The sequence below is a fragment of the Derxia gummosa DSM 723 genome, from assembly GCF_000482785.1.
Lineage (GTDB): Bacteria > Pseudomonadota > Gammaproteobacteria > Burkholderiales > Burkholderiaceae_E > Derxia > Derxia gummosa.
The window spans coordinates 1-57,671 of sequence record NZ_AXWS01000013.1; the positions used below are offsets into that span (position 1 = coordinate 1).

Consider the following 57,671-nt stretch of genomic DNA (forward strand, 5'->3'; position numbering starts at 1 on the left):
GGCATCGACGACCTTGCGCGCGGTGCCGGGCGCCCAGTGCGGACCGGCCACGCCGTGGCGCGGCACGCCCGCGTGCACGTCGGCAAGGCTGGGGCTGGACTGGGCCTTCTCGTGGACGAAGCGCACGAGATTGACGAGGGTCTGCAGCCGCGCGACGGTGGTCTGCTTGGCGCTGCCGGTGAACTCGAGCGTCGGCTCCTCCAGGCTGTAGGGCGGGTTCTGGAGGATGAGGGTGTCGGCGGGTTGCACGCCGTCCTCGGCGAGCATGGCCTGGGCGAGCAGGCTGATCATGCAGCCTTGGCTGTGGGCGACGAGGTTGACGGCGGCGTGCCGGGTTTCGGGCTGGTTGCGCACGAGGCGGATGAGCATGGCCAGGCGGCGCGCGGCGAGCACGAAGTAGCGCCGGTTGGGCGCGCCCTTCATCGGGCGCATCGCGTCGCGCTTGAGGGCGTCGAGCAGGCCGGCCATCCCGGGCCCCTGTCCGTCGGACCAGCAGTCGGGCAGGTTGGAGGTGGCGTTGATGAAGGGGCCGCCCTCCTTGGCGCCGTCCTTGTCGAGCCGGTTGCCCCAGCGGTCGAGCCATTGGCCGTGCCAGTGTTCGCGGTCGATGTAGGGCTTGCGGGTGTCCGGGTTGATGCCTTCCTGTTCCCGATAGCCCCAGTAGAACGGGATCACTGGCGAATAGGTCTGGCCGGGGATGGCGCCGGGCCGGAACAGCACGGCATCGGGGTCGCTGCGCAGGCGCTCGGCGCGAGCCGGATCGGTCTTGTCGAGCTTGGCGAGCAGCGCGTCGTACTTCTTGGGCGTGTCGGCGTTGGCGAAGTCGTAGTGGTGGAGGTCGCCGCCGGGCCGGGTGAGCGAGGCGCCGCGGTTGAGGCGGGCGTTGAGGCCGGCGCACAGGCCCTGATCCTGGGCTTCGTAGGCGACGCCGTTGTCGTTGACGCCGTGAACGAGGAAGACGATGCAGGGCAGGGCGCGGTCGATGTCGACCCGCGCATAGCTCGCGCTGAGCGTGGTGAAGGCGGAGCCGCGATGGATGGGGGCGTCTGACATGAGCGCGTTCCGGCGGAGCAAAGCCGGCTGACATGACTGGGGCCGCGATGCTAGGGACGGTCTGCAGGTCTCGGAGCGAGCCCAGTCCGAGAAGTCCGTGACACATGGCACGAAGCAGGGGCTGCGGTGGACGCGATCGCCGGCACGCACCGAAGCGACGGGGATGATCCAAATGTTGCCGGTCGGACATGAAGCGGGAGTCATGTCATGCACACTTCTAATAACAAGCGTGCATGAACATATCGAATAAACATCGTGGGAAGCATGAGGGGCCGTCGGTAACTTGCCGTCATCGACGTTTCCCGAGCCGCCTCGGCGGCCTGCTTCCGTGACCAGACCCGACTCCCCAATCCATCTTCCGCGCCGCCGGCTCATCGCGGCCGGCGCGGGCCTCGGCCTTGCCGCCTTCGCGGGCCGGGCCGGCGCGGCCGACGCGCCGGCCGCTGCGGCCAGCCTCGTGCTCGGCGACCAGGCCAACAGCACCCGCGCCCGGCTCGAAGCCGCCGGCGCGCTCGACGGTGCGCCGTTCCGCTACACCTGGGCCAACTTCCAGGGCGCGGCGCCGCTGTTCGAGGCGGTGCGCGCGGGCGCGGTCGATACCGCCCCGGCCGGCGACACGCCCGTGCTCGCCGCCGCCGCGCAGAACAGCCGCGTGCGCATCGTCGCCACCACGGTCGGCCCGGCGAAGTCGGTCGCGATCGTCGTGCAGGGCAATTCGCCGATCCGCAGCGTGGCCGACCTCAAGGGCCGCAGCGTGGTCGTGTCGTCGGCGCGCGGCAGCATCGCGCAGTACCTGCTGATCGGCGCGCTGCGCGAGGCCGGCGTCGATCCTGCGAGCGTCGATGTGCGCTTCGTGATGCCGACCGAGGCGCTGCCGGCCTTCCGCGCCGGCCAGATCGACGCCTGGGCCACCTTCGATCCCTATCTCGCGGTAGCCGAGGACGCGGGCGGCCGCGTGCTGCGCGACGGCGAGGGCATCAGTACCGGGCGCGGCTTCCTCACCGCGTCGGAAAAGGCGCTGGCCGATCCGGCCAAGCGCGCCGCGATCCGCGAGCTGATCGCGCGCATGAACCGCGCCTGGGACTGGAGCCAGACCAACCGTGCCGCCTATGAGCGCGTGTATGCCGAGCAGACCCGCCTGTCGCCCGCGATCGTGAGCAAGGTGCTCGCGCGCAGCTACAACGCGCTGCGCGCCGTGAACGACGGCGACGTGCTCGCGGTGCAGAAGGTGGCCGACGTGTTCGCCGAGCTGAACCTGCTGCCGCGCCGCGTGGACGTGCGTGGCCTGGTCGAGCCCGAATTCTTCGCGCGGGGTGCGGCATGAGCGCGGTGACTGGCGTCATCGACAAGCCGGCACACGCCACGCCGGCCACGACCGCCGCGCCGGCCGCCAACGCGGCGCTCGCCGGCCAGCCGGCCGGGCCGCGCGATGCGGGCGCGGCGGCGCCGGCGGTCAAGGCCGCCACGGCCCGCGCCGCCGACGCGCTCGACGCCGACGGCCCCGTCACCGCCACGCTGCTGCGCCTGCTGCCCTGGCTCGTGCCTGTCGGCCTCGTGCTCGGCTGGCAGGCGGCGATCGCGCTCGGCTGGCTCTCGACCGACATCCTTCCCGCGCCCACCGCCGTCGCGAAGGCGTTCTGGGAACTGGTCGCGAGCGGCGACCTGTGGACTTACCTCCAGGTCTCGGGCTGGCGCGCGCTGTCGGGCTTCGCGGTCGGCGGTTCGCTCGGCGTCGGGCTCGGGCTGCTCACGGGCATGTCGCGCTGGGCCGAGGCGGCCTTCGATTCGAGCGTGCAGATGGTGCGCAACATCCCCCACCTCGCGCTGATCCCGCTCGTCATCCTCTGGTTCGGCATCGACGAGGGCGCCAAGCGCTTTCTGGTGGCGGCGGGCGTGTTCTTCCCGCTCTACATCAACACCCACCACGGCATCCGCGCGGTGGACCGCCAGCTCATCGAGATGGCGCGCAGCTACGGCCTGCGCGGCTTCGCGCTCTACCGCGACGTGATCCTGCCCGGCGCGCTGCCCAGCATCCTCGTCGGCCTGCGCTTCGCGCTCGGCGTGATGTGGCTGTCGCTGATCGTGGCCGAGACGATCTCGGCGCAATCGGGCATCGGCTACATGACGATGAATGCCCGCGAATTCCTCCAGACCGACATCGTGCTCGTGGGCGTCCTGCTCTACGCGCTGCTGGGCAAGCTCGCCGACCTCGTCGCCAAGGGCCTCGAACGCCGCTGGCTGCGCTGGAACCCGGCCTACGCCAAGGCCCGCCGATGAGCCGCGCCATGCCTCCGACCCCGTGGCGTCGCCCGGCCCGCGCCGGCTGTTGACGCCCGCCCGCAAGCCTTGATGCGGCGCGGCTGCAAACCCTTGCAAGCCGCGTTCGCCACCAGAACACACACGGCGCGAACGGCCGCACGACGGCCGCCCTCCCACCCGACCTCCCGCCAGGACACACCATGACAGACCGCCTCCCGCACCCGCCGGTGCCGGACTTCGCCTCGCCGGACTTCGACCGGCTGCTCGCGAGCCTCACGGCCGAGTTCGCCGCGACCGCCGAGCACCACGACCGCACGCGCGAATTCCCGGCCGCCAACTTCGCCCGCTTGCATGAGCTGGGCCTGCTCGCGCTGACCGCGCCCGTCGCCGATGGCGGCCTCGGCGCCGGCCTCGACACCGCCTATCGCGTCGTGCACGCCGTGGCGCGCGGCGAGCCCTCGACCGCGCTCATCCTCGTGATGCAGTTCCTGCACCTCGCCTTTCATGACCGGCTCGCGCGCTGGCCCGAGCATCTGCGCCGCCGCGTGATCGGCGACGTGGTGCGCGACGGCGCCCTCGTCAATTCGCTGCGCGTTGAGCCCGAACTCGGCACGCCGGCGCGCGGCGGCCTGCCGGGCACGGTGGCGCGGCGCGTGGATGGCGGCTGGATCATCAACGGCCGCAAGCTCTACTCGACCGGCTCGCCGGGCCTGACCTGGAATTTCGTCTGGGCCCGCAGCGACGACGCGGTGCCACTGGTGGGCGCCTGGCTCGTCCACCGCGACACGCCCGGCGTGCGCGTGATCGAGACCTGGGACCACCTCGGCCTGCGCGCCTCGGGCAGCCATGACGTCGTGTTCACCGACGTGTTCGTGCCCGCCGACCATGCCGTGGACGTGGCCCCGATCGACCAGGCCGCCGCGCCCGACGCGCGCTTCTCGGCCTGGATCGGCGTGCTGCTGTCGGCCGTGTACGACGGCGTGGCCCGCGCCGCGCGCGACTGGTTCGCCGAATGGGCGCGCACCCGCGTGCCGGCCTCGCTCGGCGCGCCGCTGTCGAGCCTCCAGCGCTACCAGCAGGCGCTCGGCGAGATCGACGGCCTGCTGTTCTCCAACCGCGTGCTGCTGGAAAGTGGCGTGCGCGGCGGCCTCGCGCCGGCCGAATACAGCCTCATCAAGACGCTCGTCACCAACCAGGCCATCGCCGCCGTGCAGAAGGCGGTCGAGCTGTCGTCCAACCCCGGCCTGCACCGCGCCAATCCGCTGGAGCGCCATTTCCGCGACGTGCTGTGCGGACGTATCCACACGCCGCAGGACGACGCGGTGTACGGCCAGCTCGGCATCGCGGCCTTCGCGGCCGCCGCCGCGCTCGCCGCCGAGGGCGGTCCGCTCGTGCCGAAGGTGGCCGGGCGCGCGCCCGAAGGCGCGGTGATCGCGCCGCCGACCGCGGTCGCGGATGCCGCGCGCTGACGCCACTGCACGCACACCAACGCCGTTCCCCGAACCGGATCAGCCCCCGACCGACCACCGCGCCCCGCCGCGCATCCCCGACAGAGAGAGACCACCATGACCGTCCGCTTCATCGGCATCGTCCACACCCAGAACGTCAGCGAGATCCACCGCCCGACCGGCGCGCCCGTCGACAAGCGCTATCTCGCCACCCTCGCCAACGCCCAGGAACACGCGGGCTTCGACAGCGTGCTCATCGCGCACAGCAGCTCGTCGGTCGACGGCCAGCAGGTCGCGGCCTTCGTCGCCGCCAACACCGACAAGCTCGGCCTCATCCTGGCCCAGCGCCCCGGCTTCATCGCGCCGACCTACCAGGCGCGTCAGCTCGCGACGCTCGACCATTTCAGCGACGGCCGGCTCGCGATCAACGTCATCAGCGGCGGCGACGACACCGAGCAGCGCCGCGACGGCGACTGGCTCAGCCATGACGAGCGCTACGAGCGCACCGACGAATTCCTCGACGTCGTCAAGCGCACCTGGAACGCGACCGAACCGTTCAAGCACGAGGGCAAGCACTACCGCATCGAAGGCCAGCTCCCGACCGTCAAGCCGCTCAACGGCAGCGGCGTGCCGATCTACTTCGGCGGCTCGTCGGACGCGGCGATCAAGGTCGCGGCCAAGCATGCCGACGTGTACATGCTCTGGGCCGAGAGCCTCGAAACGACGGCCGAACTCGTGAACCGCGTGCGCGCCGAGGCCGCCAAGCACGGCCGCGACAAGCACATCCGCTTCAGCCTCTCGTCGCGCCCGATCCTGGCCGCGACCGAGGACAAGGCCTGGGCCCGCGCCGAGGACATCCTCGAACGCGCCAAGGCCCAGCTGCCGGCCAACACCTTCTTCATCAACCGCCCGCGCGACCCGCAGAACACCGGCTCGCAGCGCCTGCTGCGCACCGTGTCGCAGGGCCGCGTGGTGGACAAGCGCCTGTGGACCGGCATCGCCGAACTGACGCGCGCCGCCGGCAACTCGACCGCGCTGGTCGGCACGGCCGAGCAGGTGGCCGAGTCGGTGCTGGAGTACCACAAGCTCGGCATCGACGAATTCCTGTTCCGTGGCTTCGACGTGGTGGAGGACGCGCTGCTCTACGGCCGCGAACTGCTGCCGGCGGTGCGCGCGGCCGTGGCCTCGCATGAAGCCGGGCAGGGCGCCGCCGACAGCGCCGTGCGCGCGGCCTGAGCACGACGACGGAGCCGCAAGCCATGAGCGAAGTCATCGTCGCCAGCCAGCATGACGAGCGCGTCAACGACCGCCTGCGCGAGCGGGCGCCGGCATTGCGCGTGCTCGCCGTGCCGCCCGGTCCGGTCGCGGAACTGCCCGAGGGGGCGAGCGTGCTTTTCAGCCGGCCGCATCCGGGCTGGAAGACGGCGCCGGCCCCGGTCGGCTGGCCCTTCGACCTGCGCTGGGTGCAGCTGTCGTCGGTCGGCATCGACTGGTATCCGGGCTGGCTGTTCGACGGCCCGGTCGTCACCTGCGCGCGCGGCACCTCGTCGTCGGCGATCGCCGAATACGTGCTCGCCGCCATCCTCGCGGTGGCCAAGGACATCCCCAATCTCTGGGTGCACTCGCCGGCCGAATGGAAGCTGCGCAGCCTCGGCGCGGTCGAGGGCACGACGCTCGGGCTGATCGGCTTCGGCTCGATCGGCCGCGCGGTCGCCAAACGCGCGCTCGCCTTCGGCATGAAGGTGATCGCGCTGCGGCGCGGCCACGGACCGTCGGACGTGGACGGCGTCGAGATCGCCGGCAGCGCGGTCGAGGTGTTCGCGCGCGCCGACCACGTGGTGCTCGCGGCGCCCGCGACCGAGGAGACCTGGCATCTCGTCAACCGCCATCTGCTCGCCACCGCCCGGCCGGGCCTGCATCTCATCAACGTCGCGCGCGGCAGCCTCGTCGATCACGAGGCGCTGCTCGCCGCGCTCGACAGCGGGCGCCTGTCGCGCGCCACGCTCGACGTGACCGACCCCGAGCCGCTGCCGGCCGGTCATCCGCTCTGGACCCATCCGCGCGTGCGCCTGTCGCCGCACAGCTCGCCCGGCACGCCGGCGCTGCTCGACGCCGTGGCCGACCGCTTCCTGCAGAACCTCGCGCGCTTTCGCGCCGGCGAGACGCTGGCCGAGGTGGTCGATCCCGCGCGCGGCTACTGAACCGATCCGCAAACCCTTGCAAAGGAATATTCCATGACCTCCCTCATCGTCGATCCGGCCGTTGTCGCGGCCGACCAGCAGGGCGCCGCGCGCCCGCCGCTCAACATCGCCGGCGGCGAACTCGGCGCCCGCCTCGCGGGCCTCGACGCCGGCTGGCCGCCGCGTCCGGCCATCTACAAGGTGCCGCGCAGCGGCGACGGGCGCGGCCTGTTCGGCGGCGACGGCGTGCCGCGCCAGGAATCGGTCGAGGCCGAGCGCCTGCACCGCAAGCAGCGCCTCGCGGCCTCGTTCCGCCTGTTCGCGCGCAACGACTACGACTACGGCGGCGCCGGCCACATCACCGCGCGCGATCCCGAGCGCACCGACCATTTCTGGGTCAATCCGGCCGGCGTGTACTTCGGCCACGTGAAGGTGTCGAACCTCATCCTCGTCAACCACCACGGCGAGATCGTCGAGGGCGACGGCCATCTCAACCGCGCCGCGTTCGCGATCCATTCCGAGCTGCACAAGGCCCGGCCCGACGTGATCGCCGCCGCGCATTCGCATGCGATCTGGGGCAAGGCCTTCTCGGCGCAATCGCGGCTGCTGGCGCCGATCAGCCAGGACGCGACCGCCTTCTACGACGACCACGTGCTGTTCGACGACTACACCGGCGTGGTGCTCGATTCGAGCGAGGGCGAGCGCATCGCCGCCGCGCTCGGCAACAAGAAGGCCGCGATCCTGCGCAACCACGGCCTGCTCACGGTCGGCACGAGCGTCGAGTCGGCCGTGTGGTGGTACATCGCGGCCGAGAACGCCGCGAAGACCCAGCTGCTGTCCGAAGCCGCCGGCCCGATCCGGCCGCTCGACCACGACATCGCCACGCACACGCACGGCCAGGTCGGCAACGAGATCGGCGGCTGGTTCAGCTTCCAGTCGCTGTGGGACCGCGTCGTGCGCGAAGAGCCCGACTTCCTCGAATGAGCCGGGGCCGCGATGAAGCACGCGCCTTTCCTCCGTTCTGACCGCGTGCCGGCGCCCGTCGCGCCGCGCCGCCGGAGCCGCCCATGAGTGCCGTCCTCCTTTCTCCGGTGTCGGCCGCGCCGGATGCGGCCGGCGCCGCGGGTCTCACGCTCGGCGCCGGCCGCGTCGTGCTGCCCGACGTGCCGGGCGCGCCGCGCCGCAAGCTGGCGATCGCGGTGTCGCTCGCGCTGCACGCCGGCGCGCTGCTCTACCTGTGGAACTGGTCGCACGAGCCGGCGCCGCCGCCCGTGCCGGAGCGGGTGATCGAGATGGTCATCGCGCCGCCCGAGCCGCCCAAGCCGATCGAACCGCCGAAGATCGAGCCGCCGAAACCGGTCGAGAAGGTGAAGACGATCGAGCCACCGCGCGCTGCGCCACCGCGCCCGGCGCCGGTGCCGGTACCCGCCCCGAGCGCGGTGCCGACGCCCGCGCCCGTGACTCCCTCGGTGGCCGAGGCGCCGCACGAGCCCGCGCCCGCGCCGGCACCGCCCGCGCCACCGGCCCCGGCGCCCGCGCCGCAGGCCGCCGCGCGGCCCGGTCCGCCCAATTCGCCCGACGCGATTCCGACCGACTACGCCAACCAGGTGTTCGCGCGCATCAACCGCATCGCCTCGGGCCGCTATCCCAAGGCCGCGATGCTGCGCCGGCAGGAAGGCCGCATCGGCTACCGGCTGACGCTGGCGCAGGACGGCACGCTGCTGTCCTACGAACTCGACAAGTGCGGCATCGACGCGCTCGACGCCGCCGCCGAGGAGGCGCTCAAGGCCGCCGCGCCCTTCCCGAAGCTGCCCGACCTCGGCGCCGCCTCGTACCGGCTGGCGGGCGCGATCGTCTACCGGCTTTCCAACTGAAGCCCGCGAGGCCGTCGGCGCGACGGCCCGGCGCGCAATGCCGCGCGCCAACCCGGCGGGCCAGCCCCGCCGACCGAAACAGAACCTCACGCACAAGGAGCCGCCATGAGCGACGCCACCGACACTCTCGCCGCCCACGCCGCGGCACTTTCGCCCGCCGAGCTGTTCCTCCAGGCCGACGGCATCGTCAAGACCATCATCGTGCTGCTCGCGCTCGCCTCGGTCGTCACCTGGGCGATCGTGGTCGAGAAATGGCTGCGGCTGCGCCGCGCCGCCAGGGCCGCCGACCGCTGGGTCGAGACCGTGCAATCGCCGGGCGGCCTGAAAGCGCTTGCAGACGCGCTCAAGGAAGAGCCGGAAGACCCGTTCGCCCGCGTCCACGCCGCCGTCATCCACGAATGGAGCGAGACCGTCGGCAACGGCCTGCACCGCAGCGAGTCGGGCCGCGACAGCCTCAAGGAGCGGCTCGCGCGCGTGGGCCAGATCGCCTCGGGCGTCGAGTTCGAGAAGCTCCAGCGCCGCTTGCAGGTACTTGCGACCGTGGGGTCGGTCGGCCCGTTCGTGGGCCTGTTCGGCACGGTGTGGGGGATCATGAATTCCTTCCAGGGCATCGCCGCGAGCAACAACACGAGCCTGGCCGTGGTGGCGCCGGGCATCGCCGAGGCGCTGTTCGCCACCGCGCTCGGGCTCGTGGCCGCGATCCCGGCGGTCATCGCCTACAACCGGCTCGCCGGCGACTTGGGCGTGTACGGCCAGCGCGTCGCGACGCTGCTCGGCCTCATCGAGGTGAAGCTGTCGCGCCAGCTCGAAGCCGAACTCGTCGGCGTGCCGATCGACACCGGCCGCGCCGCCCGCAACGAGGCCGCGACGCGCAACGCGGCGCCGGTCGCCGTCGCCAACGCCGCGCTGAAGGGAGCCTGACCATGGGTGCCAAGCTTCCCGCCGCCGGCGGCGCGCCGGGCGCGTTCAGCGCCGCGCCGGTCAGCGACATCAACGTGACGCCGCTGGTGGACGTGATGCTCGTGCTGCTGATCGTGTTCATGGTGTCGGCGCCGCTCATGACGGCCGGCATGAAGGTCGATCTGCCCACGAGCAACGCGAAGCCGCTCACCGAGCCCAAGCCGCCCGTCACCGTCAGCCTCGACGCCGAGGGCCGCGTGTACGTCGACAAGACCGAGGTCACGCGCGACACGCTGGTGCCGACCGTCAAGGCCGCGACCGAGGGCGACCCCGAGCGCCGCATCCATGTCAAGGGCGACCGCAACCTCGCCTACGGCAAGGTGATCGAGACGATGGGCTGGCTCGCCGACAACGGCTTCGGCAAGGTCGCGCTGGTGTCGGAGCCGCCCTCGGCGCATTGAGGACCGGCGGACACCGCCCGGCGTCCCGCCACCCTCCAGCCTGAATCCCGCCCGGCCCGCAGGCCGGCGGGCGAGTTGCCGGCCCGATCGCGGCTGGCTTCCCGCGCCACGGCGCAGCCTCCTTCCTCCCCCGCCATGAATCAGCAAGCCCCTCGCCGGGACGGCCCGGTCACGCCCGTCGCGCACCCCTCGACCGCCGTCGGCGCGTTCCCGGAAGTCATCACATCCGGCGCCGCCGCACGTTCCGGCGCCGTGGCGGCATGTGCCGTCGCCAGCCCGTCGCCCACGCCGCGCAACTCCGCGCTCGCCTTCGCCATCGCTGGCGCCTGTGCCTCGCTCGGCCTGCCGCAAGCGCTTGCAGCCGAACCCGCGCGCGGCACCGTGCCCGACGTGACCGTCAGCGCCGAGCACCGCGACACCGACCTCCAGAAGACCCCGCTCGCGATCAGCGCCTTCGGCAGCGACGCGCTGGAGTCGGGTCAGATCAGCAACGTGCGCGAGCTGGCCGGGCAGGTGCCCAACCTCGTGCTGCCGCGCACGTCCATCAGCTACTCCACGCAGACGTACTTCATCCGCGGCATCGGCGAGGCCGACCCGATCCAGGAATCCGCCGTCGCCGTGTACGCCGACGACGTCTACATCCCGCGCGCGATCAGCTCGATGCTCGACTTCAACGACGTCGAGCGCGTCGAGGTGCTGCGCGGGCCGCAGGGCACGCTCTACGGCCGCAACTCCAGCGCCGGCGCGATCCGCGTCATCACGCGCGACCCCGACGAGACCACGCGCGGCTACGTCCAGCTCGGCGCCGGCAACTACGGCGCGCTCAATGTGCGCGGCCTGCTGTCGGGCGCGCTCGATGCCGAGCGCGGCGTGTACGGCAGCGTCGCCTACACGCGCGTGTATCGCGGCGGCACGACCGACAACCCCACGCTCGGCTTCGACGTCAACCGCGTCAACACCAGCGCCGCGCGCGGCAAGCTGCGCTACAAGCCCGACGCGCGGCTCGACGTGCAGCTCACGCTCAACGGCCTCATCGACTTCAGCGACACCACCGGCTACACGCCCGTGCCCGCCTCCGGCGTCGTGACCGACCCGTGGCGCACCTACTCCGGCCTGTACCCGAAGAACGAATTCAAGGGCGGCGGCGGCGCCCTGCGCGCGAGCTACAAGCTCGACGAGCACCTGCTGTTCAAGTCGATCACCGTGGCCCAGGGCTTCAACCAGCCGGTCGATTACGACAACTCGGGCCAGGCCGCCGAGGTGCAACGCAACCTCATCCATTACAAGCAGCGCTACTTCACTCAGGAATTCCAGCTCAACGGCGACTGGGGCGACTGGAACTTCACGAGCGGGCTGTTCCTGTACGACGAGCGCTTCACCGCCGACCGCAACAACAACACGCGCTCGCTCGCGGCCAACCGCGTCAACCGCTTCGGCGAATACAGCACCACCGACACGCGCAGCTACGCCGTCTACGGCCAGGCCGGCTGGCGCCTCACGCCCGCGCTCAACCTCACCGCCGGCCTGCGCTACACCTACGAGAAGAAGGATTTCGACTACACCCATTACCGGCTCGACGCCGGCCAGAACATCACCGGCATCGACTTCGCGGCCCAGGATTCGCGCTCCTGGACCTCGACCACGCCAAGGCTCGGCCTCGACTACCAGTGGACGCCCGACCTCAACCAGTACGCCTATGTCGCGCGCGGCTTCAAGGCCGGCGGCTACGACAACCGCGCGCCCACGCTCGCCTCGGCCACCAACCCCTTCGCGCCCGAGACCGTCACCACCTGGGAGACCGGCCTCAAGAGCGACTGGCTCGACCGCCGCCTGCGCGTGAACGCGGCCGTCTTCCTCAACGACTACCGCGACCTCCAGGCCACGGCCTACGACCCCACGACCGGCGTGAACCAGCGCTACAACGCCGCCAAGGCCAAGACGCGCGGCGTGGAGCTGGAGACCTCGGCCGCGCTCGGCCTGGCCGACGCCAAGCTCAACATCGGCTATCTGCACGCGACCTACGACAGCTTTGCCAACGCGGGCGGCGCGGGCGTGTCGGCCGACGGCAAGGATCTGACCTTCTCGCCGCGCTGGAACGTGTTTGCCTCGCTCGGCAGCGTCATTCCCGCGAGCCTGCCCGGTGTGCTGCGCGCGACCGCCGACTTCCAGTTCCAGACCCGCAGCTATGCGACGGCGGTCAATGCCGAGACCTCGCTCGTGCCGACCCAGCGCTTCGTGAACGCGGGCCTGAGCTATGTGTCGGGCGATTCGAAATGGACGACGAGCCTGGGGGTGAAGAACCTGTTGAATGACGCGTATGCGCAGAGCGCGGCGTTTTCGCCCGGGAGCGGGGCGCGGTATCAGGTGGTGAATCCGCCGAGGACGGTGCTGGTGACGGTGCAGTACGCGCTGTGAGCTGCGCAGATTTTCGATGGCTGTCTTGGTTGCGTCCTCATGCACCGAACTCCCCCCGATACCGCGTCGGCGTCGTCCCCAGCACCCGCGCGAACTGCTGCCTGAGCGCCGCCGCCGAGCCGAACCCCGCCGCCTGCGCCACCCGCTCCACCGACAGCCCGTCCCCCGCCTCCAGCAGCCTGCGCGCGCGCAGCAGCCGCTGCCCGAGCAGCCAGTCGCCGAAGCTCGTCCCCGTTCCCGCGAGCATGTGCCGCGTGAAGCTGCGCCGGCTCATGCGCGCCCGCGCGGCCACGTCGTCGAGCGCATGCGGCTGGTCGAGGCGCGCCGCGACCCAGTCGAGCGCTTCGGCCAGCCGCGTGTCGGCGGGCCGGCGCGGCAGCGGCGCGTCGATGAACTGGGCCTGACCGCCCGCGCGGTGCGGCGCGACGACCATGTGGCGCGCGACCTGGCTCGCCACCTCGGCGCCGCATTGCTCGCGCAGCAGGTGGAGGCAGCAGTCGATCGCGGCGGCGGTGCCGGCCGAGGTGACGATGTCGCCGTCGTCCACGTAGAGCACCTCGCCATGCACCTCGACGGTCGGGTGCTCGCGCGCGAGCTGCTCGGTCGCGAGCCAGTGCGTGGTCGCGCGCCGGCCGTCGAGCAGTCCGGCGCGCGCGAGCACCAGCGCGCCGAGGCAGAGCCCGACGATGCGCGCGCCGCGCGCGGCGGCGTCGCGCAGCGCGGCGATCAGCGCCTCGGGCACCGGCGTGTCGTCGCCATGCCAGCTCGGCACGATCACCAGGCCGGCGCCCGCGAGCGCGTCGAGACCGTGCGCGGGCTGGATCGTGAAGCCGGCGCTCGTGCGCAGCGGCCCCGGCGTGAGGCCGCAGACGCGCAGCTCGAAGCGCGGCCGGCTCGCGCCGTCGTCATCGGCGCCGAACACGGCGCAGGGCACGGCGAGATGGAAAGGCTGCATGCCGTCGAAGGCGACGATGGCGACGACCTGGGGATCGGGTTTCCTGCGGCGGCGCGGACTGGTCATGGCGAGAGGGCGTAAGAAGTGGCGACGCGAGCCGGGTGGAGGCAACCCGGCGGGGCGCCGTGGCGCGGGCGGCCTGCAAGGGATTGCAGTCCGCCCGAGACGATTGGCCTGATTCTGACGAAGCATGGCCATCGGGCCAATCGTCGCGCGACCTCGGCGCGGCAAGAATCGCGGCACCGGCCCCGACCGTCGCGGGCCGCCATCACCGGGGAGAACCTTCATGACCGCCACCGCCCTCATCGTCATCGACGTGCAGAACGAGTACTTCACCGGCGGCCTGCCGATCGCGTTTCCGGACCGCGAACAGTCGGTCGCGCGCATCGCCAGCGCGATGGACGCGGCCCGCGCCCACGATCTGCCGGTGGTCGTCGTGCGTCACCGCACGCCGCCGGGCGCGCCGATCTTCGCCGACGGCAGCGCGGGCCATGCGCTGCATCCGGCGGTCGCGGCGCGCCCGGCCGACCTCGTGTTCGACAAGGCCCAGGCGAGCTGCTTCGCCGACACCGAACTGGCCGACTGGCTTGCGGCGCGCGCCATCCCGCGCGTGACCCTTGTCGGCTACATGACGCAGAACTGCGTCGACGCGACCGCGCGCCACGCGACCCAGCTCGGCCTCGCGGTCGAGATCCTGGCCGATGCCTGCGGCGCGCCCGACTACGCCAACGAGGCCGGTCGCGCGAGCGGCGAGGAGCTGCACCGCGCGACGCTGGTCGCGCTGCACGCGGGCTTCGGCGCGGTGGGCAGCACCGAGGCGTGGATCGCGTCGCTCGACGGCGGACCGGCGCTGGCCGAGGGGTCGATTCCGGCGTCGGTGGCGGCGGCGCGCTGAGGCGGGTCGCCGGCCTCGGGCCGAGTGCGTCGGCCCGCGCCGATCACCGGGAGGTCAAGCCGCGCAGGGCGCGCGGCGGTCTCACTTCACGATGCCGCGATGCAGCGCGTACAGCCCGCAGGCAAGCTGGGCCATGTTGTGCTGGCGGAAGGGATTGCCCTTGCGGGTCAGGTCGATCGCATCGCAATGCACCTTCGGACCACCTTCGTCGCCCCAGAGATTGCTGGTGGTGCAGCCGCCGATGTAGCTCAGGAACTCGCCCTCCTCGTGCAGCATGAAGAAGGCCGCGTCGGCGTCGAAGGAGTGCGGGTCGGCCCGACGCTCGCGGGTCATGACGTCGGCGCGCGCCCGCACGCCGCTGACCGGCTCCTCGGGTCGCTCCGCGGCGGTGTAGGGCGAGAAGGCCGACTCGCCATCGACGGGCGACGAGTTGAAGCCGACCACGCGCGAGATCTCCGGATTGCGCAGATACACGTAGCGCGCGAGACCGCCGCCGAGCGAATGCCCCACCGCCGTGATGTGCACGCGCGTCTGCTGCCCCAGCAGCCTGTCGCCCACCTCGTGCAGCTGGCGGATCTCGGCGATCACGTCGCGGACCGCGTTGCGCGCCTGCCGGTACTGGTCCCAGACGAGAGGCGTCACGGCCGTGATCGGCCTCAGGTCGGAAAGCCAGCCGCCGCCGTCCGCCGTGCCGCGAAAGACGATCGCGTATTCGACGCTATGCGCCTGATCGGGCTCGGCACGCGTGCGGCGCCAGACGTCGATCAGCAAGCCCGGCACGAAGAGTGTCCATCCCATGGGCTGCTGCGCGATGCGCATCTCGGGTACGCGCTCCCAGCCGCCCGGCCTGGCCGCCGTGCGCAGGATGAGATTCATGGGCACATGCGGCCGAGGGTGGTCGGCGGTGTACTGGCAGTCGTCCATCGAGACGGGCTCGCGGTTGCTGTAGACCGGATTGGTCGGCTCCTCGTCGGCATCCGTCCTGGGCCGGCACTGGCGCTCGACGACGGCGGTGCCCTGCTCGCTGACGCCCGATTGCGTGACGGTCAGCGCCTGGCCTGTGGCGCACACCGTCTCGTCGTCGGCACTGGCCGCGCTGGCGCTGGGCCGGGACGCCGTGCGCTGGAACTCCGCGTAGCGGGCCTGGGCATCCGGCCCGGCCTGTTCGACCCGTTCCCGCAGCCAGCTCGACATCGTGGTCAGCATCAGGATCTTGTCGTTCCGGTTGTAGCCGGAGTTGTAGGCGTCGGTGGCGAGGAAGGCGTACTCCCAGTAGAAGTCGGCCGCGGCCTTGCGCTGCTCGCTCGTGAGCAGCAGATCGGCGGCGCTTGCCGACAACGCTTGCAGCAGCGCCAGCGCGAACACGATGGGCGCGAGGCGAAGTCCCGGCCGCGAGGGCCTGAGTGAGCAGGACATGGCAGTTCTCCTGACAGGGTGGGAATCGACGGGAGCGCGCCTTCCCGAAGGTTTGCGGCTATCCGGTCCGCAAAAGATTCATCCGTCGATCCCGGCTTGCCAGATGGATCGAAAAGTCTTCTCGCAATGATTGTTGCCATGCCGCCGATTTTGGGGTTGGGGATTCAGGCCATTTCGTTCGATTCAGGCTGGCTCAAAATGACCTATTGGCATTGATTTCGGGAGCGCGGACATTTCTTCATCATTCATTTCGCGGCGGCGGAGGCAGTTGATGAAGACGACGACATTGGCCGGACAGGCAATGGCAGTGGCAATCTCCGTTTCCTGCCTTCAGGCGGGCGCCACCGAATTCACTCGATCCTTTCGATTGCCGGCGCCGCCGCCCGCTCCTTATCCGGTTGGCGCGGGTTCAGTTGCCTATACCGATGCCAGCATCAAGACGAAGACGCCAACCGACAAGGCCGGCACGCCCGGAAAGCCGGTTGTGGCAGGCAATCTGATTGCAAGCGACATCGAGCTTGCAGGCGCGGTGATCAAGGGCGGCACGGTCACGAAATTCACGGTCGCCGACCCGTACGGGATTGCAAGGCAGAGCGATTCGGGTACGGCCACCATTTCGGGCAGCATTTCGGGCATCACCATCACCGATGCCGAGATCGAATTCACTCGCACCGAACCCGACGGCAGTTCCAGCCTCGTGAACATCAAGGGCGTGACCCTGACGAATGTGTCCCTGAGCAGCCTCGAAGTCCCGGCGGACATCGACAAGCCCCAGGCCGCGCCCGCAGCCGCCGGCGTGGCCCAACTCGACGCGCCGAAGGCGAACTACCTCGGTGACAGGATCGTCCTGCGCAACACGGCCACGGGGTTCATCGATGCCCAACACCCCGGCTCGCCACCCAGGACCGCGCCGCGCAAGGCCTGCTTCGAGATCACGAGCGAGATCCCGGCATCCGATACGGGGGAGAAGGCGAAGCTGTCCGGGCTGTTCCCTTCATACAATTGGATCTATCGGACATTCAATTACCTGACGCCGGCGACTTTTTTGGAGGGGTGCAACAATCGCGGTTCCGATTCCGACGGATCGGGTGCAAGCAAATCTCCCACCAATCAGGTCGCCCTCGATACGCAATACATCATCGAGCGCGATCAATTGCTCGGCCCCGAGAACTCGACTTATCGCAACGGCTGGACCTGGGGCGCCCTGGTGGTGCCATTCAAGTATTACCCCACCCTGCGTGAAGTCACGACGGGCTCGGCCGTGGGGGTTTATCTCGGTCGGCGCTTTCTCGACAAGGCCGGCGAAAGTTCGTCGTTCATCGTGTCGCTGGGCTTGGCCACCGAAAAGATCAATTCCACCAATTCCGGCGGCAATCCGAGCAGTCGCAATGGATTGACCGGCGCCGTCGGTTATCTCATGACGATCAAGGATTCATTCAACCTCGGCTTCGTGGTCGGCAAGGACTGGTTCAATCGCGCATCGAGCGATGTTTCCGGCAATACCTACAGCGGGCGTCACTGGATTTCGGTCAATCTGGCCTACGAACTGGGTTCCAGCAAATGAGCCGGCAATCGGCCCCTGCGGAAGGCGCATCGGGCTGATTCCCGGCGCGCCTCCGCTATCCCCCGAACACCCCGCGCTCCACGATCGCGTTCACGTCGATCGCCTTCGCCACCACGCCGCGCTCGACCAGCTTGCGATCGAGCGCGGCCAGCTCGGCCACGACCGAGTCGTCGAGCGGGCCGAGCGTCACGCGGCCGCGCCCGACCATCGCGCGCGCCACCTCCGGCTCGAAGCGCACCCGCTTCACGTAGGCGAGCGCGAATTCATCCAGATGGCTGTTGGCCCATTCGCGCGCCCGCGCCAGCCGGCCGAGCAGGTCGGCGATCGCGGCGCGCTTGCCGGCCTGGCCCAGCGCTTCGACCGACGCGACGAAGATGCCGCGCCCGCTGTTGATGCCCGTGCCGTCGCGCAGCAGCCGGCCGCCCGACTGCTGGGCGATGAACAGCTGCGGATCGTTGGTTGCCCAGGCCTGGACGCGCCCGGTCTGGAACGCGGTGAGCGCGTCGTTCTGCAGGGCGTAGCTCACGTTCACCTCGCGCGGATCGACGCCGGCCTCGGCCAGCGCGCCCTGCAGCAGCCAGTCTGCGATGCCGCCGCGCACGGTCGAGACGATCACGTCGCGGCCGCGCAGGTCGGCGACCGAGCGGATCGGCGAGCCGGCCGGCACCACGATGCCGATGCCACCCACTTCGCCCGCGCTCGCCGCGACGAGGCGCAGCGCCAGTCCGTTGGTCGCGGCCACGAGCGCGAGGATGTCGTTGGTGTAGGTGAAGTCCACATGGCCGCCGCGGAAGGCCTCGAACAGCGGCGGCGGCGAGGGGAAGGTGATCCACTCGACCTGATAGGGCAGGCCGGCCAGCGCGTCGGCGGCGTCGGCGAGCAACCGCGTCATGCCCTGCTGGTCGCCGAGGCGCAGCGTCACGCCGTCGAACTGCGGCGCGGCAGACCGGCCGCAGCCGGCGAGCAGGCCGCCGGCGCCGAGCCCGAGCAGCCCGGCGCCGCCGAGCGCATGCGCCAGCCGCCGCCGCGCGGGAGAGGCCGGTGCGCCGCCGGCGGCCGGCGCAGCCGCCTTCGGTGCGGCCGGCGCCGCCCGTTTCGCTTCGGTCGCGCGGCCCATCAGAACGCCACCCCGAGCCGCGCATACCAGAACCCGCCGTAGTAGCTGAACGGGATCGACACGCCGTAGCCGTAGCGCGCGCCGTTCGTGGTCGGGAACGGCGACTTGTCCGCGTGCACGTTGAACAGGTTGTTCGCGCCGACGGCGAGCGTGGTGGACGGCGTGACATGCCAGCTCACGTCGAGGTCGGTCAGCCACTTGGCGCCGTAGGTCACGTCGTTGGCCGCGCTGGTGGCGTTGCGCTCGATGACCTTGTCGTAGCGCGTGAGGCGCAGGCCGGTGTCGAAGTCGCCGTACAGCCAGTTCGTGCCGAGGATGAGCTTGGTGCGCGGATAGCCGTCGGTGAGGCTGCCCTGCGCGGCGCGGTCGAGCACCTGGAAGCCGAGCGCCTTCAGCGCGGCCGGCGTGTCCTTGATGCTGTCGATGCCGGTGCGGTTCCAGTTGAAGCCGAGGTTGAACCTGGCGACGCCGAGCGTGCCGAGGTCGCGGCGCCAGTCGGCCACGACGTCGATGCCCTTGGAGGTGGTATCGACCGCGTTGGTGAAGTACTGGACGAGCTGGCCGGTCTGGAGGCCGGCGGCCGCGAGGATGGCGTCGACGCCGCTGCCCGAGAAATAGCCGGTCGAGACGATGCGGTCGGCGATGCGGATGCGGTAGGCGTCGGCGGTGAGCGTGAGGTCGCGCGTGGGCGTGAGGCTGAAGCCGACGCTCAGGTTGCGCGAGCGCTCGGGCTTGAGTTCGGTCGCGCCGAGGGCGCGCGCGAGTTCGGAGCCGGGGCTTGCGAGCGTCGAATTGCGCAGGATCGACACGCCGTTCACCACCTGCCAGCTGGAGAAGGTTTGCGACCAGACCTGCTGGCTCAGCGACGGCGCGCGAAAGCCGGTGTTGAAGTTGCCGCGCAGCGCGAGGGCCGGATCGACCTCGTAGCGCGCCGACAGCTTGCCGCTGAAGGTGCTGCCCGAGCTGTCGTCGTAGCGCTCGCCCCGGCCGGCCGCGCCGAGCCAGAGCTTGTCGGTCGCGTTGGCGCCGAAGTCTGCGTACAGCGCGCTCACGCCGCGCGACAGCGAGCCGGCGTTGGCGGCGCTGATCGCGTTCACGCCCTGCACGCCGACGTTGGCGGGCCGGCCGGCGAGCGAGCCGTCGCCGTAGCTCGCGTCGTACACATAGCCGCCGTTGGCGGTGGCCGCCGCGTCGCCGGCGTTCAGGCTGTAACGCTCCCTGCGGTATTCGCCGCCGAAGGCCGCCTGCAGGGGCTTGCCGAGGCCGACATCGATGCCGCGCCGCACGTCGAGATTGGCGGCGGCCTGGTCGGCGGTGATGCCGTAGAGCTTGAACTGCGTGGGGCCGTCAGGCCCGAGCGAGGGGTTGAGCGTGTTCGCATGGCTGTTGATGCGGTTGCGCGAGACCGAGGCGCTCGCGTCCCAGTTCCAGCCCGCGTCCTCGCCGCGCAGCCCGCCCACGAGCTGGGTGTCGAACTCGTGCAGGTAGAACTTCGGGATGAAGCCGTCGGGGCGCAGCTGGATCAGGTCGCCGGTCGAGTTGGGGCGGCGGGTCGTGTACCAGGCTTCGGCGTTGCGCGCGCCGGCGGTCGCGAAGCCGTAGAGCCGCTTGCCGTCGCCGACGCCGATCTCGGCATTGGCGGCGGTGCTCACGGCCTTCAGCTCGGGGTTGCCGTTGCGGTCGCCACGCTGGCCGACCGAGCTTTCGCGCGGGTCGGGCTGGCCGTCGACGCGGAAGTAGTAGCTGCCGGTGCCGGGGTCGTTGCGCTCGCTGCGCTCCTGGGTCGCCGCGTCGAGCGACAGGCGCAGGAAGCCGTCCTGGCCGAGCGTCGTGCCCCAGCCGAGGTTCTCGCGCGCGGTGATGCCGTCGCCCTTGTAGTAGCCGCCGACGGTGGTGGTGGACTCGCCGCCGTGGTCGGTCGTCTTGAGGATGATGTTGACGACGCCGGCGATCGCGTCGGAGCCGTACTGGGCGGCGGCGCCGTCGCGCAGCACTTCCACATGGTCGACGGCCGCGACCGGGATCTGGTCGAGATCGACCGGGTTGGCGCCCGTGGTGCCGACGCCCGAATTGCTGATCGCCGCGCTGTTGTGGCGGCGCTTGCCATTCACGAGCACGAGCGTGTAGGCGCCGCTCAGGCCGCGCAGCGACAGCGGCCGGATGACGTTGTTGACCGTCACGCCGGCCACGGGCGTGAAGTTGAACGACGGCAGCAGCGTGGCCAGGGTTTCCTTGAGCGTGGCCTTGCCGGTGCGCACGAGGTCTTCGGCGGGGATGACGTCGATGGGCACCGGGCTGTCGGCGACGGTGCGTTCCTCGCCGCGCACGCCGGTGGTGACGACCACGTCGCGCACGCTGGTCGCGGGCTGGAAGGCGTCGGCTGCAAACGCTTGCGGCGCCGCGAGGGCGGCGGCCACGGCGAGCGCGGCGGCGCGCCGGGGCTGGGGCGGGAAGGGGAGACTGCTGGGTTTCATTGGTCTGGCAAGCGCGGTTCAACTTGCAATCGGTTGATGAAACTCAACAATTACTATGCTTGATGGGAATGGACGACGCGCCGCTGGCGATATGCATATGACCCACCTCGCCCGCCTGCTGGCGATGCAGCAGCCGGCTTCAGGGCTCGACGCCCCAGCCCGCTTCCAGCACCGCCGGCTGCAGCTGCGGGTAGTAGTGGCGCGCGTAGAAGCCGGCGGTGTTGGCCGACCACGGCTTGCCGTCGGCGCGGCCCACGCGCTGCCAGTGCGCGAGCAGCTCGGCGTCGTGGCGCGCGATCGCGTCGCGCAGGCCGACGGCGTCGTAGCGCTCGTCATGCCGGAAGCTTTCGATCGGCAGGCGCGGCTTGACCGGCGGATGGTCGGTCGCGTGGCCGATCACGAGGCCGTTCACCGCGAGCGCGAGATGCGGCAGGCCGAGCAGCTCGCGCACCGCCGTCGGGTTGCGCCGGATGCCGCCGATCGGCACGGTGCCGAGCCCGAAGGCGCGCGCCGCGACGATGAGATTGCCGAGCGCGATGCCGGCGTCGAGCACGCCCGAGGTCCAGCCTTCGAGCGATTCGTGCACGGTCTGGGTCGCGCCGCCGATCTCGACGCCGAGCGCCGTCTTGTGGTGATCGACGACGACGGCGATGAACACCGGCGCCTGCGCGATCCAGGGCTGGCCGCCGGCCAGCTCGGCGAGGCGGGCCCGCGTCGCCTTGTCGCGCACGACGACGAGCGAGACCTGCTGGCTGTGGATCGAGGTGGGCGCATGCCAGGCGGCGCGCACGATCGCGTCGAGCTGGTCGTCATCGACGGGCTGGTCGGTGTAGGCGCGCGCGCTGTGGTGGCCGTGCTGGAGGCGGATCACGTCAGGGAAGGGCATGGGCTTGCTCCGTTGGCGAGGGGAAGGCGGATGGGCGGCGTGGCGACGAACGCCGGCGGATCGAAGGCCCGCACCGGCGGCAGCGGCCCGGTCCAGCGTTCGACCTGCACGAGGCAGCTCTGCGCCGAGCAGCCCTGCGACAGCGGCGAGCAGCCGGCGTCCTGGGTGAGCACGTTCGGGTTGCCGTGGGCGCAGACGCCGTCGAATTCCGGCCCGGCCGGGTCGAACCAGGCGCCGGTCGCCATGCACGCGACGCCGCGCGCGAGGCCGTCGCTCGTGCGCACGGCCGCCACGCAGGCGCCGCGATCGTTGAACACGCGCACGAGCTCGCCGTCGGCGAGGCCGCGCTCGGCGGCGTCGAGCGGATGCAGCACCACCGGCTCGCGGCCGCGCACGCGGTCGGCGCGGCTCGCGGCCGAATGGTCGAGCTGGCCGTGCAGCTTGTTGGCCGGCTGATCGCTGATGAGATGCAGCGGGTATTGCCGCGCCAGCGCCGCGCCGAGCCATTCGGTCGGCTCGCGCCAGCGCGGATGGCCCGCGAAGCCGGTATGGCCGAAGCCCGCGAGCCGGGGCGAATGCAGCTCGATGCGCCCGCTGTCGCTCGGCAGCGGATGGTTGATCGGGTCGGCCCGGAAGCGCGCGAGCAGCGGCTCGGGCGGCTCGGCGGCGCGCGAGAAGTCGATGAGCCCGCGCTCGACGAAGGCGTCGTAGCCCGGCAGGCGCACACCGGCGGCTTCGGCGCGCGGGCGGCATTCCTCGTACAGGCGGCGCAGCCAGCCCTCGGTGTCGAGCCCTTCGGTGAAGGCCTCGCCAAAGCCGAGCCGTCGCGCGATGCCGGCGAGGATGGCGTGGTCGTCGCGCGCCTCGCCCACGGGCGCGATCACGGGCCGCATCGCCACCATGTGCCCCTCGCGCGACGAGAAGCCGATGTCGGCGCGCTCCAGGGTCGTGGTGGCGGGCAGCACGATGTCGGCATGGCGCGCGGCCGCCGTCCAGAACTGCTCGTGGGCGACGATGGTGTCGGGCAACTGCCAGGCGCGCACGAGGCGGTTCAGGTCCTGGTGATGGTGGAAGGGATTGCCGCCGGCCCAGTGCAGGTAGCGCACATGCGGATAGCGGTGGCGCCCGCCGTCGTATTCGAAGGGCGCGCCGGGGTCGAACAGCATGTCGGCGATGCGCGCGACCGGAATGAAGGCGCTGACCGGGTTGCGGCCCTGGGCGAGCGTCGGGCCGTGGAACTTCGGGCCGCGATAGCCGATCGCGTTCACCGCGCCATAGGCGAAGGCGATGCCGCCGCCGGGCAGGCCGATGTGGCCGATGACGGCCGCGAGCGCGAGCGCGGCCCAGTACGGCTGCTCGCCGTGCTCGGCGCGCTGGAGCGACCAGGCCACGTTGATGAGGCTGCGCTCGCGGCCCAGCTCGCGCGCGAGCGCGGCGATGCGCGCCGCCGGCACGCCGGTGATGTCGGCGGCCCATTCCGGCGTCTTGGGCTGGCCGTCGTCGAGGCCGAGCACATGGTCGGCGAAGCGGCCGAAGCCGCTGCAATGGCTTGCAAGAAAGGCGCGGTCGTGGCGGCCGAGCACGATCAGCTCGTGCGCGAGCGCGAGCATGAAGGCGGTGTCGGTGTTGGGGCGGATCGGGATCCACTCGGCCAGCGCGGGCTGCTCGCGGCCGTCGCCGAAATCGTCGCGCGTCGGGCTCACGTTGATGAAGCGGCAGCCGCGCGCGGCCATGCGCGCGATCGCGCCGCGCGCCTCGTGGCGGCCGGCGCCGCCGGGGTCGATCTGCGCATTGCGCACCGGAATGCCGCCGAAGCAGAGCATCAGCCGGGTGTGGGCGGCGAGCGTGTCCCAGTCGTCATGGCCGGCCTGGAGCCGGTCCATGTCGGCGAGCACATGCGGCAGCAGCACGCGCGCCGCGCCGAGGCTGTAGCTGTGGGTGCTGCGCACGAAGCCGCCCGCGAGGTTGAGGAAGCGATGCAGCTGGCTCTGGGCATGGTGGAAGCGGCCGGCGCTGGCCCAGCCGTAGCTGCCGCCGAAGATCGCCTCGTTGCCGTGGGCGGCGCGCACGCGCGCGAGTTCGCCGGCGACGAGGTCGAGCGCGGTGTTCCAGTCCACTTCCACATGGCCGTCGCGGCCGCGACCGCCGCGCGCGGGGCCGGGGCCGTGCTCGAGCCAGCCGCGCCGGATCGCGGGGCGGCGCACGCGCAGCTCGCCGGTGCTGGCCGCGAGCGCATGCATGGCGAAGGCGGGCGGGTCCGGATCGTCACGCCAGGGTCGCAGCGCCGGATTGCCGGCGCGGTCGCGGATCACTTCCTGGATGCCCCAGTGGGCGGCGGTGTAGTGCGGCATGCATGCCTCGACCAAGGTGCGGAACGCAAAAAAGACCCGCTCCGGCCGACCATGTCCGGAGCGGGCGAATGCGCGCAGGGGATGCGCGTCGGAGAAGGCGGCTGCCCGTCGGCAACCGCCACGGCGGCGCGCGCGGGCCTGCCAGCCTTCGCGCGCCGCCGCAACCTCGTCAGAAGTCGTAGGCCAGCTTCGAGTACCAGAAGCCGCCGCCCGGATGGAAGGGCGAGGGGCCATAGACGAAGGCGGCGGCGCCGGTGTTGGCATCGACGTAGCCGGCCTTCTCGGGATGGATGTTGAACAGGTTGGTCGCGCCCACGCTCACCTTGACGCCGCCCTTGAACGCATAGGTCACGTCGAGGTCGGTGATCCAGCGCGCGCCGAAGTCGATGTCCTGCGCCTTGTTCTCGGTGCGCTGCCACTTGTAGCTGCCGTAGCGCGTGGTCTGCAGGTTCACGTCGAAGGCGTCGATGAACCAGCGCGCGCCGAGGATGAGCTTGTTGTGCGGATTGGCGACGGTGAGGTCGCCCTGGGCCGAGCGGCCGAACCACACGTTGTTGCCGCCCGCGTTGGCGCCGAGCGCGGTGATCTGCGAGGGCGTGGCGCGGATGCGCGTGATCTCGGTCTCGTTGTAGTTGAAGCCGACATTCCAGCGCACGGTGCCGAGGCGGCCGTAGTCCTGGGTGGTGTCGGCGACGAGGTCGAGGCCGGTGGTGCGGGTATCGACCGCGTTGGCGAAGTACTGGACCCACTCGGTGCCCGACAGGCCGTAGTTCTGGAGCAGCGGCGAGAACGCCGGGCCGTAGAGGTAGCCGGTGCGGACGATGCGGTCCTTGATGTCGACGCGGTAGCCGTCGAGCGTGACGTTGGTGCCGCGCACCGGCGTCCAGGCCACGCCGAGGCCGGCGTTGCGCGACTTCTCGGGCTTGAGGTCCTGGGCGCCGAGGGCATGGGCCAGCTCGGAGTTGTTGCGCAGCACCTTCGACAGGCTCGGCACCACGTTGCCGTTGACGTCGAGGTTGGTGCGGTTGTCGGTCTGGGCGTAGCCGATCTGCGTGAGCGACGGCGCGCGGAAGCCCGTGCCCACCGTGCCGCGCAGCGCCACTTCGGGCGTCAGCTCGAAGCGCGAATTGAGCTTGCCGCTCACGGTGTTGCCCGAGGCGTCGTCGTAATGCTCGCCGCGCGCGGCCACGTCCACGAACCAGCGGTCGGTCGGGTTGAAGCCGACGTCGGTATAGGCGGCGAACACGCCGCGACGCAGGTTGGCCTCGTCGGCCGGGCTCAACACCACCGCGCCCTGGGCGCCGATCGACGCGAGCTTGCCGACGTTGGGGTTGCCGTCCTGGTCGCCGGGCTGGATCACGTAGCCGCCGATGCGCGAGCCGAGCGGATCGCCGGCAAAGGTGCGGAAGCGGTCGACGCGGTATTCGGCGCCGGCCGAGACCTGCACCGGCTTCTTCAGGCCGAGATCGAAGGCGCGCGTGATGTCGAGGTTGTTGGTGAACTGGTCGAACTGGTAGGTGGCGAGGTTGCCGAAGCTGGTGGGCGAGGTTGGCCCGAGCGAGGGGTTGATCGTGAGGTCGCTGTACTGGCGCACGCGGTTGCGGCCGAAGGAGCTGCTCGCGTCCCAGTTCCAGCCGGCGGCCAGGCCCCTGGCGCCCGCGACGAGCTGGTAGTCGGTCTCGCCGCTGTTGTTGAGCGGGTAGTAGCCGTTGGGGAACAGCGACGAGAACGAAGCCGTGCCGTTGGGCCGGCGGAAGTTGTTGCCCATCTGGGTGTAGCGCTTGCCCACGGTGCCGAAGGCATAGGTGCGCAGCGTCGCGTCGATGGGAAGTTCGGCATTGAAGGCGAAGTTGCCGGCCTTGATCTCGGGGTCGCCGTTGTGGGCGCCGTCGCCGTTCCAGGCCGCGTTGCGCGGGTCGCTCGCGGGCGAATAGATGGTGCGGTTGGTGGCCGGGAAGTTCCACCAGGCCATGCCGCGCTGGCGCGCGTCGGCGCTCAGGTGCAGGAAGCCGTCCTCGCCGAGCGCGAGGCCGTAGTCGGCCTCGGCGCGGGTGGCGGCCTCGTCACCCTGGGTGTTGTACAGCTCGCCGTAGCTCACGCCGACATGGCCGCCGGCGGCGCCGTTCTTGAGCACGATGTTGATGACGCCCGCGACCGCGTCAGAGCCGTACTGGGCGGCGGCGCTGTCCTTGAGCACCTCGATGTGATCGACCGCGCTCACGGGGATGAGGTCGATGTCCACCGCGTTCACGCCGCTGGTGTCGCCACCGCCGTTGGTGAGCAGCGAGCCGTTGTGGCGGCGCTTGCCGTTGACGAGCACGAGCGTGTAGGCCGGTCCGAGGCCGCGGTTGGTGATGGGCCGGACAATCGAGTTGACGCCCGCCTGGTTGCTGCCGAAGTTGACCGACGGCAGCAGCTTGGAGATGGCCTCGCTCAGCTCGGCGCGGCCGGTGCGCACGAGCTGGTCGGCGTTGATGACGTCGATCGGCGCCGGGCTGTCGGCGACGGTGCGCTGCTCGCCGCGCACGCCGGTGGTCACGACCACGTCCTGCACGTTGCCGTAGGAGGCGCTGGTCTGGGCAAAGGCGGCGGCGACCGGCGCGAGCGCGAAGCCGGCAAGCAGGAACGGTCGGTGGAAGGCGCGGTGGCGCGGTCGCTTGGGAAGGGCGGCTGGCATCGTCTTGTGGCCTGTAGTTCTGGTTGAGATGACGGAACGCCACGGTAAGACCGCGCATTACATTCTCAAAACGCATGATGCTAATAAGCAAATATCCAGTAATGACATGAACGATTTGGTGCAGCGGCAAGCGCGGACTGCGCGGAAGGCAGCGCGGCCCGGCCGCGCGCCGGCTGTTGCGCGGGCGTCAGCGGCGCGGCTCCTGCTGCTGCGATCGGAGCCGTCGGCGCGCGGCGGCGGCTGGCCGCTGCTGCGGCGTCAACAGTGCTGGCGCCTCGGGGCGTGGCACGGCGGCTGCACCTGCGCAAGCCCTTTCAATGCCGCGAGGCTCCCGTCATGCAAACCCTTTCACGCCTGCTGCGCCCAGCCGCGCTTGCCGCCGGCCTCGCGCTCGGCGCCGCCGCGCTCGCCGGACCGAGCGTCTTTCCCACCGGCACGACGCGGCTCGATCCCGAGCGCGCCTGGAACGGCTTCGTGCTGTTCACCGGCGGCGACAACATCGCCCGCCTCATCGACCTCAACGGCCGCACCGTGCATGAATGGAAGGACGCCGCCGCCTTCAGCACGGCCATCGACCCGGCCGTCAACGGCGGCCGGCGCGGCCATGTGCTGGTCACGCTCGAACTCGGCGAAGGCGCGGGCACCGACCTGATTCCGGGCCGCGTCAACAACCGCATCAGCAAGACCGTCGGCGAGCTGGACTGGTCCGGCAAGCCGGTCTGGACCTTCGGCGAGAAGGCGCCCGGCGGCTTCGCGCGCCAGCATCACGACTGGGGCCGGCTGCCCAACGGCAATACCTATGTGCTTGCAAACGAGGTGCGGCCGATCGCCGGCTTCAGGCTGCCGAAGCTGCTCGACGACGTGATCCACGAAGTGAACCCGGCCGGCGAGATCGTCTGGACCTGGAAGGCCGGCGACCATGTGGAGGAATTCGGCTTCACGCCCGAGCAGCTCGCGCTCGTGCGCGCCAGCGACGATCCCGACTATCTGCATTTCAACGACATGAAGCCGGTCGGCCCCAACCGCTGGTTCGACGCCGGCGACGCGCGTTTCGCGCCCGACAACCTCATCGTCGATGCGCGCAACGCCAACTTCATCGCGATCATCGACCGCAAGAGCGGCAAGGTGGTCTGGACGCTCGGCCCCAACCTGTCGGCCATCCCGCGTGGCGCGGCCGGCCGCGCGCTGCCCCGGCCGGTGGACCAGATCAGCGGCCAGCACGACGCTCAGATCATCCCGGCCGGCCTGCCGGGCGCGGGCAATCTGCTGGTGTTCGACAACCAGGGCACGGGCGGCTATCCGTCGCCGCCGCTGCCGGTCACGGGCGGCTCGCGCGTGCTGGAGATCGACCCGATCAGGAAGGAAATCGTCTGGCAGTACACGGCCGAGGATTCGGGCCAGCCGGGCTGGGCCTTCCGCAGCACCCACATCAGCGCGGCGCGCCGGCTGCCCAACGGCAATACCTTCATCGACGAAGGACAGAGCGGCCGGCTGTTCCAGGTCACGCGCGAGGGCGACATCGTGTGGGAGTACGTCAACGCCCATCCGCGCGCCGGCAAGGACGAACGCGGCCGGCCGACGCTCAACTTCCAGCTCTACCGCGCCCAGCCGGTGCCGGCCGACTGGGTACCGGCCGAGTTGCCGAAGCCGGTGGCGCTGCGGCCGGCCGAGGGCTTCGCGCGGGCGCGCTGAGCCGGCTCGGCTTGCCGGTGTTGCTGGCTTTCTGCCGGCTTGCGTCGATCGCAGCAACACGGCGTTGCCGAGCGCAGCAGCCGGCCGCCGGTCATCGCCGGCAAGGCCCGGCCGCCGACCCGGACCGCTCGGAAAGAAAACGCTTTCAAAACACATCTTTACGGGAATCGTCCGGCGGCGGGGCAGGGGCGCCGCCACGGCGGGCATGTCGGTTGCCATGCAGCGGGCTCCAACAACGACGCTTCAGGAAGCCCCATGACCCGACTCCCGATCCGCCGCGACCGGCTCGTCGCCGCGCGCCGCCGCGCCCCGGGCCAGCAACCGCCGGCCGCCTTCCGTCCCGTGCCGCGCCCACTGCTGCTCGCGCTTGCAATCGCTTTCAGCGCGACACCCGCCCACGCGGCCGACGCGCCGGCCGAGCCGGCCGCCAGCGAGGCGCCGGCGCTCGGCGCGGTGACGGTGCGCAGCCGCAACCGCATCGAGCGGTTGCAGGACGTGCCGCTGTCGGTGTCGGTGGTGACCGGCGCCGAGCTGGAACGGCTCCAGGCCACCGACGTTGAGGCCATTACCAAGCGCGTCGCCAACGTGACCTGGAACCCGGGCAATCCGCGCCAGTTCAGCCTCGGCATCCGCGGCATCGGCAAGCAGGGCCAGACCGATGCCCAGGACCCGAGCGTCGGCATCATCGTGGACGGCATCAACTATGCGTACAACCCGCTCGCGTCGAGCCTCGACTTCACTGACATCGACACGGTGGAAGTGACGCGCGGCCCGCAGGGCACGCTGCTCGGCAAGAACACCAGTCTCGGCGTCATCAACATCACGACCCGCAAGCCGAGCTTCGTGCCCGAGGGGCGCTTCCTCGTCAGCTACGGCCAGCGCCAGACGCTCTACAGCACGGCCACCTACGGCGGCCCCGTCATCGACGACCTGCTTGCCTGGCGCGGCACCGTCAGCGCCACCAAGGGCCGGGGCGACCTCGTCAACGCCTACAACCCAGACCTCAGCTACGCCAACCGCGACCGCTATTCGGGCCGGCTGCGGCTCCTGCTCACGCCGTCGGCCAGCTTCAGTGCCCTGCTCACCGTCGATGCCCAGCCGCGCGCCGGCGAGGCCAGCAACGGCCGCAGCTACAACACCGCGACGCCGACGCGCTATGCCGACGGCACGACCAACCCGCTCAACACCGATGCCTCGACCCGGCTCGCGCGGCCCTGGTTCACGCGCCAGAGCAGCTACAGCTATCTCGGCGACTACCTCGGCAACGCCGGGCGCGGCTACATCAACGCCGACAACTACAACCCGATCGTGACCGGCACCAACGGCGGCGCGCTCGAACTCAACTGGAAGCTCGGCGGCCACACGCTCACCTCGATCACCGGCATCCGCAACTACTACTTCGACGCCCGCAACGACGAGGGCACGCCGTTCGACATCAGCAAGAACGGCGGCGGCCTCGTGAACTACCGCCAGCTCAGCCAGGAACTGCGCCTCAGCTCGCCCACCGGCGGCTTCGTCGACTACCAGACCGGCCTCTACGCGATCGAGACCGACATCGACCATTCGACCCGCACCGGCTGGGGCTCGGATGCCGGCGCCTGGTTCTCGAGCCGCTCGCAGTACACGACGCTCGATGCCGACACCAGCGGGCGCGCGCTGCTGCAGGACTCGCTCAACCGGCTCTACAAGCGCGTGGACAACCAGTACAACAACCGCAGCGCCGCCATCTTCGGCCAGGCCAACTGGCATTTCAGCGACGCACTCACGCTCACCACCGGCCTGCGCCTCACGCATGAAGACCGCAACACGCGCAGCCGCGCCTATCTCGACGACCAGGGCGCCGGCACGCTGCTGAACCCCGCCAGCGTCAACGGCATCAACCTCGGCGGCTTCCTCGCGAACAACGCGGGCGCGCTCTCGGCGGGCAACAGCGCGGCCCAGCTCGGCGTGGCCGACGCGGTCGCGGCGCGCTACTTCGGCCGCACCATCACCGCCACGCCCGGCGAGGCCTACAACAGCCTGAGCGACGCGCAGAAGGCCCAGGTGGCAGCGGCCCGCAGCCTGCGCCGCAACCAGGCCGGCGTGCTGTGGAACCAGGTCGAGGCCCAGCCCTTCCGCAAGAACCAGCCGGCCTTCGTGCTGAGCCCGAGCTGGAAGTTCGGCCCCGACCTCACGGGCTATGTGAGCTGGCAGTACGGCGAGAAGGCCGGCATCTCGCAGAACGTGAACGGCATCTCCTATCTGACCAAGCCCGAGCGCACCAACTCCTTCGAGCTGGGCGCGAAGACCGTGCTGCTCGACAGGACGCTGGTGTTCAACGCCGATGTCTTCCTCATGAAGATCCGCGACTACCAGCAGGCGGTGCAGACGGTCGATGCCTACACCACGGCGCAGAACCGCCTGCCCGGCGGCAGCGGCGAGACGGCCTGGACCTCGTACACCGGCAACGCGCCCAAGGTGCAGGCGCACGGGCTGGAGATCGACGGCGTGTTCGCGGGCATCCGCAACACCACGGTGCGCTTCTCGGGCGCCTACAACGTGGCCAAGTACAAGGAATTCGGCTACCTCGCCCAGCCGGTCGAGAACGGCAACCTCGCCACGAGCTACCGCGACGTGGCCGGCCAGACCCTGCCGGGCGCCTCGAAGTTCACGTTCAACGTCGGCGTCGACTACCGCCGGCCGGTGCTCGACTCGAAGCTGTTCCACACCAGCTTCAACACCACCTACGCGAGCCGCTTCAATTCCGACAACGCGCTGTCGAGCTATGGCTGGGTCGGCGCCAGCACGGTGACGGACGCCTCGATCGGCCTGGGCCGGCAGGACAACTCGCTCGACGTGAGCCTGATCGTCAAGAACCTGTTCGGCAACGATCAATACCAGGCGCGCACCTGGAACAGCTACACGCCGGCGCTGCCGCGCTGGGTGGGGGTGACGGTGAGCGGCAAGCTCTGAGCGAGGGCAGCGGCGAGGTCTGCGGGCCGCGATGGCCGGGCGGGAACGGAGCGGGCGCCCTTCGATGGCCCGCCACGCGCTGTCGCGGCGCGGGCAGGCCGCCCGGCCCGTGCTGCCCGCTTCGCAGCAGCGCGCGGCGCCGGCTGCGCCAAACCCGCCGTTCCGATGCCGCTTTTGCCGGCCATGGCCGGTGGAGCGAAAGCTGCAATGCCGGTCCGGTCCAGGCGGACTCGGCCGCCGCATCGACGCACGGAGATCGACCATGTTCCCGAAGCCTGTCCGCGTGCGCCGCGCCGCGCATGTTCTTGCCCTCACCGGCGCCGGCCTCGCGCTGGCGCTCGGCGCCGCCATCGCGCATGCGCATCACGCCTTCTCGGCCGAGTTCGACGCCGACCAGCCGATCGAGCTGAAGGGCGTCGTCACCAAGGCCAAGTGGGTCAATCCGCACAGCTGGCTCTACTTCGACGTGAAGGGCGCCGACGGCAGCGAAACCAACTGGGGCGTCGAATTCGGCGCGCCCTTCGCGCTGCAGGAACGCGGCCTGACCAAGGCCGTGCTGCCGCCCGGCACACCGGTGACGGTCAAGGGCTACCGCTCGAAGAACGGCGGCCCCTTCGGCTACGCGGTCACGGTCAGCCTGCAGGACGGCCGCACCTTCCAGACCGGCGGCGCCCAGGACAGCCCGGCCGCCGCCGCCAACGTGCCCGCCGCGCGCTGAACCCCGCCTTCCTCCTCCGATGACGACTAAGCTTCACCGGGCCCTGCCGGCCCTCATCGCCGGCCTCGCCCTCGCCGCCGCGCTGCTGCCCGCCACGGTGCCCGCCGCCAGCCCGGCCGGCGCGCCGGCCGCCCGTGGCACCAGCGCCGGCGCGATCCCGCGGCTGCCCAACGGCCGGCCCGATTTCTCGGGCATCTGGCAGACCACGAGCAACGCCGACTTCGACCTCGAACCGCACGGCCCGCGCAAGGACGCGCCGCCGGGGCCGGGCATCGTCGAGGGCGGCGCCATTCCCTATCTGCCCAAGGCGCTCGCGCAGAAGCAGAAGAACTTCGAGGCCCGCAACAGCGACGATCCGCGCCTCAAGTGCTTCACGCTCGGCGTGCCGCGCGGCATCTACTACCCCGAGCCCTTCCAGATCCTCCAGCGTCCGCAGGACCTGACGGTGCTGTTCCAGTTCGGCCAGTCGGTGCGCACCATCCACACCAACGGCAGCGGTCATCCCGACAACCCGAACGACTGGTGGCTCGGCGATTCGCGCGCGCGCTGGGACGGCGACACGCTCGTGGTGGACGTGAAGCATTTCAACGACGAGACCTGGCTCGACCGCGCCGGCAACTTCCACAGCGACCAGCTGCACGTGGTCGAGCGCTGGCGCCTTCTCGACGCCAACACCCTCGACTACCGCGCCACGCTCGAAGACCCGCAGGTCTATGCGCGGCCTTGGACGCTGGGCGTGATCCTGCATCGCCACCGCGAGAAGGACTTCCAGCTGGTCGAGAACTACTGCTTCACGCTCGACTACGACAGCGTCTATCCGCCCCGCCCGTGATCGCACCGACGCGCGGCCCAGTCGCCGCGCGCGCCGCCCAGACGACGCCATGAACCGCATTCCTTCCTACCTTCGCCCGCTTGCGCTGGTGCTTGCTCTCGACGCCGGCTTCTGGGCGGCGGGAGCCGCGCAGGCGGCTTCCCAGGCCGCCGCGCGGCCAACGCCGGCCGCCGCGGCGCCGCTCTCGCAGGTCGCCAGCCAGCCGTCGGCCAACACGCTCGCCGCCGCGCGGCTGCAAGCCGGCACCGAACCGGGCAGCGCGCCGGTGCGCATCACCGGCGGAGGGGGCGGCGGCATCTCGCAGGAGCGCAGCTTTCCGCGCATCGAGCCGGCGCCGTGGCGCGGCCCGCGCACGCCCGACGGCCAGCCCGATGTGCAGGGGCACTGGTCCAACACCGTCGCCAACCACAACAACTGGACCGATCCGCAAGGCGGCATCCCAGGCGATCCGGCGGCGCGCGGCCGGCCGCAAGGCCCGCGCGACCAGCGCGCCGTCAGCCGCGTGAGCGACCCGCCCGACGGCCAGCTGCCCTACCAGCCCTGGGCGCGCGCGAAGCAGGAGGAGTTCCTCGCCAACTTCCACAACCCGACCCAGCCGCAGTACATCGAGCCGCTGGCGCGCTGCGCGCCGGCCGGCGTGCCCAAGTCCTTCACCTGGCACGGCTACGAGATCCGCCAGTTCCCGGGCTATGTGCTGTTCCTGTTCAACTCGGGCACGCGGCTCGTCCACCTCGACGGCAAGCCGCATCTGCCGGCGGCGATCAAGCTCTGGAACGCCGATTCGCGCGGCCACTGGGAGGGCAACACGCTCGTGGTGGACGTGACCAACAACAACGGCAAGGCGCTGCTCGGCCGCACCGGCGACTTCGTCGGCCCCAACGCGCACATCACCGAGCGCTACATCTTCTCGGCCGACAACGCGCGCTACAACTACGTGGCCACGGTGGACGACCCCGAAACCTTCACCCGCCCCTGGACCATGACCATCCCGGCGCGGCGCTGGACCGAGACCGACAAGCCCAACGGCTGGCACTTCGAGACCACGCTCGGCAAGGACGGCGACGGCCGTACCGTCATCGAGCGCGAGGAGCGCATCTGCGTCGAGAACAACGGCGGCTTCGGCAACGTGGCGACCGGCGGAGGCGGGCGGTAATGGAAGGCCTGCTGCAATGGGCCGAGGCGCTCCAGGCCAGCGGACTCGGCGCCGTCATCAGCGAATCGGCGCTGGCCTTTCCGATCATCGAGGGCACGCATCTGATCGGGCTGGCGCTCGCGGTGGGGCTGCTCTTCCTCGTCGATCTGCGCATGCTCGGGCTGCTCTGGCGCGACATCGCGCTGACCGAAGTGCTGGCGGCGCTGCGCGGCTGGATCCTGGCCGGCTTCGCGCTGGTGTTCGGCTCGGGCCTGCTGCTGTTCTGGGCCGAGGCGCCGTCCGTCGTGGCCAGCCCCGCCTTCCCGTTCAAGCTGCTGTTCATCGCGCTCGCGGGCGCGAACGCGATCTGGTTCGAGCTGCGCGTGGCGCGCGAACCGGGCTTCGCGGTCGAGGCGGCGGCGCTGCGGCCCCGGGTGCGGCGCGCGGGCGCGGCCTCGCTCGCGCTGTGGACGCTGGTCATCATCTGCGGCCGGCTCATTCCCTACCTGCCCGACTGGGGCTGAGGCACGCATGACCACGCTCGAAACCCTCGACTGGTTGCAGAACACGCCGGTCGCGCATGCGATCAGCAAGTCCAACCATCTGGTCGGCGCCGCCTTGCAGGTGGCGCATGTGCTCGGCTTCCTGCTGCTGCTGGCAGCGCTGCTGCTCGGCGTGCTGCGCGTGCTCGGGCTGGCGTTCGGGCGGGCGCCGGCCGCGCCGCTGCTGAAGCCGCTACGCCCGCTGCTCTGGCTCGGACTCGCGGCGGCGGCGGCGAGCGGCGCGCTGATGTTCGTGTCGGCGCCGGCGCTCTACTTCTACAAGCCGGTCTTCCTCTACAAGCTCGGACTGCTGCTGCTCGCGGCGGCGGTGCAGGGCTTGCTGTTCCAGCCGCTCGCGGCGCGGGTCGAGGCAGGGCGGCCGGCCGGCGCGCTGGCGCGCGGCGTGGCGCTGCTGTCGCTCGGGCTGTGGCTCGCGGTGGCGGCGGCCGGCCGGGCGATCGGCTTCGTGTGAGCGTGGCCGGTCCGGGCGGCCGCGAGTAAACGGCTTCGTCCGGACCGGCCGGCGCGCGATCTTCCTTATCAAGAACAACGAGAGTCCGTCCATGTTCCTGCGTCCCATGCTCGGCGGCCTTGTCGCCGCCCTCTCGCTTGCCGCCTGCGGACCGTCCGCCTCGCCGCCGTCCACGCAGGCCACGCCAGCCGCCGCAGCCGCGCCGGCCGGCTACACGCCCGTCGCGACGGTGCAGGAACTGATGCAGGGCTTCGTCGATCCGACGGCCGACACGTTGTGGGAGTCGGTCTCGACCACGGTCACGAAGGCCGGCGTCGAGGAGCACCGCCCGCAGACCGACGCCGAATGGCACGAACTGTCGCTGCTCGCGATGCGGCTGGCCGAGGCCGGCAACCTGCTCGCGCTGCCCGACCGCAAGGTCGCGCGCGAAGGCAAGGCGCTGGAAGACGCGCATGTGAAGGCGACGCTCGACGCCGCCGCGATCCAGCAGCGCATCGACGCCGAGCCCGAGGTGTTCGCGGGCCATGGCCGCGCGCTGCGCGACACCGCGCTGCTGCTGCGCGCCGCGATCGACGCGAAGGATGTGGAGCGCTTCATCGAGGTGGGCGCGCGGCTCGACCAGGCGTGCGAGGCCTGCCACCAGCGCTACTGGTACCCGGACGACCGCCGGCCGACGAAGTAGGCGCGGCGCCCCTGTCGCGGAGGATGCACGCCGCCGCGCCCCTCGCGCGACGGCTTCGGCCGCGAGCCTTGCAATCCCTTGCAAGACCGGTGCGTCAAGCCAACCAGCGACCATGTCGATATGGCTTTCGCATCGTCGCCAGCGCCGGGGTCGCTGGCTAGGCTGGCGTCCCGAAGCACTTGAAGGAGCACCGATGGCCAGTCCGCATGTCATCCCCGGCGATTCGCTCGACGCCCTGCTGGGCCACCTCCAGGCCCAGCGTCTGAAGACGATGGCGCCCGAGGCGCTCGCGGCCCAGCTCGAGCAGCGCGCCACGCTGCTGCGCGACGCGAACTACGCAGGCTTCGTCAAGCCGGGCGATGTGCTCGACCCCTTCACGCTGCACGAGGTGGGCGGCGACCTGCTCGGTGCCGACGTGCTGCTGCGCTACGGGCCGATCGTGCTGATCTTCTTCCGCTTCGCGTCCTGCCCCACCTGCAACCTCGCGCTGCCCTACTACAACCGCCATCTGCTCGGCGCGGCGCGCGAGCGCGGCGCCACGGTGGTCGCGGTCAGCCCGCAGCGGCCGGCGCGGCTGGCCGAGATCAAGCGCCGCCACGACCTCGGCTTCTTCGTCGCGAGCGATGCCGGCAACCTGCTGGCGCGCCGGCTCGGCATCGCCTTCGAGTACGACGCGGCGGCGCGGCAGGCGGCGATCGCGCGCGGCGAGCCGCTCGACGAGCTGACCGGCGGCTGGGAGCTGCCGATGCCGACCGTCGTCATCGTGGGCGCGGGCCGGCGCGTGCATTTCGCGGATGTGCAGCCCGACTGGCTGCGCCGCACCGAGGTGGGCGTGGTGATCGACGCGCTCGACCGGCTCGCGCCGGACGCCTCGGCCGCGCCGTGGTGGCGCACGCCGGCGGGGCTCGCGGCGCGGGCACGCACGGCGAGCTGAACGGCGGGGCAAGGCGGCGTGCCGCCCCGCTCGCTCAGCGCAGCCAAGCCCCGAGAAACGACTCCAGCAGCGTCAGCAGCGCGACCCGATCCGGCACGCGCTGGAAATTGTGGTCGGCGTCGTCCAGCAGCACCGTCGTCACCGGCTTGCCGGCGCGTTCGAGCGCGGCGCCCATCAGCTCGCTGTGCGCGACCGGCACCGTCGCGTCCTGGCGGCCATGCACCAGCAGCACCGGCGCGCCGATGCGATCCACCAGCCGCAGCGGCGAGGTCGCGTCGAGCCGGCGGCGGTCGCCCACCTGCGGCAGGTTCAGGTCGCCGAAGATGTAGTCGGCCTGGTCATCCACCAGCCGCACGAGGTCGGTCACGGGCGCGATCGCCGCCGCGCAGCGGTACAGCCCGGGTTCCCGCGCCACGCCCATCAGCGCCGCATAGCCGCCGTAGCTCGCGCCGACGATGGCGATGCGCGCCGGATCGGCCAGCCGGCGCTCGACGAGCCAGCGCGTGCCGTCGGTGATGTCGTCCTGCATCGCCAGCCCCCATTGCCGGTAGCCGGCGACGAGAAAGTCGCGGCCATGCCCGGTCGAGCCCCGGAACTGCGGTTGCAGCACGCCCCAGCCCTGGTTGACGAGGAACTGCACCCAGTAGTCGTAGCCCGGCTCGTCATGCGCCGACGGCCCGCCGTGCGGCAGCACGACGAAGGGGATCGGCCCGTCGCCGGCCGCGCGGCCCGGCGGCAGCGTGACCAGCGCCTCGATCGTCAGCCCGTCGCGCGCCGTGTAATGCGTGACCTCGGTGACGCCGAAGCGCTCGGCCGGCAGATCGGGCACCGCGTCGGTCACGGGGTCGAGCACCGGCTTGCCGTCCTCGCGCGCAAGCAGGAAATAGCCCCTCGGCGCATTGCCGCGCGTGACCGACACCAGCGCGCGCTGGCCGTCGGCGCTGCGATCGACGATCGCATGCTCGCTGCCGCGCAGCGCGCCTTCGAGCAGCTTCGCGTCGGCGGCCCAGCCGGCGTCGAGCCAGCGGGTCGCGCCGTCGCCTTCCCAGCCGACGAGCCGGCCGCCGCGCACCAGCGCGCTCACGTCGTCGCTGGCCGATTGCGCGGCCACGCGCAGCACGCGGCGCGCGCCGAGGTCGTATTCGACGATCGCGGCGCGCCCGGTCTCGCGGTTGCTGCGCACCCAGAGCCGGTCGGCATGGCCATCGACGAAGGCGATCGGCTCGAACTCCTGGCCGGTGTTGAGCGGCAGTGTCTCGATGGTTTCCCACGGCGCGCCGGGCGCGGCGCGCGCGAGCAGGCTCAGGCTGCGGTCGCGCTGATAGGCCCAGCCGAGCCGCACCGTGCCGTCGGGCGCGGCGATCCAGTGGTTGATGAGGCCGTGGCCGCGCTCGACCGTGCGCGTGCCGCCGTCGCGCAGATCGACGGCCACCACTTCCGGATGCTCGATGCGTTCGCGCCGCGTCGCGGCCGAGGGCGCGGCGCCGACCCGGCGCTCGATCGCGGCCAGCTCCAGCAGCAGATGGTCGGGATCGTCGGGCAGGAAGCCGAGCACCCGGTCCTGGATCTGCGGCTCCCAGTCGGCGCGGTTGGACTGCACCAGCTCCAGCACCTTGCCCGTGAGCGCGTCGAGCGCCACGAGCCGGGTGTCGAGCGTGCGTTCGAGCGGCCCGCGCCGCGACACGATGCGCAGCGCGGCGATCGCGCGGGTCGGCGACTTCCAGGCGATCCACGCCGGCTCGCCTTCGCCGGTCGGGAAGGTGAGCGGCTTGTCCTTGCCGTCGAGATCCCACAAGCCGAAGGCGCGGCGGCCGTTGGCGGCGGTGATGACCGCGAGCCGGCGGCCGTCGGGCGACAGCCGCGCGCCGCTGGCCGAGGGCAGGGCGGCCCAGGTCTCGATCGGCACGCGGGCGGCTCGCGGCAGGTCGGCGGCGCGGGCGTCGTCGGGCGCCAGCACCGGCGCGACGGCGAGCGGCGCAAGCAGCGGCCCCGGGCCGGCCGCGAGCGGCCTCAGCCCGGTCGAGGCGAGCGCGCCCAGACCGCCGAGCGCGCCGACGAAGCCGCGCCGCGCCGGCGAATGCGACGGGCGGCCGGGCTTCAACGCCCGGCCTTCAGCTCGGCATACAGCCAGCGCACGAAGCGCTCCGAGGTCTGGGCCGACTGCGGCACCTTGTCGTCGAACTCGGCGGTCGGCTTCGCGGCCAGCACTTCGTCCACGGTCCTGCCCTCGGCCACGAGCGGCGCGACGCGGTCGCGCACGGCGAGGATGAGGTCGCGCTGGGCGATGAGGCCGGCCCGGTCGGTGATCGGGCCATGGCCGGGCACGATCTTCGTGGACGGGCCGGCGCGGCCGATGGTGGCGCCCAGGCCGTCGAGCAGGCCGCGCAGGCTGCCGCCGTTGTTGAGATCGACCACCGGATAGCCGACGGTGCGGAAGTAGTCGCCGACCGCGAGCACGTCGTGCTTCACGAACTGCACGAGGGTGTCGCCGTCGGTATGGGCGGCGCGCACCGGGATGAGCTTCACGTCCTCGCCGTCGATGTGCAGCGTGACCGGGCCGTCGTAGGTGATGGCGGGCAGGGCGCCGGCCGGCGCGGGCTTGCCCGGCGTGCCGTCGGCGGCGGGGTTGGGGCGGGCGAGGCGCTCGCGCAACTGGTCGCGGCTGAGCAGCGTGGCGCCGAGCTTCGCGAAGTTCTCGTTGCCGCCGGTGTGGTCGCCGTGCACATGCGTGTTGACGAGGTAGCGGACGGGCTTGTCGCTGATGCGGCGGATCGCGGCGACGAGCCTGTCGGTGAGCGGCGCGAATTGCGAATCGACGAGCAGCACGCCGTCGGGTCCGCTCAGCACGCTGATCTGGCCGCCCTGGCCTTCGAGCACATGCAGGTCGTCGGCGAGACGCACGGTCCTGATCTCGACCTTGCTGAAGTCGGGCGGGGTCTGGGCGGAGGCGGTGGTGGCGAGCGCGAAGGCGGCGGCGAGCGCGAGGCGGCGGAAGGGCAGGTTCATGTCGTCTTGTTCGGTTGGAAGGCGCCGGGAGGGCCAGGCGCGGCGCTGGCTGCCAGCGAATCCCGTGCCTTGCGCACGGCGGCGGCGCCTCGGGGCGGTCGCGCGTCGGCGCCTGCAAGGGGTTGCAATCCGTACTCGGCCCGGCGCGAAAGCCAGCAGCGCCGCCGGCCGGACTGCGCGCTTTGCCGCACGGTCGCGCCACCGCCGGCCTCAAGACCCGTCGGCGCGCAGGGATTCGGCCGGCTTTCGGCGGCGGCACCGAACTTGCCCCCGGCCCGGCTTTCCTTCCGCTGTCGGGCCCGCCATGCAACGCGCTCTCTACTTCATCCACCGCTGGGCCGGCGTCGTGCTGGCCCTGTTCATGTTTCTCTGGTTTGGCTCCGGCCTGGTCATCATGTACGCGCCGCCGTCGGCGCTGGGCCGGGCCGAACAGCTCGGCAACGCCGAGCCGCTCGTGCCCCAGGCGGGCTGGCTCAGCTTGGGCGAAGCCTGGCGACGCAGCGCGACCGCCCGCCTCGCGGCCGACGCCGCCAAGCCGGCCGGCGAAGCCCGACCCGCCACCGCGATGACCGGCACGCCGGCCGGCACCGACACCGCCAAGCCCGCCGCCGCGCCCCAGCCCGCCGAGGCCCGCCTCGTCAGCCAGGCCGGCCAGCCCGTCTGGCTCGTCGAGGACAGCCGGGGCAGGCGCCTGTCGCTGTCGGCGCTCGACGGCTCGCTGCGCAAGCTCACGCCCGACGACGCCATCGCCATCGCCGCGCGCTGGATCGAGAACGATCCCGACACCGCGCCGGCCGACGCCGCCCGCCTCGTCCATCTCGACACCGGCCCGCAGGACTCGGCCGTGCGCAACCACGACGCGCTGCGCCCCTTCCACCGCATCGGCGTGGCCGGCTCCAGCCGCGAAATCCTTGTCTCGGCCCGCACCGGCGAAGTCGTGCGCGACAGCACCGCGCTGACCCGCGCCGCCTACTGGGCCGGCAACTGGACCCATCTGCTGCGCGCGATCGACCTCGCCGAAGTGAAGGACCTGCGCCGCGACACGCTGATGTGGCTGGCCTTCCTCTCCTTCGCCGCGAGCCTCACGGGCCTCGTCATCGGCTGGCAGCGCTGGCGCCCGGCCGGCGGCCGCAAGCCGCAATACAAGGGCGGCCGCGCCCATCCCTACCGCGACGTGTGGAACACCTGGCACTTCTGGGCCGGCCTCATCGGCGGCATCGCGGCGCTGCTCTGGGGCTTCAGCGGCTGGTTCAACGGCAACCCGTTCCAGATGTTTTCGCCGGCCAATCCCTCGCGCGAGGAGCTGGTGCGCTACCAGGGCAAGGCGCTGCCGCAGACCGCGCTCGACTGGCAGCCCGCCGCCATTGCGGGCGAGAGCGGCGACGGCCGCCCGGTGGTGGAACTGGCCTGGCGCCGCCTCGGCGACGAGGCCTTGCTGGTCGCCAGCACGCGCGGCGGCGACCGCCTGCCCCAGCCCGTCGCCGGCACGCCCGAGCGTTTCGCCGAGCCGGCGCTGATCGCGGCCGTCGGCCGTCTCACGCGCGGCGCGAGCGTCGCCCGCAGCCAGCTCGTGAGCGAGTACGACAGCTACTACTACGCGCGCCATCGCCAGGGCCAGGTCGATCGGCCGCTGCCGGTGCTGCGCGTCGATCTGGCCGATGCCGCCGGCACGCGCTTCTACCTCGATCCGCAGGACGGCCGGCTGCTGCTGCGCTCCGACCAGTCGCGCCGCGCCTACCGCTGGCTGTGGTCGGCCCTGCATCACTGGGATTTCGGCTGGCTCGCGCATCGACCGGTGTGGGACCTGTGGATGCTGACCTTCGTGGGCCTCGGCGTCGTGCTCGGCGCCACCTCGGTCGTGCTGGGCTGGAAGCGCGTCAAGCGCAGCCTCGGCTTCAAGGGCAAGCCGAGCGCCGGCAAGCCGGTGCCGGGCAGGGCGGCGGCCGACGGCGGCGCGCAGGGTCAATCGGCGCTGCCGGCCAGCGCCCGCGTCGTCACCGACGGCGACGCCGCCGTGGCCGCGCGCGGCGCCTGACATTCAGACGGCGCCCGTCGCCCGCCCCGGGCGCGCGGCCCGAGATTCGACGCCCGCGCGCCGCGCCTTTCCTTCCCGCCCTCCCGCACGCCCCGGCACCGATCCCCCGGTCCCGGGGCGTGCGCCTTTTCACCCGCCTTTTCGCGAGCCTTTTCCGATGAATCGTCCAGCCTCTTCCCTCGTCGCCTTCGCCACGCGCGTCCGCCCGGGCGCGGTCGCGCGTCGCCTCGCCGTCCTGCTCGGCCTCGGCCTCATCGCCACCGGCGCCAGCGCGGGCAGCCTTGCCGGCGGCGACTGGCAGCCGTCCAAGTGCGGCGCCCGCCCCGAACCGCCCGCGCTCGACCTGCGCAATGCCGACGCCTTCAACAAGTCGGTCGATGGCGTCAACACCTACCGCCAGGCCGCGCGCACCTACCTCGACTGCGTCGTGGCCGAGGCCAATGCCGACCTCCAGACCGTCACCCGCGTCGCGCGCGAAGCCCAGCAGTCCGCCCGCGCCGCCGAAGACAAGATCCAGGCCGACCTGCGCGCCGCGAACGAGAAGTTCAAATGAAAAACGGGCGCCGACACGACCGCGAAGGTCATGTCGGCGCCCGTGCGGGGCGACCGTCGGGGCCGGCTCGTGCTGCCCGCCGGCCCCGCGCCGCTTACAGCGCGCCCGTGAACACCAGCCCGACCCAGCGCGGATACGGGTTCGGCTCGTAGCTGGTCCAGCCCTTTTCATGCGAGCGGTCGTCGAAAGCGTTGCGCACGACGATCGACGCATCGAAGCCCTTGCGCGCCGTGCCCAGGCCGACCGAGAAGTCGGTGGTCGAATGCGCCGCGACCCACGAGTACTCCGACAGCAGTTCGTCGGTGTTGTAGCGCGTGGTGTAGGCGTTGTTCACGCTCGCGTGGAAGACCTTGTTGCCCAGCACCGGCAGGCGGTACTCGGCGCCGAGGTTGACGAGGTACTTGGGCGCGCCCGCGAGCGTCTTGCCGCTCTGGTCGAGGAAGCTCGCCGGCAGATAGGTGAGTTCCGACGGCTTGCCCGCGCCCGTGAAGCGCTTGTACTGCGCGTCGTTGTACGAGGCCGAGAAGCGCAGCTGCACGTTGCGCAGGCCCGTGTACACGCCGTCCACCTCCAGCCCCTTGCTCTGCACCTTCTGCGCATTGCCCTGCACCGACACGTACTGCGTCGAGCCCTGCAGCGCGGTCTGGTAGGCGTCCACCTCGACCACCGATTGCTGGTAGTCGCGGATGTTCATCAGGAAGAGGTTGGCGTTGAGCGTGAGCGTGCGGTCGAGCAGGCTCGACTTGAAGCCGATCTCGAAATCGTTGGTGCGCTCGGGCTTGACCGTCTTGTTGTGGTCGTTGACCTGGAGCACCGAGCCCGCCTTCTCGCCGTACTGCCAGCTCACGTAGCCCGTGAGGTTCTCGTCGAACCGGTAGGTCGGGCTGATGATCGCGGTCGGCAGCGCATGGTCCTTGAGGCTGCCGCTCACGCCGGAGAACAGGCTGTTGATGCGCGCGAGGCGGATCGCGCGCGCGGTGGCGATCTGGAGCCGTTGCGGCGCGGTCAGGTCGGCATAGTTCACGCCGTAGTAGCGCTGGGCCACCTGATCGGCCACCGCGAGCTGGCTCGCCGTGTTGCCGGCCGCCAGCGTGCCGCTCGCATCGGCCGCGAAGCCGCCAAGGCCGCTGCCGTCCTTGTTGAGCAGGCCGTACTGGGTCGAGGCCGGGTTGAGCGCGCTGCCGACGCCGTTCTTGTCCACCCAGGCCCAGGTGGACGAGTTGCGCCGCTCCTGGCCGAAGCGCAGGCCGGTCACGAGGCTGAAGTCGTCGGTGAAATGCCAGGTCGTGTTGCCGTATAGCGCGGTGCTGCGGGTGCGCAGGTTGTTGCGGCTGACGGTGTAGAGATCGTCGAGCGAATCGCGCAGCAGCGCGAGGCCGGCGCCGCGATTGGTGCCGGCGTTGGTGTCGAGCCGTTCGTACTGGGTGATGTTGGCGTACCAGGCGCCGGCATCGTTGCCATAGCCCTGATGGCTCTCGACCGTGTTGCGCGTCGTGAGCAGATAGGCGCCCGCGACCCAGTCCACGAAGCCGCCGGGCTTGTTGGCGACCTTGAACTCCTGGCTCAGCTGGTTGTAGTACACGCCGCCGCCGCCGAACTTGGCCACGTCGAAGGTCGTGCCCTCGTCGTTGCGCGCATCGAACGTGTAGTTCCGAAAGCCCGTGATCGACGTCAGCACATAGTCGTCGCGGTCCCAGTCGAGCTTGAGCGAGCCGGCCTTGGTCGAGACGTACTGGCCCTCGCTACGGTCGAAGCTCACCGATCCCGAGCGCACCGGCTGGTTGAGGTAGTCGCCGTAGGTCAGGCCGCGGTTGGCGAACCAGCCGCGCGGCTGGTGGAACACGCCGCTGGAATCGGTATAGCCGTTGAGCAGGGAGCGCACCGAGGTGCCGTTGCGATCGACCAGCGAGCCGTCGGCGTAGCGCAGCGGGGTATCGACGTAGTTGGCTAGCCCGTTCTGCAATTGCGTGGTCTTGGGCTCGATCTCGATCGTGGCCAGGGCCTTGAAGTCGCTCGTCGGCGTGAGCAGGAACTGGGTCCGGCCCGAGATGCGGTCCTTGTTGTAGAGCGACAGCGTGCCGCGATCGTTGCTCGAATTGCTGTAGTAGCCACGCCCCTTGTTGACGATGAAGGAGCTGCGCCAGGCCAGCAGGTCTTCGACGATCGGGCCGCCGAACGCGGCCTTGGCGATGACGGTGTCGCGCTGGCCGTAGGTGAGCTGGTAGTCGGCCGTGGGCGCGAACGACGGCGCCTTGCTGTTGACGATGACCTCGCCCGCGACGCCGCCCTTGCCGCCGCGCGTGCCGGTCGGGCCGCGATACACCTCGACGCTGTCGATGTCGTAGAAGTCGAAGTTGCCGAGCTGGGTCAGCGCATAGCTCACGCCGTCCACGGTCAGCAGCACGCTCGGGTCCTGCTGCTCCGAAAAGCCGCGCTTGCCGAGACCGCGGATCGACAGGCTCGCGCCGCGCGTGTTGTTCTGGTTGAAGGACACGCTCGCGGCGCGCTTGGTGATGGCGCCGAGATCCTGGGCAAGTTCGCGGTCGAGTTCGGCGCCACTCACGACCGCGACCGAGGCCGGCGTGTCCTTGAGTTTTTCGAGCTTGGGCCGCTGGCGCACGGTGACCGTGCCGAGGCTCTGCTCGTCGGCGCCGGGCTCGGGCGCCTGCTGGGCCCAGCCCGCATGCGGCTGGGCGAACACGGCAAGCAGCGCCGCCGCGATCGGCAGGTGCCGCAGCGGCGCGGCTTGCGCAACGCGCGGTTGCGGGATGTCGGTCTTCATTGTTTCCCCTGAATTGGCGATTGCAAGAAATCGGTTGAAACAATTGAAGAGCACTTGCCGTGCCATTTTCATTTCCGGAAACAGGCTTGGCGGAATTGCAGCAGGGCCGGCGTTTCAATTCAGCAGGCCGATGCTGGCAATTCGCCAGCCCGATTGGTCTTTTTGCGGATTGAGCATGCGGCGATGAATGTTCAACAGCCCTCCATCGAAATGCTCGATTCGGCACAGGCGAATTGCTGGAAAGGCCTCACACGACGGTGGATGCCATGGTCCGAATGACCGGCGGTCACGCGCACGGGCTTGCGTCACTCGCATCAGCGCATTGCGTGCTTTGACGCAGCTCAATTGAGATTGCAGCAGCGGCGCAATTGTCTGAGATGACCGGCAATTGCATGCTTCAAGGGCTTGAGAAACCGGCGGCCATTCGATTTCCGGGCAGGGATCGGCGTGAACGGCAATCGCGCTCATATATGAAATGCCGTACTGCCGATTGCCGTCGCAACGCCAGTTTCATTTCGCCCGGTTGTCGCCTTCATTTCCGGTTGGCGGCAATCGCGCGGCGCGCTTGCCGAAGCGGCGTGGCCGCGCCATCGGTGTCGGCGCGATGCGGGCCGGCGGCGGATGGCGCCCCGCGTCGAGGGCCTTGCAAGCGCTTGCGGCGCTGGCCGCGGCACCGGCTGCTGCAATCCGAGCAGCCATTGGCGCGCGGTGCTGTGAGTTGCGCAGCCGGCCTGCACCGCAGCCGCCAGACTTTGCCCGCCCGCATATAACCATCTGATTTTCCGGCGGTTTGAGCCTGGTGCGGCCCTTGCGACACTCGGTCACCCACCGATCGCGCCGCGCATCGCCGGGAGGATCCGATGCTCCTTGCACAAGGCTTCATAAGCCCCACCCAGGATGCATCTTCCATCTCCGGGGACGCGGGTGCTGACGGCAAAGCCGCATCCGGGCCATCGCGTGGGTTGCCTGCCGCGCGCCCGGGTGGCTCCACCACACACACCGACCTCTCGCATCCATGAAGATCCATCGCCTCCTCGCGCGCGCCGCCACGGCCGCAGCTCTCGCCACCGCCGCCGGCCTCGCCTTCGCCCAGGGCGAGCCCGCCGTCGCCGTCGACAACCCCTACGGCATCGGCGCGCTCTGGACCCAGAGCGACTTCGTCGCCAAGGGCGTGCTCTCGATCCTCGCCGTGATGAGCGCGGGCAGCTGGTACGTGATCATCACCAAGCTGCTCGAACAGGCCCGCATCAACCGTCAGGCCAAGGCCGCGAGCAACGACTTTTGGAGCGCCGGCACGGTGCAGGCCGGCGTGGCGCGGCTGACCGAGTCGAGCCCCTTCCGCTTCATCGCCGAATCGGGTCTCGAAGCGAGCCGCCGTCACAGCGGCCTGCATGCGCATGTGGACTTCGCCGACTGGGTCGATCTGTCGATCCATCGCGCCACCGAGCGCGTGCAGCGCCGCCTGAGCGGCGGTCTGAGCGTGCTGGCCACCGTCGGTTCGATCTCGCCCTTCGTGGGGCTGTTCGGCACGGTGTGGGGCATCTATCACGCGCTCACCGCGATCGGCGCTGCCGGCCAGGCCAGCATCGACAAGGTGGCCGGCCCCGTGGGCGAGGCGCTGATCATGACCGCCATCGGCCTCGCGGTCGCGGTGCCGGCGGTGCTCGGCTACAACTGGCTCGTGCGCCGCAACGTCGCCGCGCTCGATGAAGTGCGCGACTTCTCCAGCGAGCTGCATTCGGTGCTGCTGAGCGGCGGCGCCGCGACCGGCGCCACCGGCGTGCCCGCCGCCGGCAAGGCGGTCGAGGCCGGCGCCCAGCTCCAGCCGGCCTGAGCCGCCTGACGATTCCGCCAGAGCGAGCCCGACATGGCCATCAACATTCCCGCCGCCGGCGCCGAGGACGACGTGGTATCGGCCATCAACACCACGCCCCTCGTGGACGTGATGCTGGTGCTGCTGATCATCTTCCTCATCACGATCCCGGTCGTGAACTACTCGGTGCCGGTCGAGCTGCCCAAGCAGCGCAACCAGGTGATCGAGAGCAAGCCCGAGGACATCGTGCTGTCGGTCGACACGAGCGGCGGCATCTACTGGTTCGACGCGAAGGTGGAAGGCACCGACGCGCTGGTCGAAAGGCTCAAGAAGATCGCCGCGCTCGACCCCCAGCCCGAGATCCACGTGCGCGGCGATTCGCGCAGCAACTACGAGGCGGTGGGCCGCATCCTGCTGGCCTGCCAGCGCGCCGGCATCCTGAAGGTCGGCTTCATCACCGAACCGCCGCCGAAGGGATGACCATGGCTTTCGCACGCAAGAGGCGCGGCCCGGTGGCCGACGAACTGCCGGTGGCCGACATCAACACGACGCCGCTCATCGACGTGATGCTGGTGCTGCTGGTGATGCTCATCATCACCATCCCGATCCAGCTCCACACGGTCGATCTCAACCTTCCGGTCGGCAATCCGCCGCCGAGCGACATCAAGCCCGAGGTGGTCCGCATCGACATCGACGGCGCCAGCCATGTGCTGTGGAACGGCGTGGCCGTGGCCGACGAGAGCGATCTCAAGGCGAAGCTCGGCGCCGCCGCCGCGCAACCGGCCCAGCCGGAAATCCATGTGCGACCCGATCGCGCGGCGAAGTACGACGCCTTCGCCGACGTGATGGTCGCGATCAACCAGGCCGGACTGCAGAAGCTCGGAGTCATCGGCAGCGAGCAGTTCATCGACAAGTGAGGAAACCATGAGCGCGAATGCCTTGCCTCAACTCATCCCGGCGGAGCTGCGCACGGGTGGCGCCGCGCGCGCGGGCCGCAAGACCTACGGCGGCACGAGCGGCGGCAACCGTTCGGTGGGCCTGGCCGTGGTGGTGGCCGTGCATCTGCTGATCGGCTGGGCGCTGGCCTCCGGGCTGGCGCGGCAGGCCATCGAGATCGTCAAGAAGCCGATCACGATGGCGATCATTCCCGAGGAGGCACCACCGCCTCCGCCCCCGCCGCCCAAGGTCGAGAAGATCAAGGACATCCCCCAGCCCAAGGCGCCGCCGCCGGCCTTCGTGCCCAAGACCGAGACGCCCGTGGTGCAGCAGGCGCCGGTGATCCAGGCCACGCAGAACGAGACGCCGCGCGAGGTGCCGCCCGCGCCGCCGGCCCCTCCCGCGCCGCCCGCGCCCGAGGTCAGGCCCGAGCCCGTGAAGCAGGAGATCAGCCTTGCCTGCCCCGGCTACCAGAACGTGCTCGCGAGCACGCTGGAGGATGTGTTCGACCGCGTCGGCATCGTCGGCACGGTGCGCACGCGGCTCACGGTGCGCGGCAATCAGGTGACGGAAGTGGCGCCGGTGTCCGGCCCGAAGGAGTACTTCAAGTACGTGCAGGCCGCGATCAAGCGCATGAAGTGCTCGGCCGGCGGCGCCGATGAAGTGCAGGTGACGCTCGACGTGGCGTTCACACGCTGATCGTCGTCGGGCCGCGGGGTGGCGGTCCGGCGCGAGACGGGAAGGTCGGGCGGCGGCTCGTCCGGCCATTTCCCGTGAGCCGTGGTGGCGGCAGGGCCCGCGCGATGGGAGTCGCGCGGGCCTTTTTTTGTCGGCCGGTCGCGCGCGAGTAATGACGGTGGACGATGGCGGCGGTGACGGTGACGGTGACGGTGACGGTGACGGTGACGGTGACGGCGGCGGTGGTGGTTGCGGCGTTGACGTTGGCGGCGCGAACCCGCCACTCCGCCGGACGTGACAAGGCCCGCGCCAGCCGGAACCGGACGCGGGCCTCGTGTCGGCGGCATCACGGCCATGCGGATCGCCCCGCCGGCCGCGCCGCCCGCCGGACCGCCTCGCGGCGGCCCGGCCCGTCGCTCAGAGCTTGCTCGTGAACAGGATGCCCACGGTGCGCGGCACCGCCGGCACATAGCTGTTCCAGGTCTTCGAGCGCGGGGTGTCGTCGTTGAGCAAGTTCTTCACCACGACGCTCACGTCGAAGCTCTTGTTGCGCGCGCCGAGGCCGACGGCCGCGTCGACCAGCCAGTTCGACGGGATCACCGCATACGACGACAGCGACACGTCGGAGTTGTAGCTCGACGTGTAGGCAGCATTGGCGCTGGTGTGGAACTCGTGATCGCCGAAGGCCGGCTGGCGGTAGTCGATGCCGACGTTGGCGCTGAACAGCGGCGCGCCCGCGATGCGCTGGCCGCTCACGTCGCGGTAGGCCGGCGCGCCGGTCCAGCCGTTCTCGACCGGCTGGGCCGAGTTGGTGAAGGACTTGTACACGGCGCGGTTCCAGGCGCCCGAGAAGCGCAGCTGGGTGCGCGGAATGCCCGCGTACACGCCGTCGAATTCCAGCCCCTTCACCTGCACCTTGGGCACGTTGCCGGTGGCCGAGGTCCAGTAGTTGGTGCCGTCGTTGTTGAGCGTGGTCGTGTAGGCGTCGAGCACGCGCACGGCCTGCTGGTAGTCCTTGATGTTCATGAGGAACACGTCGGCGTTGAGCACCAGCGTGCGGTCGAGCAGCACCGACTTCAGGCCCAGCTCGTAGCTGTCGGTCTTCTCAGCCTTCACGGGCGACGATATGCCGTTGACCACCTGCGAGATGCCGGCCTTCTCGCCGTGCTGGTAGGAGGCATAGGCGGTCAGGTCGCGGTCGAGCTTCCAGCTCGGGCTGATGACCAGGGCCGGCTGGGTCGAGTTGTAGGTCTTGGCCTCGACGCGGTTGAACACCACGCCGATCTGCGACTTGCGGATCGCCTGGGCATCGGCGAGCTGGCGCTTCTGCGCGTCGCTCAGCGCGGCCCAGGTGGCGACGTTGAAGTAGCGCTGCGCGGCGGCGTTGGCCTGGGCCAGCGCGGCGGCCGAGGCGGCGGCGTTGGTGGAATCGGTCGTCAGCGCGACCTGGCCCGCGCCCACCTGCACCGCGCCCGGCGTGCCGGCCGGCACCACGTTGCCGTTCAGCACCCAGCGCGTCGAGTTGCCGGTGTTGTAGTACGAGTCGAAGCCGCCGAGCGCCACGCCGTTGACCACCGACGGGTTCAGCTCGGGCGCGCTGCCGTTGCTGAGGATGTAGCTGCTGTTCTCGTTGCTGCGGTTCTCGCGCGTGAAGCGCAGGCCGGTGGTGAGCGTGAGGGGCTCGCTCAGATGCCAGTTGGCCTGGGCGAAGATCGCGGCGTTCTTGTTCCGGATGTTCTGCGAACCGGCCGGCGAGTTGTAATACATGTTCAGGTTGGCGAGCGACGCGGCCATCAGCGCGCGGCCCGCGCCGTCGGCATCGAGCCGGTTGTACTGGCCGTTGCTGGCCCACCAGGCGCCGGCGTCATTGCCCCATGAGCGCTGGTAGTTGGCGACGTTCTTCACGTCCATCAGGAACACGCCGGCCTGGTAGTCGACCAGGCCGCCGGTGCGCGACGAGATGCGCAGCTCCTGGCTCAGCTGGCGGTAGTCGTTCCAGAAACCACCCGAATTGCGCATCACGTCGAAGGGCGTGCCTTCGTCGTTGACGGCGTTGAAGTGGTAGTCCTTGTAGGCGGTGATGGACGTGAGCGTGTGGCCCTCGCCGAGCTTCCAGTTGAGTTCGGCCGAGGTGCCGCGGCTGCCGGTCACGATCGGGCGCTGGTTGTCGTTGTTGATGCCGGCGTAGTAGTCGTCGAGCGTGTAGCCGCTGTTCTGCGTGAACCAGCGGCGCGCGAGCCGCGTGCCGTTGTCGACGGCGTTGTTGGGGCTGCCGTTGGCATAGGTGGCGGGCGTGGGCGTGTAGCGCTCGCGGCGGTTGGTGGTTTCGCCGGCGCGCGGTTGCAGCTCGAAGGCGAAGCGCGCGTTGAAGTCGGGCGTGGGCGTGAGCAGGAACTGCACGCGGCCCGAGATGCGGTCGGTGTTGGTGTAGGTGATGTCGCGGTTGTAGGCGTTGGTCATGTCGCCTTGCTGGCGATTGGCCGAGAAGGTGCCGCGCCAGGCGAGCAGGTCTTCCACCACCGGGCCGCCGACGGCGGCGGTCGCGAACAGGCCCTGGCGCTGGCTGAACTGGATCGCGTAGTCGGTGCTCGGCGTGAAGCTCGGGCGGCGCGTCGTGATGTTGATGACGCCCACGCTCGTGTTCTTGCCGAGCAGCGTGCCCTGCGGGCCGCGCGTCACTTCCACGGCGTCCACGTCCACGAAGTCGAAGCTGGAGGTGAGCGCGTTGTAGGCGAAGTTCACGCCATCGACGATGACGCCGACGCTCGGGTCCTGGGCTTCGGTCTGGCCGATCTTGCCGAGGCCGCGGATCGACAGGCTGCTGGTGCGCTGGTTGCCCTGGTTCCACGACACGTTGGCGGCGCGCTTGGTGATGGCGTCGATGCCGTAGGCGCCCAGGCGTTCGAGTTCCTGGCCCTGCACGACCGAGATCGACAGCGGCACGTCCTGGAGCTTCTCGATGCGGTTGCGGCTGCGCACGGTCACGGCGCCAAGCGCGGGGGCTTCGGCGGCGTCGGCGTCGGGCTTCTTGTCATCCTCGGCGGCTTGCAAGGGATTGCAGGCGAGCACGGCGAGGCTGGCGGCGGCCAGTGCGATGGGCGAGAGACGGAAGCGGCGCGCGGCGCCGGTCGCCGTCGGGCGAAGGGTCGAATACGGGTTCATGTAGTTGGCCGGTGCGGCAAAAAATGGCTTTGGGATGCCGCTTTTAGCGATCCGCGTGCCATGCCGAAACAGGACCGAAACAACTGCAACCGACGATGACGAAAACAGCCAGCTTTCCTTTAGCAAACAGTGACTTGCGTGTCCTGCCCGTGAAGCACCAGCGGCCTGCGGAAGACCGGGCAGGACAGGTGCGCGGCTGCCTGCATGCCAGCAAGCCGGGCCGTGCGGCGCTGCTGGAAACCAAGCTGCTGCTGCATTCGGCTCAGTGCCGCCCTGTCCGCTGACGGGTGGCGGCCATGCCCGGTTCGCCTCGGCCGTGGCGGCGGGCGGGCGCGCCGGTTTGCGCGGGCAAGAGAAAAGGGCGCCGGTTGTCCGGCGCCCTTCGGCATCGCGGGCCGGCCGCGCGGGCCGATCAGGCGGTGGTCGTCACTTCGGCTGGTAGATCTGGTCGAACACGCCGCCGTCGGCGAAGTGGGTCTTCTGGGCCTTGGTCCAACCGCCGAACACGTCGTTGATGTTGAACAGGCTGATCTTCGGGAACTTCGACGCGTACTTGGCGGCGACGGTCGGGTCGCTCGCGCGGTAGAAGTTCTTCGCGGCGATCTCCTGGCCTTCGGGCGAGTACAGGTAGTCGAGGTAGGCGGTGGCGACCTCGCGCGTGCCGCGCTTGTCGACGACCTTGTCCACCACGGCCACGGGCGGCTCGGCCAGGATCGACACCGACGGATAGACGATGTCGAACTTGTCGGCGCCGAATTCCTTCAGCACGAGGTCGGCCTCGTTCTCCCACGAGAACAGCACGTCGCCGATGCCGCGCTCGGCAAAGCTCACCGTCGCGCCGCGCGCGCCCGAATCGAGCACCGGCACGCTCGCGAACACCTTCTTGATGTAGTCGCGCGCCTTGGCGTCGTCACCGTTGCTGGCCTTGAGCGCGTAGCCGTAGGCCGCGAGATAGGCCCAGCGCGCGCCGCCCGAGGTCTTGGGATTGGCGGTGATGCTGGCGACGCCGGGCTTGACGAGGTCGGCCCAGTCCTTGATGCCCTTGGGATTGCCCTTGCGGACCAGGAAGATGATGGTCGAGGTGTAGGGCGTGCTGTTGTTCTTGAACTTCGTCTGCCAGTCGGCGGCGACGGCCTTGCCGCCTTCGGTGGCGATGGCGTCGATGTCGTAGGCGAGCGCGAGCGTGACCACGTCGGCTTCGAGGCCGTCGATGACCGCGCGCGCCTGCTTGCCCGAGCCGCCGTGCGAGGCCTTGACCGTCACGTTGTCGCCGGTCTTGGCCTTCCAGTACTTGGAGAAGGCGGCGTTGTATTCCTGGTAGAGCTCACGCGTCGGGTCGTAGCTCACGTTGAGCAGGGTGATGTCCTTGGCCATGGCGCTGCTGCCGAGGACGCCGATGGCGGCGGCAAGCAGGGCGCGGCGCAGGAGGCTGGGGGCTTTCATCGTTGATTCCTTGTACGGGTTGGGCGTCGCGCGCGGCGACGGCGTTGCGAGGCTCACGGGAGGAGCACCCAGCCCTCTACGCCAGAGCCGTGCCATTGTTTTCTGCTGCTTTCGCAGCAGTTGGCGGCCTTTCAATCGGCTTGCGATGCTGGCAAGGACTCAGGGCTTGCAAGCGCTGTCGCATTGGCAGCAGCGTCCCAGCCGCCGCCCAGCGCCTTGACGAGCGCGGCCGTGCCGACGAGCTGCTGGCCGCGGATCTGCACTGCCTGCCGGCGCGCGTCGAGCGCGCGCTGGCGCGCGGTGAGCACATCGAGCCAGGTGGCCAGACCGCCGGCTTCGCGGGCCTGGGCGATGGCGAGTGCGCGGTCGGCGCTGGCGCTGGCGGCATCGGCGCTGGCGGCGGCGCGGCCGAGGCCGTCGAGCCCGGCGAGGCCGTCTTCCACCTCCTGCACGGCGCGCAGCACGACCGCGCGATAGCTCGCGCCCGCCGCGTCCTGACCGGCGCGCGCGGACTCGACCCGGGCGCGGTTGCGGCCGCCGTCGAACACCGTCTGCGCGACGCTCGCGCCGACCGACCAGAGCAGGCTCGGCGCGTCGAGCAGCGCGGCGAGCGCGCGGCTGTCGAGGCCGCCACTGGCGCCGAGCACGAGGCTCGGATAGAAGCCGGCGCCGGCGATGCCGAGCTGGGCGTTGGCCGCCGCGACCGCCTGCTGCGCGGCGGTGATGTCGGGCCGGCGCTGCAGCACTTCTGACGGCAGCGCGAGCGGCAGCGGCGGCGCGGCGGGGAGCAGGGCGGTGGCGGGCGCGTCGGCGCCGATGCTGGCGGCCGTCGCGTCGGCAGCGGGCCGCGCGGCGACCAGCGCCTCGCCCGGCGTCGCACCGACGAGGCTGGCCAGCGCATGCTCGACCAGCGGACGCTGGCGCCGCAGCAGGTCGATCGTGGTTCGCGTCGCGTCGAGCTGAGCCTGCTGCTGGGCGAGGTCGAGGCCAGAGGCGGCGCCGCCGGCATGGCGCGTGTCGAGCAGCGCGACGGCGCGCCGCTGGGCCTCGATGCTCTGCGCGAGCACAGCCAGTTCGGCGTCGATCTGGCGCAGCGTGAAGTAGCTCGCGGCGATGTCGGCCGCGAGCACGAGGCGCGCGGCGGCGAGATCGGCGGCGGTCTGGGCCTCGGTGGCGCGGGCGGCGGCGATCTCGTTGTCGATGCGGCCGAACAGATCGACCTCCCAGCTCGCGGCGAGGCCGAGCGCGTGGTCGTTCTGGGTCGTGGACGAGAGCGTCGCGCCATAGCTGCCGCCGGGCCGGTTGGCCGAGCTGCGCTGGCGCGTCGCGCGTGCGCTGGCGTCGAGGCGCGGCAGCGTGGCGGCGCCCGCGAACGCGCTTGCGGCGCCGGCCTGGCGCAGCCGCGCGGCCAGCACCGCGAGGCCGGGGTTGTCGCGCTGGCCGCGCGCGACAAGGGCGTCGAGCGTGGCGTCGTCGAACACGCGCCACCAGGCGCCGCGCGACGCGGCGGCAGCCGGCGCGGCGGGCGTCCAGGGCAGCGGCGACTGCCAGCTCGCGGGCGCGACGGGCAGGGTTGGCGGAACGACGGCGGTCGGCGCGCCCGCGCAGCCGGCCAGGGCGACGCAGGCAAGGGCGAGCGCGGCGCCGAGCGGCCGCGCGAGGCAGGCGGCGCGCGTCATGGCCGCGCGCCGCTCGGGCCGGCCGGCGGCGCCTCGGTCGGCAGCACCTGCTCGCCGGCACGAATCGCGTCATGCGGATTGAGCACCACGCGGTCGTCGGGCTTGAGACCGGCGATCACCTCGACCTGACGGCCAAGATCGCGGCCAAGCTTCACGTCGCGCAGCTCGACGCGGTCATCGGCGCCGACGAGCGCGAGGCGCGGCCCGTCCTGGCGGTATTGCAGCGCGCTCGCCGGCACGACGAGCGGGCGCGGCGCGGCGGCGCCGTCGGGCGAGCCGGCCGGCTTGCCAGTGCTTGCAACGGCGTCGGCGGGCTTGCCGCCGGAGCCGCCCGGAGCGCCCGGCGCGCCCGCGCCACCGCGTCCGCCACCGAGCACGAAGCTCACCTCCACATACGCCCCCGGCAGCAGCTTGCCGTCGGGATTGGGCACATCCACCTCGACGACCATGCTGCGGCTGTCGGGGTCGATCGTGCCCGCGCGGCGCGCGACCTTGCCCTTGATGACCTGCTGCGGCCGTTCGAGCAGCCTGAGCGTCGCCTCCTGCCCGACCGCGATCGCGCCCAGATTCGCCTGCGGCACGGCCACCGCCACGCGCAGCGGATCGGTCTGGACGATGCGGAACAGCTCGCGCGCCGTGCCCGCGTTGCCGGCGCCGACGAGCGCGCCCACCTCCACATTGCGGCGCGCGATCACGCCGTCGAAGGGCGCGACGATGCTGCGGAAGGACAGCAGCTGCTCCAGCCGGCGGATGTTGGCGTCGGCGGCGGCGAGGTCGGCGCGCGCTTGGCGCAGCGCGGCCGCGCGCTCGTCCACTTCCTGCTGCGAGACGGCGTCGCGCTCGCGCAGGTCGCGCCAGCGCGCGAGCGAGGTTTCGGCAAGACCCAGCCGCGCCAGCACCTGCTCGCGCGCGGCGCGGGCCTGGGCCAGCTCCTGTTCGGTCTCGGGCGCGTCGATGAAGGCCAGCCGCTCGCCCCGGCGCACGCGGTCGCCGAGGTCGCGGTCCCAGCCGCGCAGATAACCGCTGGTACGCGCATAGATCGCGGCCTCGCTCGCGCCGCGCAGGCTGCCCGGCAGCGCGAGCGCGCGGGCGCCCTCGGCCGGGCGCGGATGGCCGACGAGCACGCTGCGCGGCGCGGCGGCGCGGGTGCTTTCGTCGAGGCTTTGCGCCTGCCTGGCCGAGGCCGCGAGGCGCAGGCCGGCGCCACCGGCGAGCGCGAGCAGGAAGGCGCCGGCAATCCAGCCGGCGCGGCGCAGCGCGCGCGGATGCGCGGCCACGGGGTCTTGGGAAGTCATGTCGAAGCGGAGGAGGGCAGGGCGGAGGAAAGGTCGGCGCTCAGGGCGGCGCCGTCGGCGGCGCGGGGCATGGCGGGGACGGCGGCGCCGGTGCCGGACGCGACCGGCAGCGCATCGCCGCGCAGGCGGGCGCGGCGCTCGCGCCGACCGTGCACGCCCGCGAACACCAGCGGCACGAACACCAGCGTCGAGATGGTCGCGAAGGCCAGGCCGCCGATGACGGCGCGGCCGAGCGGCGCGTTCTGCTCGCCGCCTTCGCCGGCGCCGAGCGCCATCGGCAGCATGCCGGTGATCATTGCAAGCGCTGTCATCATCACCGGGCGCAGGCGCGTGCCGCCGGCGTCGAGCGCGGCGCGCAGCGCCGGCACGCCGGCCGCGAGCCGCTCGCGCGCGAAGCTCACGACGAGGATGGAATTGGCGGTCGCCACGCCCATCGTCATCACCGCGCCCGTCAGCGCCGGCACCGACAGCGAGGTGCCGGTCAGGAACAGCATCCAGGCGATGCCCGCCAGCGCCGCCGGCAGGCCGGCGAGGATGATCGCGGCGTCGCGCCAGCTCTGGAAATTCACGACGATGAGCAGATAGACCAGCGCCACCGCGAGCGCGAGGCCGAGGCCTAGCTCGCCGAAGGCGGTGTTCATCGTCTGCACCTGGCCGCGCACGGTGATGTCGCTGCCGCGCGGCAGGCGCGCGCGCAATGCCTCGATGCGCTCGGCGATCTGGTCATGCACGCGGCCGAGATCGCGGCCATCGACGTTCGCGTACAGGTCGATCACCGGCGTCATGTTGTAGCGCGAGACCACGGCTGGCTGGGCGATCGGCTTGACGCTGACGAGGTCGCCGAGCAGTTGCGGCACGCGCGGCGCAGCACCGCCGCCGGCGCTCGTGGTGTCGGCCGCGCCCGGCCCGTACACCGGCAGCCGCAGCAGCGCGTCGAGGCTGTCCACCTCGTGCTGGCGCGTCTGCACCGAGACGTTGTAGGTGTTGCCGTTGGCCGGATTGAGCCATTGCGTCTGCGCGGTCTGGTAGCTGCCGCTGAGCTGTACCAGCAGGTTCTGCGCGAGGTCGCGCGCCTGGGCGCCGCCCTGCAGCAGCCGGGCGCGGTCCATCTCCAGCGCCAGCGCGGGGCGGTTGAAGCGCTGGAACAGCGTCACGTCCACCGCGCCGTCGATCGCGCGCAACTCGTGCATAAGTTCGGTCGCCAGCTCCAGGTTCTCGGCGGTCTTGTTGCCGCTGAACTGGATGTCGATCGGCGCCTGCAGACCGAAGTTGAGCGTCTGCGCGACCGGATCGGCGGGCTGGAACTGGAACTCCATGCCGGGGAAGGCGCGCGGCAGCGCGGCGCGCAGCGCGCGGATGTGCTCGCGCGTCGGCGCATGGCCGGGCTTGAGGCTGAGCAGGATCTCGG

At 71.0% G+C, this 57,671-nt stretch carries 46 protein-coding genes (1 of these 46 running past the window's edge); 28 read left to right on the forward strand and 18 right to left on the reverse strand.

Features of this window, described 5'->3' with window-relative positions; translation table 11 throughout:
* Positions 1–1,053, reverse strand: a 1,053-nt coding sequence (locus tag H566_RS24335; protein ID WP_425387929.1) for a T6SS effector phospholipase Tle3 domain-containing protein, incomplete at its 3' end; no start/stop codon positions are given.
* 328 nt (positions 1,054–1,381) lie between these two features.
* Here H566_RS24335 and H566_RS0110735 point away from each other — a divergent pair.
* The 10 genes from H566_RS0110735 (at position 1,382) to H566_RS0110780 (ending at position 12,590) form a co-directional block, all read left to right on the forward strand.
* Entirely contained in the window at positions 1,382–2,377 is a 996-nt protein-coding gene (locus tag H566_RS0110735; RefSeq protein ID WP_028311452.1) for an ABC transporter substrate-binding protein, read from the forward strand.
* Entirely contained in the window at positions 2,374–3,330 is a 957-nt protein-coding gene (gene ssuC / locus H566_RS0110740) for an aliphatic sulfonate ABC transporter permease SsuC (RefSeq protein ID WP_084544983.1), read from the forward strand. Before H566_RS0110735 ends, ssuC begins: the two co-directional genes overlap by 4 nt.
* Before the next feature lie 182 nt (positions 3,331–3,512).
* Positions 3,513–4,781 carry an acyl-CoA dehydrogenase family protein gene (locus H566_RS24340; protein ID WP_084544984.1) on the forward strand — a complete coding sequence of 423 codons (1,269 nt, stop codon included), beginning with the start codon at positions 3,513–3,515 and terminating at the stop codon, positions 4,779–4,781.
* A 96-nt stretch (positions 4,782–4,877) separates the two neighbouring features.
* Complete coding sequence (locus H566_RS0110750; protein ID WP_028311454.1) at positions 4,878–5,996, forward strand: LLM class flavin-dependent oxidoreductase; 1,119 nt, start codon at positions 4,878–4,880, stop codon at positions 5,994–5,996.
* 23 nt (positions 5,997–6,019) lie between these two features.
* The gene (locus H566_RS0110755) at positions 6,020–6,961 is read left to right on the forward strand and encodes a D-isomer specific 2-hydroxyacid dehydrogenase family protein (protein WP_028311455.1); all 942 of its coding nucleotides are present in this window, start codon (positions 6,020–6,022) and stop codon (positions 6,959–6,961) included.
* A 33-nt stretch (positions 6,962–6,994) separates the two neighbouring features.
* Positions 6,995–7,924: a class II aldolase/adducin family protein gene (locus H566_RS0110760; RefSeq protein ID WP_084544985.1), complete on the forward strand. Its 930-nt coding sequence runs from the start codon at positions 6,995–6,997 to the stop codon at positions 7,922–7,924.
* Between the two features lie 83 nt (positions 7,925–8,007).
* A complete protein-coding gene (locus H566_RS24345; protein ID WP_156924387.1) occupies positions 8,008–8,814 on the forward strand; it encodes a TonB family protein in 807 nt (268 codons plus the stop codon).
* Positions 8,815–8,919: 105 nt separating this feature from the next.
* Positions 8,920–9,735, forward strand: a complete 816-nt coding sequence (locus H566_RS24350) for a MotA/TolQ/ExbB proton channel family protein (RefSeq protein ID WP_084544986.1) — start codon at positions 8,920–8,922, stop codon at positions 9,733–9,735.
* A gap of 2 nt (positions 9,736–9,737) precedes the next feature.
* On the forward strand, positions 9,738–10,175 hold the full coding sequence (locus tag H566_RS0110775) for an ExbD/TolR family protein (protein ID WP_028311457.1): 438 nt from the start codon (positions 9,738–9,740) through the stop codon (positions 10,173–10,175).
* 252 nt (positions 10,176–10,427) lie between these two features.
* A complete protein-coding gene (locus H566_RS0110780; protein ID WP_028311458.1) occupies positions 10,428–12,590 on the forward strand; it encodes a TonB-dependent receptor in 2,163 nt (720 codons plus the stop codon).
* A 37-nt stretch (positions 12,591–12,627) separates the two neighbouring features.
* Here the strand turns inward: H566_RS0110780 and H566_RS0110785 are convergent, their stop codons facing one another.
* A complete protein-coding gene (locus tag H566_RS0110785; protein ID WP_051378627.1) occupies positions 12,628–13,611 on the reverse strand; it encodes a GlxA family transcriptional regulator in 984 nt (327 codons plus the stop codon).
* Between the two features lie 220 nt (positions 13,612–13,831).
* Here H566_RS0110785 and H566_RS0110790 point away from each other — a divergent pair, with 220 nt between their 5' ends.
* Complete coding sequence (locus H566_RS0110790) at positions 13,832–14,440, forward strand: cysteine hydrolase family protein (protein WP_028311460.1); 609 nt, start codon at positions 13,832–13,834, stop codon at positions 14,438–14,440.
* An 81-nt stretch (positions 14,441–14,521) separates the two neighbouring features.
* Here the strand turns inward: H566_RS0110790 and H566_RS0110795 are convergent, their stop codons facing one another.
* On the reverse strand, positions 14,522–15,856 hold the full coding sequence (locus H566_RS0110795) for a lipase family protein (protein WP_156924388.1): 1,335 nt from the start codon (positions 15,854–15,856) through the stop codon (positions 14,522–14,524).
* Between the two features lie 271 nt (positions 15,857–16,127).
* Between H566_RS0110795 and H566_RS0110800 the strand changes: the two genes are divergently transcribed.
* Positions 16,128–17,420 (forward strand): hypothetical protein, encoded by a 1,293-nt coding sequence (locus H566_RS0110800; RefSeq protein WP_156924389.1) that lies wholly within the window; start codon positions 16,128–16,130, stop codon positions 17,418–17,420.
* 55 nt (positions 17,421–17,475) lie between these two features.
* On the opposite strand, the gene H566_RS0110805 is transcribed toward H566_RS0110800, so the two are convergent.
* The 5 genes from H566_RS0110805 to H566_RS0110825 form a co-directional block, all read right to left on the reverse strand.
* Positions 17,476–18,537 carry a PhnD/SsuA/transferrin family substrate-binding protein gene (locus H566_RS0110805; protein WP_051378628.1) on the reverse strand — a complete coding sequence of 354 codons (1,062 nt, stop codon included), beginning with the start codon at positions 18,535–18,537 and terminating at the stop codon, positions 17,476–17,478.
* Positions 18,537–21,011, reverse strand: coding sequence for a TonB-dependent receptor plug domain-containing protein (locus H566_RS0110810; RefSeq protein ID WP_028311464.1), 2,475 nt, complete (start codon positions 21,009–21,011; stop codon positions 18,537–18,539). The genes H566_RS0110805 and H566_RS0110810 overlap by 1 nt, the downstream gene beginning before the upstream one ends.
* Positions 21,012–21,150: 139 nt before the next feature.
* A complete protein-coding gene (locus tag H566_RS0110815) occupies positions 21,151–21,897 on the reverse strand; it encodes an NADPH-dependent oxidoreductase (protein WP_051378630.1) in 747 nt (248 codons plus the stop codon).
* A complete protein-coding gene (locus H566_RS24355; protein ID WP_084544988.1) occupies positions 21,879–24,248 on the reverse strand; it encodes a molybdopterin-dependent oxidoreductase in 2,370 nt (789 codons plus the stop codon). Before H566_RS24355 ends, H566_RS0110815 begins: the two co-directional genes overlap by 19 nt.
* Positions 24,249–24,417: 169 nt before the next feature.
* Positions 24,418–26,925, reverse strand: a complete 2,508-nt coding sequence (locus H566_RS0110825; RefSeq protein ID WP_028311466.1) for a TonB-dependent receptor plug domain-containing protein — start codon at positions 26,923–26,925, stop codon at positions 24,418–24,420.
* 336 nt (positions 26,926–27,261) lie between these two features.
* On the opposite strand from H566_RS0110825, the gene H566_RS24360 reads away from it, so the two are divergent.
* The 9 genes from H566_RS24360 (at position 27,262) to H566_RS24375 (ending at position 36,881) form a co-directional block, all read left to right on the forward strand.
* A complete protein-coding gene (locus H566_RS24360) occupies positions 27,262–28,617 on the forward strand; it encodes an aryl-sulfate sulfotransferase (RefSeq protein WP_051378631.1) in 1,356 nt (451 codons plus the stop codon).
* 255 nt (positions 28,618–28,872) lie between these two features.
* Positions 28,873–31,569 (forward strand): TonB-dependent receptor, encoded by a 2,697-nt coding sequence (locus H566_RS24365; RefSeq protein ID WP_051378632.1) that lies wholly within the window; start codon positions 28,873–28,875, stop codon positions 31,567–31,569.
* Between the two features lie 262 nt (positions 31,570–31,831).
* Entirely contained in the window at positions 31,832–32,287 is a 456-nt protein-coding gene (locus H566_RS0110840; RefSeq protein WP_028311467.1) for a DUF6152 family protein, read from the forward strand.
* 19 nt (positions 32,288–32,306) lie between these two features.
* Positions 32,307–33,119 (forward strand): hypothetical protein, encoded by an 813-nt coding sequence (locus H566_RS0110845; RefSeq protein ID WP_034411452.1) that lies wholly within the window; start codon positions 32,307–32,309, stop codon positions 33,117–33,119.
* A gap of 49 nt (positions 33,120–33,168) precedes the next feature.
* On the forward strand, positions 33,169–34,272 hold the full coding sequence (locus H566_RS24370; RefSeq protein ID WP_051378633.1) for a hypothetical protein: 1,104 nt from the start codon (positions 33,169–33,171) through the stop codon (positions 34,270–34,272).
* Positions 34,272–34,775, forward strand: a complete 504-nt coding sequence (locus H566_RS0110855) for a hypothetical protein (RefSeq protein WP_028311469.1) — start codon at positions 34,272–34,274, stop codon at positions 34,773–34,775. The genes H566_RS24370 and H566_RS0110855 overlap by 1 nt, the downstream gene beginning before the upstream one ends.
* Positions 34,776–34,782: 7 nt before the next feature.
* Positions 34,783–35,265, forward strand: a complete 483-nt coding sequence (locus H566_RS0110860; RefSeq protein ID WP_051378634.1) for a hypothetical protein — start codon at positions 34,783–34,785, stop codon at positions 35,263–35,265.
* 91 nt (positions 35,266–35,356) lie between these two features.
* Complete coding sequence (locus tag H566_RS0110865) at positions 35,357–35,947, forward strand: hypothetical protein (protein WP_028311471.1); 591 nt, start codon at positions 35,357–35,359, stop codon at positions 35,945–35,947.
* Positions 35,948–36,140: 193 nt separating this feature from the next.
* Positions 36,141–36,881 (forward strand): peroxiredoxin-like family protein, encoded by a 741-nt coding sequence (locus H566_RS24375; RefSeq protein WP_051378635.1) that lies wholly within the window; start codon positions 36,141–36,143, stop codon positions 36,879–36,881.
* Positions 36,882–36,915: 34 nt separating this feature from the next.
* Here the strand turns inward: H566_RS24375 and H566_RS0110875 are convergent, their stop codons facing one another.
* Both H566_RS0110875 and H566_RS24380 read right to left on the reverse strand, forming a co-directional pair.
* Complete coding sequence (locus tag H566_RS0110875) at positions 36,916–38,982, reverse strand: S9 family peptidase (protein WP_028311472.1); 2,067 nt, start codon at positions 38,980–38,982, stop codon at positions 36,916–36,918.
* Positions 38,979–39,887, reverse strand: coding sequence for an MBL fold metallo-hydrolase (locus tag H566_RS24380; RefSeq protein WP_051378636.1), 909 nt, complete (start codon positions 39,885–39,887; stop codon positions 38,979–38,981). The genes H566_RS0110875 and H566_RS24380 overlap by 4 nt, the downstream gene beginning before the upstream one ends.
* Before the next feature lie 304 nt (positions 39,888–40,191).
* On the opposite strand from H566_RS24380, the gene H566_RS24385 reads away from it, so the two are divergent.
* Complete coding sequence (locus H566_RS24385) at positions 40,192–41,922, forward strand: PepSY domain-containing protein (RefSeq protein ID WP_051378637.1); 1,731 nt, start codon at positions 40,192–40,194, stop codon at positions 41,920–41,922.
* A 157-nt stretch (positions 41,923–42,079) separates the two neighbouring features.
* Positions 42,080–42,475 carry a hypothetical protein gene (locus H566_RS24390; protein ID WP_051378638.1) on the forward strand — a complete coding sequence of 132 codons (396 nt, stop codon included), beginning with the start codon at positions 42,080–42,082 and terminating at the stop codon, positions 42,473–42,475.
* 94 nt (positions 42,476–42,569) lie between these two features.
* Here H566_RS24390 and H566_RS0110895 read toward each other — a convergent pair whose 3' ends face one another.
* Together H566_RS0110895 and H566_RS28945 are read right to left on the reverse strand one after the other, a co-directional pair.
* Positions 42,570–45,257, reverse strand: a complete 2,688-nt coding sequence (locus H566_RS0110895; protein ID WP_028311473.1) for a TonB-dependent receptor — start codon at positions 45,255–45,257, stop codon at positions 42,570–42,572.
* 114 nt (positions 45,258–45,371) lie between these two features.
* On the reverse strand, positions 45,372–45,725 hold the full coding sequence (locus tag H566_RS28945) for a hypothetical protein (protein WP_156924391.1): 354 nt from the start codon (positions 45,723–45,725) through the stop codon (positions 45,372–45,374).
* Between the two features lie 547 nt (positions 45,726–46,272).
* Between H566_RS28945 and H566_RS24395 the strand changes: the two genes are divergently transcribed.
* From H566_RS24395 to H566_RS24400, 4 genes are read left to right on the forward strand one after another with little or no spacing between them, the layout of a single operon-like run.
* On the forward strand, positions 46,273–47,091 hold the full coding sequence (locus tag H566_RS24395) for a MotA/TolQ/ExbB proton channel family protein (RefSeq protein WP_084544990.1): 819 nt from the start codon (positions 46,273–46,275) through the stop codon (positions 47,089–47,091).
* Positions 47,092–47,124: 33 nt separating this feature from the next.
* Positions 47,125–47,550 (forward strand): ExbD/TolR family protein, encoded by a 426-nt coding sequence (locus H566_RS0110905; protein ID WP_028311474.1) that lies wholly within the window; start codon positions 47,125–47,127, stop codon positions 47,548–47,550.
* 2 nt (positions 47,551–47,552) lie between these two features.
* The gene (locus H566_RS0110910) at positions 47,553–47,987 is read left to right on the forward strand and encodes an ExbD/TolR family protein (protein ID WP_051378639.1); all 435 of its coding nucleotides are present in this window, start codon (positions 47,553–47,555) and stop codon (positions 47,985–47,987) included.
* 7 nt (positions 47,988–47,994) lie between these two features.
* Positions 47,995–48,705 (forward strand): hypothetical protein, encoded by a 711-nt coding sequence (locus H566_RS24400; protein ID WP_051378640.1) that lies wholly within the window; start codon positions 47,995–47,997, stop codon positions 48,703–48,705.
* On the opposite strand, the gene H566_RS29620 is transcribed toward H566_RS24400, so the two are convergent.
* Positions 48,695–48,985, reverse strand: coding sequence for a hypothetical protein (locus tag H566_RS29620; RefSeq protein ID WP_156924392.1), 291 nt, complete (start codon positions 48,983–48,985; stop codon positions 48,695–48,697). The two genes, H566_RS24400 and H566_RS29620, sit on opposite strands and share 11 nt — an antisense overlap.
* Before the next feature lie 116 nt (positions 48,986–49,101).
* On the reverse strand, positions 49,102–51,846 hold the full coding sequence (locus tag H566_RS24405) for a TonB-dependent receptor (RefSeq protein WP_051378641.1): 2,745 nt from the start codon (positions 51,844–51,846) through the stop codon (positions 49,102–49,104).
* Between the two features lie 95 nt (positions 51,847–51,941).
* Here H566_RS24405 and H566_RS28955 point away from each other — a divergent pair, with 95 nt between their 5' ends.
* Positions 51,942–52,130, forward strand: coding sequence for a hypothetical protein (locus H566_RS28955; protein WP_156924393.1), 189 nt, complete (start codon positions 51,942–51,944; stop codon positions 52,128–52,130).
* A 142-nt stretch (positions 52,131–52,272) separates the two neighbouring features.
* On the opposite strand, the gene H566_RS0110930 is transcribed toward H566_RS28955, so the two are convergent.
* The 4 genes from H566_RS0110930 to H566_RS24420 form a co-directional block, all read right to left on the reverse strand.
* Complete coding sequence (locus H566_RS0110930; RefSeq protein WP_028311476.1) at positions 52,273–53,289, reverse strand: sulfate ABC transporter substrate-binding protein; 1,017 nt, start codon at positions 53,287–53,289, stop codon at positions 52,273–52,275.
* Between the two features lie 131 nt (positions 53,290–53,420).
* Complete coding sequence (locus H566_RS24410; RefSeq protein WP_051378642.1) at positions 53,421–54,968, reverse strand: efflux transporter outer membrane subunit; 1,548 nt, start codon at positions 54,966–54,968, stop codon at positions 53,421–53,423.
* Complete coding sequence (locus H566_RS24415) at positions 54,965–56,263, reverse strand: efflux RND transporter periplasmic adaptor subunit (RefSeq protein ID WP_051378643.1); 1,299 nt, start codon at positions 56,261–56,263, stop codon at positions 54,965–54,967. The genes H566_RS24410 and H566_RS24415 overlap by 4 nt, the downstream gene beginning before the upstream one ends.
* Positions 56,260–57,671, reverse strand: partial view of an efflux RND transporter permease subunit gene (locus tag H566_RS24420; RefSeq protein ID WP_084544992.1) — the 3' portion only. It continues 1,894 nt past the right edge of the window; the window shows 1,412 of its 3,306 coding nt (coding positions 1,895–3,306); the start codon falls outside the window, past its right edge — the gene reads right to left on this strand; the stop codon is at positions 56,260–56,262. The genes H566_RS24415 and H566_RS24420 overlap by 4 nt, the downstream gene beginning before the upstream one ends.

Bases quoted from the DNA above. Each gene is read 5' to 3' on its own strand.
- ssuC (WP_084544983.1), top strand. From the start codon at position 2,374: ATGAGCGCGGTGACTGGCGTCATCGACAAGCCGGCACACGCCACGCCG.
- H566_RS24340 (WP_084544984.1), top strand. From the start codon at position 3,513: ATGACAGACCGCCTCCCGCACCCGCCGGTGCCGGACTTCGCCTCGCCG.
- H566_RS0110750 (WP_028311454.1), top strand. From the start codon at position 4,878: ATGACCGTCCGCTTCATCGGCATCGTCCACACCCAGAACGTCAGCGAG.
- H566_RS0110755 (WP_028311455.1), top strand. From the start codon at position 6,020: ATGAGCGAAGTCATCGTCGCCAGCCAGCATGACGAGCGCGTCAACGAC.
- H566_RS0110760 (WP_084544985.1), top strand. From the start codon at position 6,995: ATGACCTCCCTCATCGTCGATCCGGCCGTTGTCGCGGCCGACCAGCAG.
- H566_RS24345 (WP_156924387.1), top strand. From the start codon at position 8,008: ATGAGTGCCGTCCTCCTTTCTCCGGTGTCGGCCGCGCCGGATGCGGCC.
- H566_RS24350 (WP_084544986.1), top strand. From the start codon at position 8,920: ATGAGCGACGCCACCGACACTCTCGCCGCCCACGCCGCGGCACTTTCG.
- H566_RS0110775 (WP_028311457.1), top strand. From the start codon at position 9,738: ATGGGTGCCAAGCTTCCCGCCGCCGGCGGCGCGCCGGGCGCGTTCAGC.
- H566_RS0110785 (WP_051378627.1), bottom strand. From the start codon at position 13,611: ATGACCAGTCCGCGCCGCCGCAGGAAACCCGATCCCCAGGTCGTCGCC.
- H566_RS0110790 (WP_028311460.1), top strand. From the start codon at position 13,832: ATGACCGCCACCGCCCTCATCGTCATCGACGTGCAGAACGAGTACTTC.
- H566_RS0110795 (WP_156924388.1), bottom strand. From the start codon at position 15,856: ATGTCCTGCTCACTCAGGCCCTCGCGGCCGGGACTTCGCCTCGCGCCC.
- H566_RS0110800 (WP_156924389.1), top strand. From the start codon at position 16,128: ATGAAGACGACGACATTGGCCGGACAGGCAATGGCAGTGGCAATCTCC.
- H566_RS0110805 (WP_051378628.1), bottom strand. From the start codon at position 18,537: ATGGGCCGCGCGACCGAAGCGAAACGGGCGGCGCCGGCCGCACCGAAG.
- H566_RS0110810 (WP_028311464.1), bottom strand. From the start codon at position 21,011: ATGAAACCCAGCAGTCTCCCCTTCCCGCCCCAGCCCCGGCGCGCCGCC.
- H566_RS0110815 (WP_051378630.1), bottom strand. From the start codon at position 21,897: ATGCCCTTCCCTGACGTGATCCGCCTCCAGCACGGCCACCACAGCGCG.
- H566_RS24355 (WP_084544988.1), bottom strand. From the start codon at position 24,248: ATGCCGCACTACACCGCCGCCCACTGGGGCATCCAGGAAGTGATCCGC.
- H566_RS0110825 (WP_028311466.1), bottom strand. From the start codon at position 26,925: ATGCCAGCCGCCCTTCCCAAGCGACCGCGCCACCGCGCCTTCCACCGA.
- H566_RS24360 (WP_051378631.1), top strand. From the start codon at position 27,262: ATGCAAACCCTTTCACGCCTGCTGCGCCCAGCCGCGCTTGCCGCCGGC.
- H566_RS24365 (WP_051378632.1), top strand. From the start codon at position 28,873: ATGACCCGACTCCCGATCCGCCGCGACCGGCTCGTCGCCGCGCGCCGC.
- H566_RS0110840 (WP_028311467.1), top strand. From the start codon at position 31,832: ATGTTCCCGAAGCCTGTCCGCGTGCGCCGCGCCGCGCATGTTCTTGCC.
- H566_RS0110845 (WP_034411452.1), top strand. From the start codon at position 32,307: ATGACGACTAAGCTTCACCGGGCCCTGCCGGCCCTCATCGCCGGCCTC.
- H566_RS24370 (WP_051378633.1), top strand. From the start codon at position 33,169: ATGAACCGCATTCCTTCCTACCTTCGCCCGCTTGCGCTGGTGCTTGCT.
- H566_RS0110855 (WP_028311469.1), top strand. From the start codon at position 34,272: ATGGAAGGCCTGCTGCAATGGGCCGAGGCGCTCCAGGCCAGCGGACTC.
- H566_RS0110860 (WP_051378634.1), top strand. From the start codon at position 34,783: ATGACCACGCTCGAAACCCTCGACTGGTTGCAGAACACGCCGGTCGCG.
- H566_RS0110865 (WP_028311471.1), top strand. From the start codon at position 35,357: ATGTTCCTGCGTCCCATGCTCGGCGGCCTTGTCGCCGCCCTCTCGCTT.
- H566_RS24375 (WP_051378635.1), top strand. From the start codon at position 36,141: ATGGCCAGTCCGCATGTCATCCCCGGCGATTCGCTCGACGCCCTGCTG.
- H566_RS24380 (WP_051378636.1), bottom strand. From the start codon at position 39,887: ATGAACCTGCCCTTCCGCCGCCTCGCGCTCGCCGCCGCCTTCGCGCTC.
- H566_RS24385 (WP_051378637.1), top strand. From the start codon at position 40,192: ATGCAACGCGCTCTCTACTTCATCCACCGCTGGGCCGGCGTCGTGCTG.
- H566_RS24390 (WP_051378638.1), top strand. From the start codon at position 42,080: ATGAATCGTCCAGCCTCTTCCCTCGTCGCCTTCGCCACGCGCGTCCGC.
- H566_RS0110895 (WP_028311473.1), bottom strand. From the start codon at position 45,257: ATGAAGACCGACATCCCGCAACCGCGCGTTGCGCAAGCCGCGCCGCTG.
- H566_RS28945 (WP_156924391.1), bottom strand. From the start codon at position 45,725: ATGAGCGCGATTGCCGTTCACGCCGATCCCTGCCCGGAAATCGAATGG.
- H566_RS24395 (WP_084544990.1), top strand. From the start codon at position 46,273: ATGAAGATCCATCGCCTCCTCGCGCGCGCCGCCACGGCCGCAGCTCTC.
- H566_RS0110905 (WP_028311474.1), top strand. From the start codon at position 47,125: ATGGCCATCAACATTCCCGCCGCCGGCGCCGAGGACGACGTGGTATCG.
- H566_RS0110910 (WP_051378639.1), top strand. From the start codon at position 47,553: ATGGCTTTCGCACGCAAGAGGCGCGGCCCGGTGGCCGACGAACTGCCG.
- H566_RS24400 (WP_051378640.1), top strand. From the start codon at position 47,995: ATGAGCGCGAATGCCTTGCCTCAACTCATCCCGGCGGAGCTGCGCACG.
- H566_RS24405 (WP_051378641.1), bottom strand. From the start codon at position 51,846: ATGAACCCGTATTCGACCCTTCGCCCGACGGCGACCGGCGCCGCGCGC.
- H566_RS28955 (WP_156924393.1), top strand. From the start codon at position 51,942: ATGACGAAAACAGCCAGCTTTCCTTTAGCAAACAGTGACTTGCGTGTC.
- H566_RS0110930 (WP_028311476.1), bottom strand. From the start codon at position 53,289: ATGAAAGCCCCCAGCCTCCTGCGCCGCGCCCTGCTTGCCGCCGCCATC.
- H566_RS24410 (WP_051378642.1), bottom strand. From the start codon at position 54,968: ATGACGCGCGCCGCCTGCCTCGCGCGGCCGCTCGGCGCCGCGCTCGCC.
- H566_RS24415 (WP_051378643.1), bottom strand. From the start codon at position 56,263: ATGACTTCCCAAGACCCCGTGGCCGCGCATCCGCGCGCGCTGCGCCGC.